Source organism: Cytobacillus depressus, assembly GCF_008923245.1.
GTDB classification, from domain to species: domain Bacteria; phylum Bacillota; class Bacilli; order Bacillales; family Cytobacillaceae; genus Cytobacillus; species Cytobacillus depressus.
This window is the reverse complement of sequence record NZ_WBOS01000008.1, coordinates 1-57,671: the sequence shown is the minus strand read 5'-3', so window position 1 is coordinate 57,671 and position 57,671 is coordinate 1. Positions and strand designations below refer to the sequence as shown.

Here is a 57,671-nt window from a genome sequence, read left to right as displayed (position 1 = left end):
TTTCCCCCTGGTAAATAATAAATACTTTCTCCAAGGATTGTTTCTCCCAGCTTCGGCATTCTTTTTGCCGAAATGACCATATCCATATTTAAACTGCCCACTACCACAATCGTTTGATTCACTTTGACCACCTGTCCATTTTTATTTGTATCCAAAGTTAGATTCTAACTCGATGACTAAGCCATCGCTTTTTCTTGTTTCTTTGCTTCCTGGCGCTCCTCTTTAAGCAGTATACCGCCGAGTAAACCAATCATTGAAAATAAGACTGGAATGATAAACCCATAGTGGTAGCCGACATAAATCGGGGCCGCTTGGAAATGATCCAATACTTTACCAAAAACGCTTGGAAGAAGCACCGCACTTAAAAAACCGCCTGTATTTGCAAATCCTGAAACAAAGCCGACATCCTTCACATGGAAGGATTGACGAACAACGGCAAAGGTTAACGGATTGGATCCGTGACAAAAGCCAATGAAAAAGAAGAGTGGGATAATCACGGAAATTGGGGGCTTCCCGCTAAACAGCAGAAGTACAACCCAACAGCAAAAGGTAGCAAACTGGGCTACCAAATACGGGCGCTTGATTGTCCCTAGCCTTTTGGCCAGCCAGCCTATGAATGGCGATCCCACGATGGCACCAATAAACCCAATCATAATAAGTTGGCTCGCATCTGACCGCGTCATTCCATACATATGCATCCCATATGGAACGGCCCATGAGCCGATAAAGCCGACAAAAGTGCCGACAATACCAAAATGGCAAAAAAATGTTGCCCAAGCTTGCCTACTCGTTAAGACGCGCCTCAATAATACAGTCGTCTTTTCTTGCTTCGGCTGTTGTTTTCGCATTGTTCCCTTTGAAGGGGCTTCTGCTTTAAACAATTGCTTTGGCTTATGAACAAGAAGATAGTACTGAATCGCTACTGATACACACAGAACGATCCCTGTTGTCAAAAATGGGCCACGCCAGCCCCATGCGGTGATCCACTCTGAAAAAGGCAGCGTCGCCAGCAAGAAGCCGAGGCTCCCAGCCATCCCCGCTATCCCAATTAAGCCAACAAATTCATTCCCTTTAAACCAAATACTTAATATTAAAACTAAATTCACCCATATAGCCGCATCCCCCATCCCTACCAGTAATCTGGCAAGCAGAAGCACATATTCATGGCCGGCCATGCTGTAAATCAAGGTGCCTAAACCATTAAGCAATGTTCCCATAATAAGAAACAAATTGGGCCCAAAACGATCAGACAGAATGCCAATCGGGATTTGCAAACTGGCATAGGCCAAAAATTGAATACTCGTTAATAGACCAATCGTGGAAGCCGTTAAACTAAAATCCTTCATCAATTGATCTGTAATTAATCCTGGTGCTGTTCTTTGACTCACGATGACGCAATAAATAAACAACACCGCAGCAAAGACAACCCATCTGTATTTGCTATTTTGTTTGTTCAATGATTTCATCCTTTATTGCTTAAAATTATTTTTCTATTATACTCTTTATTTTTCGAGTGTCGAATTTTTCTATACCTTTTTGCTTCAAAAAAACACAGATCACATGTTAAGTTGTGATCTGTGATGAGCGTTGGTTTATTCTAATGCCAGTTCCCTGCTTTGTATTCGCCTTTTCTAAACGGCAGCCACCAGTTCCATTTTCCAAATAGCTTCATTAAGCTAGGGACGAGCAAGAGTCGGATGATAGTTGCATCAATCGCGACTGCAATGGCGATCCCAACCCCAATTTGCTTTACCGGCATAACATCTGTAAAGGCAAAGGCCCCCGTTAAAACAATCATGATGAGAGCAGCAGAGGTAATAATTTTACTCGTATTCGCAAGCCCTTCTACCGTTGCGCGGTCATTGTCAAATGAATTAGCATACTCTTCTTGCATTCGCGAAATCAGAAAAACTTCATAATCCATACTTAAGCCGAATACAAGACTAAAGACAAGAACTGGTATGATCAGTGCAATCGTCCCGGCTGACAAACCGAAATGTCCGTACTGAAAAATGTATACAAGAGCCCCGAATGTTGCAGCCAAGCCAATAATATTCATTAAAATGGCTTTAATCGGGATTAATATTGACCTAAAGGCTAACAGAAGAATAAAGAAGGTCGAAACGATAATAACGGTTAATACGAGCCAAATTTTATTCGAAATTTCATCAAAGATTTCTTGGTTGAACTTCGGCTGGCCCCCAATTAAAAGATCAAACTCTGTTTCCTTTTCAGCCAGGTTCCGAACCCAATCCTGCGCCTTATTAGAACTGCCGGAAGCATTTAACGTAAGCGGAATAAACAGCTGATTCTTCTGAATAAATGATTCAGCTATTGGCTTTAGCTGGGCCTCCATTTCAGGTACCGCCAATGCTTGTTCCCATTCCTCAGGCGTGCTAATTCCACTTAACGTGAAAATGGTTTTTACTTCATCGACAAGCGGGTCAGTGGATAGCTCCTGTTCTAATTTCTTGATTTGCTCAAGGCCATCCGTATCCTCCCATCCATTTTGGCGTGTAGCGACAAGGAATACGGAGGCTTTTTTCCCGAGCCCAAATTCATCTTCAAGCCATTCATAGGCTTGACGAGAATCATAGGAAGCAGGCAAGGAATCGATTTTCGGGATTGTTAATGTCATGTTTTTTACCGGGATAATGGCAATTCCTAATAAAAGGACAGCAACGATAGTGATGATTACCGGACGCTTAATCACTTCATTTGCGAATACGCGCCAGCGGTCTGCACCGTTCAGATTGACTTTTATCACTTGCCACTTATCAATTCGATCCCCTAACACAATTAAAACAGATGGCAGCAATGTCACAGAGGTCAAAACCGCCAGCGCCACAACAATCATGCCGCCAATCGCGATATTTTGAAAAATCTCCACTTCGATGAACATCATGGCACCCAGCCCGATAAACACACAAAGAGCTGAAAAAATAACTGAACGCCCAGCCGTTCGAATCGTCTTGGAGATCGCTTCGAATAGGTTTGACTTCTTTCGTTCCTCTCGATAACGGCTAATAAAAAGCAAGGCAAAATCAATGCTAAGCGCGAGCCCAAGCATCGGAATAATATTCATGACAAATATGGAAAGATCCACATGCCCGCCTAAAATTGTTAATATACCAAATGAAACAATGATGGTTGTGATCCCGATAATAAGCGGGATGGCTGAGGCAGCGACCGTTCCAAAGGCAAACAAGAGAACGATGACCGCAATCGGAAGTCCAATCGCCTCGGCAATCATTAAGTCTCGTTGACTAGCTGTATTAATATCCTTCGAAATCGCGGGAGCCCCCGTCAAGATGATTCCTTTTTCATCATTAATCGTGTTCCGGATATCTGCTACTACTTTAGACATATCTTTATTTTTATCAGCGAAATGGAGAATCGCGTAGGATAAATCGTTCTTATACAAGGTTTTATCCTCTAATGGCGATATCACGTCAGAGGCAACGTCCCTTTCGTTGACCTTTTTAATGGTAGATGCAATCTTTTCATCACTAACTTTTTTGAAAACAAGAAACATCGTCTCCCCCGGCACATCAAATGTGTCCGCGGCGATTTCCATCACCTCCGCATGTTCACTATTCATGCGAAACCCATCCCCATGCAGCATCGATGGAAGACGTATCGCGTAAAACGCCATAATAACAGCCACAATTACCCAAGCTACAATAATGGATTTATAAGCTTTCGTAACAAACCGCGCTAGTGTCCACATACTCTTTCCCCTCACTATGTACGATTACTTTTTCTACTCCTCTAGTGTAGCGGAATTGGGGGAAATTGTCTCTAATGACTGCTGTTTTTTTGGTGGCGCTGGGGACGCGTGTGCTATGAGGTCATGACTACCGTTTTTTTGGGGATGTCGGCAAAACGCAGGCCATGAACAGTTCATGACTACCGTTTTATTAGGGGAGTCGACCAAACGCGAGCCATGAACAAAAAAACCTGCCACTATCCATTTCAGAGGTCAGGTTTTCATTCCATTGGAATCGTTTTCATACCCACGCCAAAAAACTTATGTCCAGCTAGACTCATGTCCTCCTGTTTCAAGACGCTTCATAAATTCTTCGGCGGCGCTGTAGCCTTGTTGCTTTAAATACCAGTTATTAGCGGCTGCTTCAATTAGTCCTGCCACATCGCGTCCGGGCTGGAGCTGGATTTGAATATGCGGAATTTGAACGCCCATGTACTCTGTGAATTTCGATTCTAGTTCTAATTCGTTATTCAGGGAATTATCCTTCCATTTCGTCAATTCAATATCAAGTGCAATCCGGGACTCTTCTTGAAAGGCCTTCCGTCCATATAGTCGGACGACATTCAATAACCCGATGCTGCGCAATGCTAGAAATTCCTTATTCATTTCATTATGAGTACCGAGAAGCGTTCGCGGGCTAAGCTTTTTTAGCACTACGATATCGTCAGCAATGAGGCGGTGCCCCCTGCCAATTAAAGTGTGTGCGGTCTCGCTTTTTCCTACTCCTGATTTGCCGCGCAGTAAAATGCCGATACCGGAAACATTTACGCAGACACCATGGACAGCAATTTCTTCTGCCAATGTTTTGACCATAAAGGCATCAATTTTTGCAATGAACTCGTTAGTGGGTTCTCGCGTTTGCAGCAATGGAATGTTCTCTTCCCTGCAGTTTTGGACCAAATGATCAGGTCGATCCTCGTGTGCTGTCACAATAATACAAGGAGGATTGTATTTCACAATATTACGTACACGTTGCTTGCGTTCGCTATCGGTTAATGTCTGTAAATAATTGACTTCATGTTTGCCGAGAACTTGAACTTGTTCCATTGGCAGGAAATCAAAGTAGTCAATAAATTCCAATCCAGGACGTTTTGTCTTTGGTGCGGTGACCGTCCGCTGAAGCTGATCCTCTCCGGCTAACACTTCTAATGAAAACTTCTGAACTAATTGTTCGACCGTAATTGATTTTTCGCTCATACACGCTCCCTCCTTTTTCTAAATCCTTTAGTTTATGTATGCGATGAGTTAAGGAAGAATGTATATTAAAGATTTTCTTCCTATAAAATTTAAAAAGTACGGTTCTGAATGTTTCAAATTCTATTTTTCCTATCATACTAATTCCTCACAAAAGTAACAACACTATTTTGGAATATTTAATAAAGTTGTAAAATTTACAGTTTCTCTTTTATCTTTTTTAGCGATATCCGTTTTATTTCATTATGTTAACATAACAATATCGGGGTGCTTTTTACAATAAAAAAAGACCAAAATGACATTCAATCCATCACTTTGGTCTTACTACACTCCTAATATCTCCCTTATATCCTCTTCCGTTAAAACCGACTGCTTGCCGTCCTTAGAATCAATAACTTCCTCTATTAAATGGCGCTTTTTTTCTTGCAGTTCATTTACTTTTTCTTCAATGGTGCCGCGCGCGATGAGCTTAATAACTCGAACAGCCTTCGTTTGTCCGATGCGATGAGCACGGTCTGCTGCTTGTTCCTCGACAGCAGGATTCCACCATAAGTCGTATAAAATCACCGTGTCGGCACCAGTCAAGTTCAGGCCTGTGCCGCCTGCTTTTAAGGAAATCAGGAAAAAGTGGCGTTCCCCAGCATTGAACCGTTCGCATAAATTCACACGCTCCGAAGACTGTGTCTCGCCATCAAGGTAGAAAAATGGCAGCCCTTGTCTCTCTAGTTCTCTGCCAATGATGGTCAGCATTTTTGTAAACTGGGAGAAAATCAGCACTCTTCTGCCTGCAAACACGGATTCCTCAATAATTTGCTTTAATTGCTCAAACTTCGCTGAGGTGCCTTTATAGCCATCTACAAATAAAGCTGGGTGGCAGCAAATTTGTCTTAACCGCGTTAAGCCGGCCAGAATACGAATACGATTTTTCCGAAGAGTGTTCTTATCCAAATGCTTGAGCGTGTCATGCCGAAGCTTTGCCAAATAGGCGGCATATAGCTTTTTCTGGTCTGGGAGCAGCTCCACAAAACTGACACTCTCGCTTTTTTCTGGCAGCTCGGCAAGCACATCCTCCTTCAGCCTGCGAAGCAGAAACGGGCGGATTCGCCTTGCAATCACCTTGTTTGACAAATAACTATATTCCCTTAATCCCATGAATAGCTCTGGAAAAACAACGTGAAAAATAGACCAAAGCTCCTCCAGCGAGTTTTCAACAGGTGTCCCGGTAAGAGCGAATCGATGTTGTGCCTTAATTCGTTTCACTGCCCTCGCCGTTTGGGTTAGAGGATTTTTAAAGGCTTGCGCTTCATCGAAAAACACGGTATGGAACGACTGCTGCTCATACCAGTTCATATCCCGGCGCAGCAATGGATAAGACGTAATCACGACATCCATATCCATTACAGCCTTCTGTAATTGCATTCTCTCTGCTTTCGTGCCATCAACAACAATAGCCTCTACATCTGGAGCAAACTTCATGAATTCGCGTAGCCAGTTATAGGTTAGGGAAGATGGGCAGACAATCAGAATAGGCCTATTTTTATGACGGATTTCTTGAAGCTCTGAGACAATAAACGCAATACTTTGCAGCGTTTTTCCCAATCCCATATCATCAGCGAGTATCCCGCCGAATCCATAGCTGGCTAAAGTTTTCATCCATTTAAAGCCGTATTTTTGATAGTCGCGCAAAATTGGCATTAAACGCACTGGAATCTCATATTCCAAACGGTCTGGATGGTGGATTTCACTCAGAAACTGCCTAAAGGATTCCTCTAATAGAAAAGCATCACTGCTATCAACCGAATCCAATAAGCGAAGCCCCTGAATAATCGGCATATTCAAGCCGCTCTCTAAATCTTCCTGTTGAACTGGAACGGCCTGAAGAAAACGTTGAATCTCTTCAAGCTCCCTCGTCTCCAAGGAAAACAGTGATCCATTTTGCAGACGATAATATTTTCGCTTTTCCTCCAGCGCCTGTAATATTCCCCGGATTTCCTGTTCTGAAATGCCATCCATTGTAAATTTGAATTCCAGCCAATTCGTCCGTTCCTTTTTAACTTTCACTCTAATTTGCGGACGAGTATTCTCCCGGAAAATTTGATTTCTGATCGCTGTTGTTGCATAGATTTGCACAAGCTTTTGTAGCTTGGGGACGGTATGATACAAGAATTCATACTCCAGCTCTTCATTATGCAGGAAATAGCCCCCGTCCGTCTTCGCAAATGAGCTGTCCTCCATCAGCTGCAAAATCGCCTCTTCCTTCATAGCATCCCTTATCAGCATCGTACCAGCTGGAAGCTCCCTACCTTCTAACGGATTGATAACGATATTTTCATAGTGAAACTCTAATCCAGCTAGCAAGCGATTTTTCACCCGATCCAAGTAAAGCTTCGCGATTAACGGCGCCTTCATCAGCCGATTCGAAATTGCTTCGGAAATATGCACATTTCCAAGCTTTCTCAGTCCAGGAACGACCTTTTCCAGAAAAAAATCAATTTGTTCTACTTCAATCGGAATTTGATTCGCTTTTGAAGCATCCAGCATTTTCTTTAATTCAGCTAGTCGCCTTCCGTCCTCATCAGTTAGCTGAATGACTTTCCCTCCGCTTAATACAATTCGATAAGCATCGATAATAATTAAATGGTCCAAGCCGCTAATCTTCAATTGAAAGCCTTGGTCATCTTTTTCGGTAAAATCAAAATGCAGTGGTAGCCGCTCTTTCGATATCTGAAAGCCTTCAAACATCAAGCCATTATATGCGAGCTTTACGGATGGCGCCTTTTGAAGCAACGGCAGAAGCCGCTCCCAAGAAGAAGGCGGAATGAGCAGCAGCTGAGATTCATCTAATCGGCCCTGAGACGCCTGTACATTTTCATCTTGGGCTACTTGATTAAGCTGCTGAATCACCCGGTCTGCTTCCTTCTGAAAACAATGTATACGAGGGTCGTACGTAAATATATTTGAAAGCTTACAGGAATGCCCTTCCTTCACTTGCTCCAAAAATTTGCGAATAGGCTGCACAGGAACAGGCCCCACCTTGATTTCAATACCCATCATCAGCTGCCCTTTGTCTATCTCCACAGGCTTGCATGTAAACTCCGCCGCAATGACTTGTCGATTTTCAAAATAAACCTGCTGCCCGCTTGAACGGACAGGCTGATCATCGAAAATGGTCAGCAACTCTTCTGTCAGAGCATTTTCAATGGGAGGATTTGAAATCAGCGGCGCCTCTTGACGTTGCTGTTCGTGAATTGCCAGCAAAACAGCTGCAACATGCTGACAAGAATGTTTAACTGATGCGAGTGAAGGGCAACTGCATGCAGTCAGAAGTTCACCGTCCTCATCGCTTTTAATGGTGACATGGAAATCTTCTATCCCCTTCACCGTTGCCTTGCAGCTTTGCGAACTGTACTGTTCAATGCTTACTTTTCCCGCTCGATAAAAAGAATCCCCTCTTTTGAAGGAGACCGCACCACATATGTCTTTAATGATTTTTTGATTCAACTGGATATCCATATGGGATCTCCTTCCTAAAGGATCTCGTTCACTATTATTATCATACTTTGCATTGATCCCTAAAGTTAAAAAAACTTGGCTTTCGCCAGTCTTTTTTGGTGAAGGCCTTAGTTTTTCTTATGCGATATTTTGAGCAGATATTAAATCTCAATTTTAATTATACTTTAGTGCGCAAATAAACTTAAACTTTCATGCTAGCCAAAAAAAAGACGAGAGCTTCCTCTCGCCAATTAAATCACCAGTCTTATCACATTCCCAGCCGGATCATGTGTTATAAATTCACCAGCCTCTTCCTTAACCGGTGCACCAATTTCCTGCAATTGCTTCAGTACATTATCTCTTGCCTCCTTGTTAGGGAAAACAAGTGTGTACCACTTTAAGCCGACACTATTTTCTGGGGGTGTCGGTGCGCCCGTTCCTTGCCAAGTATTAATAGCAATATGATGATGGTAGCCACCTGTTGAGAGGAAAGCAGCCTGCGGATAGTAGCTCACCGTCTGGAAGCCAAGCCCTTTCGTATAGAATTCCTCTGCTTTGTGAAGATCTCCGACATGAAGGTGAATATGTCCCATCAACGTATCCACTGGCAAACCAGTCCACTCAGCATCACTTTCAGCCAAAATTCCTTCCCCATCGAGCTGAACGGTTGCCATGTCCACGAGCCCATTCTTCCAATTCCACTTTTCAGCTGGGCGGTCACAATAGACCTCGATCCCATTGCCATCAGGATCATTCAAATACAAAGCTTCACTTACATAATGATCTGCTGCTCCGAATCTGTATCCAGTCTGTAGCAAATGCCGTAAAAAGACGGATAAATCTGCTCGGCTTGGCAGCAAGATGGCAAAGTGATATAAGCCTGACGTACGCTCCGTTTTCGGAATGACATCTGCCGGCTGCTCTAGTGTCACTAACGGCGTTTTTCCATCTGCCGTTAACACTGCTTTACGATCTGCTTTTTCTAATATTTTGAAGCCTATCATCTTTTCGTAAAAATCACTGGCTAAATGCAAGTCTTTGACTTTAATGTTGACCTCTCCAACATATACATTTGGCTCTTTATGGAATATGCTCATGTGAATTCCCCCTTTATATATACGGATAAATATTAGTATACGCCTTAATAAGATTTAATTTTCGAATCGATTTTATCTCGAATTAAAGATATGTTTTTTTAAACCATTTGTAAAGAAAAATAAAGAGGACTTTCATCCTCCATGCTTTAATTCATCATTTGCTTCACTAATTCTCGATTGCGCTTCTTAAACACTTCATTATGAGAGGAAACCATTCCTGCTTTAAAGGCATTGGGGTCAATAAATTGCTTTGCTTTGTTGACCGCATTAGCCGCATCTTGAAAGGCGCCGGCAATTAAATTTAATTTCCCTTCATGCATAAGAATATCTCCAGCCGCATACAGCCCTGCAACCGAGGATTCGCTGTTTGCACTTCCGGCGATATAATCATTGTCTGCTACTTTAATAGGCAGCTCACTGTTTTTAAGCAAGGCTGTATCCCGCTCATACCCATGATTAATGATCACTTCATCGATAGCTATGGATGAAACCTCTCCTGTTTGATGATTAGTCAGTTCGACCCGTTCTATTTCTGTATGGTTCCTACCGGCAATAAGCTTCGTAATAGAAGATTGAAAGAAACATTGTACGGAGCTGTTCAAAAGCTGCGTAACTTGCGCTTCATGACCGGATAGCGCATCCTTCCGATACGTTAAATAAACCTTTTTGGCGACAGGCTCCAATTCATTTGCCCAGTCAATTGCTGAGTTGCCTCCGCCAGAAATAATGACTGTTTTATTCTTAAAATGCTTTAAAGATTTGACGGTGTAATTTAAATTCGACACTTCAAATCTCTCAGCCCCTTCGATTTCTAGCTTTTGGGGATTTAATATGCCGCTTCCGACCGCAATGATTACTGTTTTGGAAAAATGCCTTTGCCCAGAAGAAGTATGTAAGACAAATATCCCAGCTTCATTTCGTGTGATAGATTCTACCTTTTCATTTAGCACGACCTCTGGGTTAAACGTTAATCCTTGCTCAACAAGCTGTGTAATTAATTTCGCTCCTGGAATCGGCGTCAGCCCGCCCACATCCCAGATCATCTTTTCCGGATAGACGTGGACTTTCCCCCCTAGTTGCGGCTGATACTCAATCAGCTTCGTTTTCATTTCCCGAAGCCCGCTGTAAAAAGCCGAATAAAGGCCAGCTGGCCCCCCTCCAATGACTGTCACATCAAATAATTCTTGCTCACCCATTCCCGTTCACTCCTTATAGATCAAATTCGCCTTGGCGTATTTGTGCCCAGATTTTTATCGAGCTCGCTCGATAAATTCCATTAAAAAATCTGAGGCATCCGCCGGAGGCTTAACTTTATTCAGCGGTAGTTTAACTCCCCATGATTGAATAGCTTTTTTTGCACTCGTCATCTTACCTCTATGGAGATTGAAAACTAGCTGAATAAAGTTATTGAAAATGATTATCATTATTATTTAATCGTTGACAATGGAAAAATTGAACATTATAGTTATGATTATAGTGACATTGATAATCATTATCAATAAAAACTTCTAACTTTTATGAAATGGAGGGCGCAAATGGTCCGCTTATATACAGAAGACTTAAGTATTGGCTATGAGGAACGGCTCATTGTTAAGGAGCTTTCCGTAAAGATTCCTGATAAAAAAATCACGACGATCATTGGACCGAATGGCTGTGGTAAATCTACTCTATTGAAGGCGATCACCCGCATTATTTCTCATCAATCCGGTACAGTGATTTTGGATGGCGGGGATATTTCAAAGGAAAATACAAAGCTGCTCGCGAAAAAAATGGCGATCCTTCCACAAACACCTGAAAGCGCAAGAGGATTAACCGTTGGCGAGCTTGTATCTTATGGCCGTTTTCCTTATCAAAAGGGCTTTGGCCGTCTAACACCAAAAGATTATGAAGTCATTGATTGGGCACTTGAAGTGACCGGGACATTCGAGTTTAAATTTCGCCCTGTAGATGCGCTCTCAGGAGGTCAGCGCCAACGTGTATGGATTGCGATGGCACTGGCACAAGAGACGGAAATTATCTTTCTTGATGAACCGACTACATATTTAGATATGGCTCATCAGCTAGAAGTATTGGAGCTTTTGCAAAAACTCAATCAAGAACAGGAACGGACGATTGTGATGGTGCTTCACGATTTAAATCAGGCAGCCCGCTTTGCCGACTTTATTATTGCATTAAAGGACGGAGAAATCGTAAAGGCTGGGGATTGCGAAGAAGTCATTCATCCTAACGTCCTCGAGCAAGTTTTCCATATTGATGCTGAAATCGGGCGGGATCCGCGCACAAACAAGCCAATGTGTTTGACCTACAACTTACTTAAAGGAGAAAAATAACCAATGAAAAAAATATTCATCCCCTTCTTACTACTGTGTGTACTTATGATTAGTGCCTGCAGCAGTAAAACAGAACAGCAAAAAAGTGCTCCAAAAACTGATGAAAAGAAAACAGAAACAATTACCTATCAATCTGAAAATGGACCAGTTGAAGCCCCTGCTCATCCGAAACGTGTCATCGTTCTTTCCTCTTTCGCGGGTAACGTTATGGCGTTAGATGTAAACCTTGTCGGAGTCGATTCATGGTCAAAAATGAATCCGCGTTTTGATTCAAAATTAAAAGACGTGGCGGAAGTGTCTGATGAAAGCTTAGAGAAAATCATTGAATTAGATCCAGACTTAATCATCGGATTATCTAATATTAAAAACATTGATAAATTAAACGAAATTGCTCCAACCGTTACTTATACATACGGGAAAGTAGATTATTTAACACAACACTTAGAGATTGGCAAACTATTAAATAAAGAAAAAGAAGCTCAAGCTTGGATTGACGATTTCAAAAAACGTGCCCAAACAGCTGGCGAGGAAATTAAAGCGAAAATTGGTGCAGACGCAACCGTTTCTGTCATTGAAAACTTTGACAAGCAGCTTTATGTATACGGCGATAACTGGGGTCGCGGTACAGAAATTCTTTATCAAGAAATGAAATTAAATATGCCTGAAAAAGTGATAGAAACGGCGTTTAAGGACGGATACTATGCCTTATCTTTAGAAGTTCTCCCTGAGTTCGCCGGAGATTATTTAATCATTAGCAAGAACAGTGAAACAGATAACTCATTCCAAGAAACAGATACGTACAAAAACATTCCAGCTGTCAAAAATAATCATGTATATGAAGCTAATATGAAAGAGTTCTATTTCAATGATCCGATCACACTCGATTATCAATTAGACTTTTTTAAGAAAAGCTTTCTAGGTAACTAATTATACGAAGAAGGAATTCTAATTCGGAGGATTCCTTTTCTTCATTTATTAATAGGAAAAGTGAGATAAGATGACAAAAGACAATCAACCTACCATTCCATTTATAGTGAAACTAATAGCAGGAATTCTTGCCTTTGTTTGTATGTTTATAGCTGCGATGGTATTCGGAGCTGCAGACACCTCAGTAAAAGATGTATGGCTCGCCCTTACTTCCCAGGCAACAGGCGATAAATTGTCCATCATCCGTGAAATTCGTCTTCCTCGTGAGGTGGCGGCCATTGTTGTTGGTGCGGCACTGGCTGTTTCTGGTGCCATTATGCAAGGAATGACTAGAAATCCGCTTGCTGACCCGGGTTTACTCGGGTTAACAGCTGGCGCGAATGCCGCCCTCGCTTTGACTATTGCCTTTATCCCTTCTGCCAATTACTTCGGAATCATGATTGCGTGTTTCATTGGTGCGGCTGGCGGTGCGGTGATGGTTTTTAGTATGGGAGCGATGAAAAAAGGCGGATTTTCTCCTTTTCGCATCGTGTTAGCAGGGGCTGCAGTTTCTGCCTTCCTACACGCCATCGCGGAGGGAGTTGGCATTTATTTCAAGATTTCTAAAGAGGTATCGATGTGGACTGCAGGCGGCATCATCGGAACTTCATGGAGCCAGCTGCAGACCATCATCCCCTTCATCACAATTGGCATACTCATGTCTCTTTTCCTCGCCAGGCAGCTCACCATTTTGAGCTTGAGTGAGGAAGTGGCTGTCGGGTTAGGTCAAAAGACATCACAAATTAAAACCATTTTATTTATTGTAATCATTCTTCTCGCTGGTGCGTCCGTAGCACTTGTTGGGAACATGGCATTCATTGGACTCATGGTTCCGCATATCGTCCGGGCGATCGTCGGAACGGATTATCGCTATATCCTGCCCATGTCAGCCATTACGGGAGCAACCTTTATGTTATTTGCCGACACACTTGGACGTACGATCAATTCACCGTATGAGACACCTGTTGCCGCCATTGTGGCAATGATCGGGCTACCATTCTTCCTCTTCATCGTACGGAAAGGAGGGAAAGCATTCTCATGATCCATCCGGCATTAGTAAGAAAACAACGAATGATTTTGTCCATTTTATTTGCACTCATTATTTTAACCATCTTTATTGGTATGGGATTGGGTTACTCTTCACTCTCCTATGATCGACTTATCCCAACGTTATTAGGTCAGGGGACATTTAAAGAAGAGTTTGTGCTATTTTCCATACGGCTGCCGCGGATGGTTATCACATTGCTGGCAGGAATGGCTTTAGCCTTATCCGGCGCCATTTTACAAGGCATCACCCGCAATGATTTAGCTGATCCGGGGATTGTCGGAATTAATTCTGGAGCGGGAGTGGCCATTGCTGTCTTCTTTTTATTTTTTCCGATTAAGGCGGGCTCATTTGTTTATTTGCTGCCACTTGTCGCTTTTCTCGGGGCTTTACTCACTGCTGGCTTGATTTATTTGTTTGCTTATAACAGAAGCTCTGGCCTGCAGCCCGTCAAACTCGTTCTCACTGGAGTCGGCTTCTCCATGGCGCTTTCCGGTATCATGATTGTACTCATTTCATCGGCCGAACGGGAAAAAGTAGATTTTATTGCCAAGTGGCTGGTCGGGAATATTTGGGGTACAGACTGGCCTTTTATTTGGGCCATTCTTCCGTGGCTCACGATTCTTATTCCTTTTACATTGTATAAAGCCAATCGCTTAAATCTACTTAGCTTAAGCGAACCAGTAGCCATTGGCGTCGGCGTGTCTATTGAAAAGGAGCGGATTATCCTGCTTTTAACAGCAGTCTCTCTTGCGGCCTCCGCCGTTTCAGTCACAGGAGGAATCGCTTTTATCGGGCTCATGGCCCCGCATATAGCGAAAGCTTTAGTCGGACCGAGAAATCAATTATTCCTCCCTATCGCCATATTCATTGGCGGATGGCTGCTCCTTCTCGCCGACACAATCGGCCGGAATCTCGTTGATCCTGCTGGCATTCCTGCCGGGATTGTCGTAGCGTTAATTGGGGCGCCGTATTTTATGTATTTGCTAATGAGGAAATAAAAACGAAAAATCCCCTTGAGGTATGAAGTCTCAAGGGTTTTTGATTTTTTTTAATACTCCAAACTTCTGTCATAGTAGATGCATTTGATGGAATCAAGCAAAACCTGTTTAGTGGCTATCATATCTACTTTTTCCATGAATTCACTTCGAATCAGATGCATTAATGGCTGTTTAACCTCATAAAGGTGTTCAAAAGCTTCGATTACCTTCTGATCCCATTCCTCTGAGTAATTAAGGAGATCATCTGGATAAACCTTTTTCCTGTCCGTTCCATCTTCTAGAATACATTCAAAGGGTTCATCGACATTCAAAGAGCCATAATCATCCGTTAATTGCTCCCCTGGGTAAATGTCCCGAACAGCTACTTCAAATTCATAAGCTGTACCCATACAGTTAGCATGAAAACTATGATTCACATACCTACCGAGGTCCCAGCATAGAATATATTTTCCTTCTTGATTGCGATAGGAGTATTTCTTAATGAGTTCTTTCCTGGATTTATCTAAATTTTTAACATAGTTGGGCTCTAATATTTGATCAAGATCATCCAATGCCCATGTTATTGTCCCCTTCGGAATAAATTCAGTCGCAAAGACGCCAAATCCTATCTGCTCATTAATAAAGCGCAGTTCTGTATGTGGATGAATCATACCCATTATTCCCCTTTGTTTAATTGGTTTTATCCTTAAGATATGCAAAGGACGTTTGTTTGTTGATTTATTAAATGTTTATATGCTGCCGTACCAAAAAAGGCAAAAAGATAAGCCCCCTAAGCAAATATACTTTTGGGAGCTTACCTAAGAGCTATTAAACTATATTTATATTAACAACATCGGACAATAGATTAATTAACAGTTTCTGCTTTCTTGTTCTTTTCTATATATGGAAGAGGCTCTTCTTTCAAGAAACGTCTCAATACATTCTCCGTTAAGCGAGAAATATTGTTGTCGTAATTATCGTGGGATAGACTTCCACAATAAGCAATGGAGGCAGTTGAGAATACTGCTCCGCCATTTGGAGTCGCATAGTAAACCATATCCGCTCTTACCCTCGGATTCTCTTCCCCACCAAGCCCAGGTATATTAAAGTACAATTCCTCTGCTACAGGCACATACACATTTGTATGTCCTTCCGAAGCAGCGATAATTACAGCATGGGAAGGTGTTCCTAAATCTTCATCGTAAATATCCAGTTCTAATCCAGCGGCGCCTCCACCAACTAGGCCGAAGTCACCTAGCTTTTCATCCTTGCTAATACCTTCGAAGATCCAATCTAATTCAGGAGTATGGCTGTCTTCCGTTCTTCGGTAGTAAGAAGAAACTTCAAAACCCTCAGCCACATAGCCTACGCCACACACCTTCTGTGGAGCCCTTCCGCGATGTTTCCAAATGCTCCCTTGCTCTCCAGTAATACTTAAATGGATTTCACCCGGCTTAGATTTCCAGCCTTGGTTTCCGTAATTCTTCCTTACCTCCATCAGATTTGGATTGTTTGGATCAAAGGTAACAACCCAATAGAAACCATTGGAGCCCATATACATAAAGCGTCCGCCATTAGCCTGGAAGTCCTCAACCGCATCTAACATTGGACCGGAGTAATATTCAGGATGGGATCCTGTAATGGCTACACGGTAGTGGCTTAACAGCTCATATCCTTCGAAATGAAGATCCTGATCTGTAATGACATCAAAGTCAATGTCCTTTTCAGTCAGCCAGTCAACTAAGTGTAAATCCGCATTAAATTGCCATAATGAAGGCGATAAATTATGACGGTATTTTGGCCTCATATTTAAAATTGGACGTAAGCTTGACGAGAAGCAAACTCCAGATCCATCATTATGATGGTCATATGTGGATAAACCAAATTCCGCGTGTTCACCTAAATACATATCTTCCTGTTGAACGACTGGGGCTCTTCCGAACATGAGCTGTGCAAGTGGAATGTCTTGGAAGCGGTTGTTTGCGTATGCTAAGTAGCTAGCAGTTGGGATAATGAGAGCCGTTTTTGCTGTTGGCTTTCCTTTCTTCGGTCTAACGAAGAACACAATATAATCCTCGTCCTCTCCTGCATATACATGTGCTGCATATACACCGCTCTTTAAGTTACCAGGGACTGTCCACTCAAAATCAACGTCCCATTTTGCATCTGTCATATCATCATCGTGGAAGTGAATCGCTCCATATTGTTCTGGGGCATGAGTAAAGTTTTGCTCCTCAGATGTCCAGTTATAGCCTGTCATAGCACGAGAGGGATGGTTGACTGCTTCACCATGGATTTGGTTTGTTCCCTTATCATAAACCTTTTCAAGCTCCTTGAAGCCCTTCTTCGTAATCCCTTCAGCAAAGTCCCAAGCAGCTACTACACGGTCTCCTGAAGGGTTTTCAATCCATTCTGACATTTCTTCTTTAGTTAAGGCTGCATTCGCCATACGCGGGCGATCAATTTTCCCATTATACCGCCATATAACCTTATGGCTGCTGTCTGTTTTTTGGAAAACACTCGCGATAATAAATGGCGCTTCATTTGCTGCTTGGGGCTGAATTTTAACCTCTTTTTCAGTGCTCACATTCATCTTTTCGGCGCCGTATGGAAGAGAGAATCTTCCGTTTGTTTTAGTAATTACCGATTCCTGGATTACTGTGATTTTTCCAGTTTCTGCATTATATGAGCAGCTTGCGAAATACCAAGTGCTTGCAATTAATGGCTCGTTCGTGCTAACCTTCTCAATATTTCCGTTTCCATCCCCTATCCATAAAGCGAGACAGCCTTTTTCGTCAATAAATAATCCGTAGCCTGAATTTTGATTAGGCGACCATTTAGTGAGGATTCCTTGAACGCCTAATTCAGGTGTTGTTGGGTAAATCATTGCTTGCAAAGAGAAACTCTTAACGCTCTCAAAATGCTTTTGATTGTCAAATTTAATGTAAGATCCCATATGTATGGCTTGCTTTCTGCCATCATACTCTTTATTTACATCCGCATCTACGCTATAAATCTTTACTCCGGGACCTTCGGGATTGGAATCCCCATGAACGAGGTGTACGATTTCAGTTTTATATTTTTTTTGATCACTGCTTACCATAAACTTAATTTTTTGACTAGGCTGAACACTTAATCGATCTGTATATCCTGTGATTGCCAATAGAATCCTCTCCTTTTACTAGTAAATTTTTAATCTATTAAACCATGCTTCTTTAGTCTTTTTAGGAACAAGGCATGCTCAGCTTTTTCACGAGTATTAAAGCATTGATCCTTAAAAACTTTGTATGGGACGCCGCGCTTTCCTGGGTGTTCACCTAAACACCATTCCTGATGAGGCTTCGTACAAATAATCAAATCTTTCCCCTCAATAATTTCATGATTTCTTCTTAAAAAGTTAAGAACCATCATTAGATTATGACTATGTTTGCCAACAGGCGTTTTTCTATGCTCTTCAATTAACTCCTCTGTAATAAGGGGCTTAATGTTGTTCTCAAGGATGTATTTATCTTTTTCTAAATAAACTTTCTTTGCAGTTTCATTCAAAATAAACCCTCCTTTTAGTTGACTGCTGTCATGTTCCTGACTTGCTAAAATAAATGAATATTTTTTTTGAATAATCAATCTATTCTCTTTGGATTTTAGGTGACTCTCTTTTCAAAACCCAAACAATCAGTCACTTCCTTTCATTGATTAGCACCCTTATTATCCAATATGCAATATCTATGCCAAGATTAAAGGCCTTAAGCCTTAGAGGTTTTTTGCTTAAGATGAAGAATATAATACGGGGATATTGTTAACTCATTTAATATCAGCTTTTCTATTATTCTACCTAGATTGCATTGCTTAAAATATAAAGTTTTTTCCCTTACATATGTGTAAAGAAAGTGGTTAAGTTGAGGTGTCTTTTTACCGAAAAAACTGTAAAGAGATTGTTCAGTTGTCAAAATAGTGTACTGGACATAAATTGGACAATTGATGTTGGAAAGGGGCCGGCAAAAGTGAAGAATCAGGAATTAAAAGTAGGAATTCTCTTTTCATTAACAGGAACAACGAGTATTACTGAACGAGGACAATATCAAGCCTGTCTACTAGCTATCCGGCATATTAATGAAAGTGGCGGCATCAATGGGAAAACTCTTATTCCGATCGTCGAAGATGCCGCTTCTGACCCAGATGTAACCTATCAGAAAGCAGAGAAACTCGTTGTTTCCGATCAAGTGACGGCCATTATCGGATGCTACACGGCCGCCTGCAGAAAAAAAGTCATTCCTGTTTTGGAAAAATATAATGTTCTATTATTCTATCCAACTATCAATGAAGGAGAAGAGCAGCACCCCAACATCTTTTATTCCAATTCAACACCTAATCAGCAGCTACTTGATTTTGTTCCTTGGCTTATCCGTCATGTTGGAAAATCCTTTTACCTTCTCGGATCTGACTACATTTACCCGCGAGAAATAAATCGATACGTTCGCCATTTAGTTCAATTAAACGGGGGTTCTGTTTATGGAGAGCAATATGTGGCATTAGGGAATCAAATTTTTGATAAGCAAATCGGTGAAATCCGTCAAATGAAGCCAGATATCGTCTTCTCGACTCTAGTTGGCGATAGCACGATTAGTTATTACCGGCAACACGAAAATTTAGGATTGCCGCAGGTCATTGCCAGCAATGTGACAGCCGAAACAGAAATTAAAGCCATTGAACCTAAAGGAACGACTGACTATTACTCTTGTTTTTCCTATTTCAGTTCTTTAGAAAATGCCAAAAACAAGAGATTCATTACAGAATTCCAGCGCATTTATGGCACCGATATAATTAGTTCAGTGATGGAGAGTGCCTATAATAGCATCATCTTGCTTGCAGAAGCTTTGAAAAGAATTGATACCACTTCTACTGATTCCATCCGCCATGCGCTGGCTGGTCTATCCATTGACGCTCCTCAAGGAAAAATCATGGTCGACCGCTTTAATCAGCATGTCTGGCTAAATTCGCGTATTGGAAAGGTCAATGAATCAGGTCAATTCACTATTATATGGGAGTCGGAAAATCTTATTAAACCGATCCCTTTGTTTAAAGATGCATTTCCAGCTGAAGATAAAGACAGAAGCGGTTTCAACAAGAGTAATCTTCTACAGTCTAAAATCATGCAGAATCGGTGCCTTCTTTCGGAGCTGAAAAAGAACCTTGCCGGGCTGCCTTATCCGTTTGCCTACTTTGATGAAGAGGGGGTAATGCTAGAAACCTTTAACAGTGATTCCTCGCTGGCTCCCTCTCCCCTTCTTGAACTGCAACCTGGAGAAACGATTAGCAAGAGCCCTTTGAAGAAAAATGGGATTGGTGCGGCATTTCAGAATCGTTCATCCTCCTATGAAGTCACTAAAGAAATAGATAGAAAATCGAATAGATCTTATATGGCAGCAGGATTTCCTATTATGGAAAAAGAGAATGTGCAAAGGGGTGTTTTAGGGCTTAATATTCCGAATGATTCTTCGAAATCTACTGAGCATTTGCTTTCAAGTATTAAAAGCATTGTCCAATTATGTGTCAAGCTTGCCGATAGCCAAGAGGAGCAGCTTATCTTAACGGATGCGCTTCATGGAATAACTGATCAACAGGTAGAAGCTTTGTTTATTGTAAAGGAAGGGAAAATTCGGTTTCAAAACAAAAGAGCTGCAGAATTATGGGAGCTTAAACATGATTTTATCTATTCGGTTTTACAGGAGTTTTTATCGGGCGCTAAGATTGAGGAGCATATAATTAGGCGCAAAGATGCGGAGGAAAGCTTTGAAATAAACGTAAAAAATATTAACTCCATCACTTATGTCAGTTTTAAACCCCTTCCCCGTCAGCAGCTTCGTTTTGCTTTGAATGCAAGGGAAAACTTAACGACCGATGATTTAATTGGTTTAAATTCATCGTTTTTGAAAACCATTGAGTTGGCACGAGCGGCTTCAAAAATACAGGCCAATACCCTATTGCTTGGAGAAAGCGGAACCGGAAAAGAAATGTTTGCCCGCGCAATTCATAACGAAAGTCCAAGAAGAAATAAACCGTTCGTAGCTGTAAATTGCGGAGCAATTTCCAAAGACCTCATTAATTCTGAGCTGTTCGGTTATGTAGAGGGAGCCTTTACAGGAGCCAAAAAGGGAGGGAAACCGGGGAAATTTGAAATTGCTAACGGCGGAACGCTTTTTCTTGATGAAATCGGGGAAATGCCTCTTGAGCTGCAGACAACTTTATTAAGGGTGCTGCAGGAAAAAGAAGTCGTACCCGTCGGCGGTCATAAGCCGATCCCATTGGATGTACGCATTATTGCTGCAACAAACAAAGATCTATTTCAAGAAATTGCTTTTAATGGCTCTTTTCGGAGTGACTTGTATTACCGTTTAAATGTTTTCACGATTGAATTACCACCGCTTCGGCAAAGGCCTGAAGATATCGCTAAGTTTAGTCACTATTATTTAGAGGAATTTAATGCCTTATCCGGACACCAAAAGGAGCTGTCAAAAGAAACCCTTTCATTATTAGTCAAATACAACTGGCCCGGTAACATCAGGGAGCTGGGCAATACGATAGAAAGAGCCTTCTACTTGGCAGGAAGCTCAACCATTATTACGCCTGAGCATCTTCCTCAAGAAATAACAGAGAATTCCCAAGCAATCAAAGGCAATCATTCGAAACGATTAGATCAGTCCCTCCACTTTGTAAAAAGCATTACAGAAATTAAACAAAAAAACTATGCAAATGAGCGGCAGTTTTACATCCAAAATTTAATGACCCATAATGGAAATATATCACAAACAGCTAGACATCTTGGGATTTCCCGTACAACCTTATATCAAAAGTTAAAAGAATATCAGATTGAAACTAGGAAAGTTAAGTGAATAAAAATTAAAGGCATACATCTCTTTTCTTTAAGGTGTATGCTTTTTATTTTAAAGCTGTATCTTCCACCATTATTTGAAAAAACCCTGTATTCTATCCAATAGCGTACAAACGGCAGGGGATAGATAACGGTCCTTTAAATAGGCTAAATAAACGGTCCGTTTTAAATGGTCGGATTTGATAGTATGCATCGTTAAATTAGGATTGGGCGAATATTTCATATAGCTTTCTGGCAAGATTGTGACGCCGAGGCCTTGTTCCACAAAACTGCAGGCGGTTTCAAATCTTTCAATCTCATACATAATTTGAGGTGTGAGCATTTCTTTTTCAAACGCTTTTAAGATATCTTCTCTTGTTCGAAATCCAACCTTACTAATAATGAAATCCCTGTCTTTTAAATCATGAAGTGTAATTCGGCCTTTTCTATTCAAAACATCGTCCTTGTGAGTAAGCAAAATCAATTTTTCTTCATATATGGGAATTAGATGAATCTCCTTCTTTTCAATCGGCTGATTAGTAATCATAAAGTGGACATCATATTGCATTAGTGATTGATACACTTTTTCTTTCCCTAGTATTTCAATTAATTGAAACTTTATATTAGAGAAGCTTGTTTTAAACTCATTCACTACTTTAGGCAGCCAAAATTTAGTGGACTCTATCATACCTATCGCAATTTTCCCCGATCCTAGCTGCTTAATTTCATCAAGATCTTTCAACATATTGTCGAAATCTCTAATTAACTGTAAGGAACGTTTATAAAAAATTCGTCCTGAATCTGTCAAGGCCAATCGTCGGGTATTTCTTTCAAGAAGCTGAAAGCCAACTGCAGTTTCTAGCTTTCTAATAGCATTACTTAAGGAAGGCTGTGAAATATGAAGTATGTTAGCCGCTTTGGAATAGCTTTGTTCCTGAACGACTGTTATAAAATAGCGAAGCTGGCGAATATCCATAAATACTTCCCTTCCACTTATAGCTTAAAGCTATAAATTTATAATATTTCTGTATTGGTTTTTTATATATTAGCACCTTTATAATTATATTACATGTACCACTCAGAATTTTTAGAGGAATGCTTGGGCAAAAATGCCGGTGTGAATGAAATAAAGGAGGAGAAGTTATGTACACAGAACCTTCAAAGGATTATTGGTTTGGAAGGATTGATAGCCACACAGATCCATTAAGCTTTCGATATCATCAAAAAGTGAATTTATCTGGAATTCCGTCTTCTTCCGTGAGTCAAAAAACATTTGGAATCATTGGTTTTGAGTGTGAAGCCGGAGTAAAACGCAATAAAGGACGTCTAGGTGCTGCAGAGGCTCCTAATAAAATTAGAGAAGCCCTTGGAAAGCTGCCATGGCAACAATCTGAAGAGATAAATGTGCTGGATGCCGGTAATGTTACGTGTGAAGGCGACCAAATGGAAGCAGCACAAAGCGCATTAGGAGAAGTCATTACAGATCTTTTAAACAAAAAAGTAAGCCCTATCATTTTAGGCGGAGGGCACGAAACTTTCTACGGCCACTATCTCGGCGCGAGACAATTTATTGGACAAGATGCAAAGCTTGGCATTATTAATATTGACGCTCACTTTGATATGAGGCCATATGATGAGCAGCCTTCATCTGGAACGATGTTTAAACAAATTTTAGATAGTGATTCCAACAGCGGCTACCTTTGCTTAGGAATACAAAAATATGGAAACACCCTTGCCCTTTTTGAAACAGCGGACAAGTATAAAGTCCAATATATGCTGGAAGAAGATGTATCTTTTTCACAAATGGATCGTGTGAAAAAGAAAATTGAAGATTTTATCTCAGAATATGATCATGTCATTCTTACGCTTTGCACTGATGTGATTGATGCATCCTATGCTCCAGGAGTGAGTGCTCCCTCGCCATTTGGTCTTGAGCCAAAGATTGTCCGCTCATTAATCCGATTTATCGTATCAAAAGATAAAACCCTGTCATTCGACATTTCTGAAGTAAATCCTGCCTTAGACGAAAACAATAAAACCGTTGCGTTAGCCGCTCAGTTCGTCAATGAAGCCATCATGAATTTCAATACGAAATAACATCTTAGGGGGTCACATATGAACTTAGAACTCAATCAAATTACAACTGTCTTTCTTGCCGTCGCTTTATTAATGATCGGTGGATTGCTGCTTAATAAACTCCCATTTTTGAAACGATTTTGTATTCCCGCGCCCGTTGTCGGCGGATTATTATTTGCCATTCTTGTCACTGTTTTAAAAGAAACAGGATTGGTGACCATTACTTTAGATACCTCTTTACAAAGTCTTTTTATGCTTACATTTTTCACAACTGTCGGCCTTGGCGCAAGCTTCAAGCTCGTCAAGCTAGGCGGAAAACTGCTTGTCATTTACTGGATTGCCTGCGGCTTTTTAGCTTTAGCTCAAAACTTGATCGGAATCTCCTTAGCTAAAGTCCTTGGATTAGAACCGCTGCTTGGCATCATGGTTGGAGCTGTTTCCATGGAGGGCGGCCATGGCGCGGCCACTGCATTTGGCGGAACATTAGAAGAGCTCGGGGTCCAATCTGCTTTGTCCGTCGGGCTTGCTGCAGCCACATTCGGCCTTGTTGCTGGCGGATTAGTCGGGGGACCTACCGTTAAATATTTAGTGACGAAATATAAATTGAAGCCAACTGAATCTGAGGAAAGGGATGAAGTCGCAGCTGCGAAAAAAACTGGAGAAGCAGATAGCATGAATTCACAAAGATTCATGACCCAAATTCTCATCATTACGTTGTGTATGGCTGCAGGCTCATACCTCGGTGAGCTTTTTTCAAAAGCAACAGGATTTGTGCTTCCAAGCTACGTGGGAGCGATGTTCTTAGCGGTAATCGTGAGAAACATCCTCGATAGCGTGAAGAAAGACACGGTCGATATGAAGAGCATCAACTTGATAGGTGATGTGACGCTCGGTATTTTCCTTTCCATGGCGCTCATGAGCATTAAACTTTGGGAAGTGGCGGATTTAGCCTTACCAATGCTCGTCATTGTCTTTGTACAAGTGATCTTCATTGTCCTGTTCAGTATCTTTGTTTTATTTAAGCTTTTAGGCAAAAACTACGACGCGGCTGTTATGGTTGGCGGCTTCACTGGTCATGGACTAGGTGCCACACCAAATGCAATGGCGAACATGTCAGCAATCACCGCACAATTTGGACCGTCTAGAACAGCATTCCTCATCGTGCCGATTGTAGGCGCATTCCTCATTGACGTATTTGCCATGCCGATTATTATTACGAGTATTAATTTGTTGAAATAAGTGGGGGCTGTCTGGTAGATCATTTTCTATTGATCTACTGGGCAGTTTCATTTTAATAATGTCCGTCGTGATAGCCATGGCGGACATTTTCGTTTTACAAGATATGTTTTTCTCGAGGACCTTTCAAAACGAGCATCATGAACGCTTCATAGTACGCGTTTTTCTTGGGCACCTTCCTAAATGAGCCCCATGAACACTTCATAGTACGCGCTTTTCTCGAGATCCTTCCTAAATGAGCTCCATGAACACTTCATAGTTCGCGGTTTTATCGAGAACCTTCCTAAACGAGATCCATGAACACTTCATAGTACGCGTTTTTATCGAGAACCTTTCTAAACGGGCTCCATGAACGCTTCATAGTACGCGTTTTTATCGAGAACCTTTCTAAACAAGCTCCATGAACGCTTCATAGTACGCGTTTTTCTTGGGCACCTTCCTAAACGAGCTCCATGAACACTTCATAGGACGCGTTTTTCTCGAGAACCTTCCTAAACAAGCTCCATGAACACCTCATAGTACGCGTTTTTCTTGGGCACCTTCCTAAACATGCGCCATGAACACTTCATAGTACGCATTTTCTATGAGCAACATTCGAAACGAGCCCCATGAACACTTCATAGTACGCGTTTTTCTTGTGCACCTTCCTAAACGGGCTCCATGAACACTTCATAGTACGCGTTTTTCTTGGGCACCTTCCTAAACGGGCTCCATGAACGCTTCATAGTTGGATCACCAGACTATCCAGCAGGGAGAAACAGATTGTTCTTGGATGTCAGTTATTCCGATTAGGATGCTTTATAGAACACATTTATCCTTTTGCCTTTTTTATCTCTTTCCATACCTTATCCTCCTTGAACGCCCCAACAAAGGACTTCAACAAAGAGAACGGATGATTACTATCGAAAGCAATGCCTAATTTTTGTCCATTCAACATATTAATTATTATGATCTTTTTAAAAAAGGAGGAAACCATGTCCCAGCAGTCATATCCGGTTGTAAAGCCGTATTTAAAGACACATACCCTAGTCCCCGAAAACCAGGAAACACCGATTGAATTTATTCAGAATGACACCATTCCTAGTCGATTATTTTATAGACGAAACCACTTTTCTTATCCGTCATTATCCCACTCAAACTATTGGCTCCCTATTAATGGCCTTGTCTCAGCACCATTACTGCTCTCGATGCAGGACCTCCTGCAAATGCCAGCAAAAACAGTGAAGGCTGTCCTTGAATGCGCTGGAGACAAACGCAGTTTTTTCAAACCGAAAGTATTCGGAGAACAGTGGGAAAAGGGAGCAATAAACCAAGGTTTTTGGAAAGGAGTTCCGCTAAGGACATTGCTAGAACGAGCTGGATTGAGAGAAGGAGCTAAAGAAGTAGTTATAGAAGGCTATGATTATGGAAAAACACCAGACTCAGACCAAGTTTACACATATGCTCGGAGTTTACCTATTGAAAAGGCACTCCATCCAGACACGTTAATTGCCTTCGAATATAATCAGCAGCCCATTCCGTTTAAACATGGTTTCCCATTGCGCTTAGTCGTGCCGCAGTGGTACGGCATGGCTTCGGTAAAATGGATTAAACAAATAACCATTATTAATTCTCATTTTTCCGGACCATTCCAGTCAATTGATTATGTGTATTATCCAAATAAAGAGAATAACGAAGGTGCCTTTCCTGTCACAACAATAAATGTTAATTCGACAATTCAACAGCCGCGAGATATGGATATCTTAAACAGAGGCAATCATATCATTAAAGGCATCGCTTGGACAGGTGAAGGCTATATAACGAAGGTTGAAATTAGTACAGATAATGGGCAAACATGGACAAATGCAAAAATGGATAATCGAGATTCTGGCCAATATGGCTGGGTGTTGTGGTCCTATGAGTGGGCTGCAGGGAAGAGTGGCGAGTATGTCATTTTGTCGAGGGCAACGGATTCTACTAATCGCATTCAACCATCAGAACCCTTTTGGAATCGTAAAGGCTATGGATATAATGCGATGGATAAAATTAAGGTGAAGATAGAGTAGAAGATTCTATAGAAATGAGCAGGAAATTTTACATTCCTGCTCATTTGTTTTCATCTGCCGTTCTATACCTTTTTTACAAACTCAGATTTCAATTTCATTGCTCCAAACCCGTCAATTTTGCAGTCAATATCGTGATCGGCATCGACGAGACGGATATTTTTCACCTTTGTTCCAACCTTAAGGACAGAAGAGCTTCCTTTTACTTTTAAGTCCTTAATGACCGTTACCGTATCTCCATCTTGTAGAACGTTTCCATTCGAATCTTTATAAACTCTTTCATCCTCATTTTGAGCTTCTGATGCTAAATTCCATTCGTAGGCACATTCGGGGCAAATAAATAGTCCCCCATCTTCATATGTATATTCCGAATTACATTTCGGACAATTTGGCAAATTCGACACTGTTGCATTTCCTCCATTCATTCTACTTTCTTTGTAAAGGAGTAAATTAAACATAAATCCCCTATGCCTATATACTGGCATAGATTTGTCAGATTGACAAACGGCCCTTTTATTGAGGGATTGGCCTATTTCAGCAAAAAAAGAAATGAGCCCTAAATTAGAACTCATTTCTCCTAGTAAGATTAAATCATCCGCACTGTCACAATTCCTTCAATCTGATTGATGTTTTGCTCCAAGTTTAAAGTAATCTCATCGTCTACAATATTATCAATATCAATGATTGTATAGGCTAAATCCCCGCGGCTTCTGTTCACCATGTCGGCGATGTTTAAATGATAATTGGAGATGGCAGATGTAATTTTGCCAACCATATTAGGAATGTTTTTGTGAAATACGGTTACACGCTTTTTCCCGGTATAAGGAATAGCGGTATTCGGGAAATTCACAGAGTTTTTGATATTCCCCGTTTCAAGGTATTCCTTCACTTGGCGAGCTGCCATGATGGCACAGTTTTCTTCAGATTCAACGGTAGACGCACCAAGATGAGGGGTTGGGATTACATTTTTCATTTTCAGTACATTTTCATTTGGGAAGTCTGTCATATACTTTCCTACTTTTCCGCTTTCAAGGACAGCTGCCATATCTGTTTCATTCACGAGCTCGCCACGGGAGAAGTTCAAAATATACACATCGTCCTTCATTAAGCTAAAGGTCTCTTCATTGAACATGCCTCTCGTATCTTCCGTTAACGGAACATGGACGGTAATATAATCAGATTCAGCAAATAATTGTTCCATAGTCATCGCACGCTGGACTTTGCGTGATAATTTCCAAGCTATATCAACTGAGATAAACGGGTCAAAACCGATCACATCCATGTCTAACTCAATCGCATCATTGGCTACGAGGGCACCAATGGCTCCTAAGCCGATAACCCCAAGTGTTTTCCCCTTAATTTCCTTGCCGACAAATTGCTTCTTTCCTGCTTCTACACGCTTCGGAATTTGTGCGCCTTCCCCTTCTAACGTCTTGACCCAGCTTACACCGTCAAAAAGGTTACGAGATGCTGCCATTAATGAAGTCAGCACCAATTCTTTCACTGCGTTGGCATTGGCACCAGGTGTATTAAATACTACAATCCCTTGCTCCGTGCATTTATCGACCGGAATATTATTTACGCCCGCTCCTGCTCTTGCAATGGCCTTTAATTGATTGCCAAATTCCATTGCATGCATATTGAAACTGCGAACAACAATCGCATCAGGGTTCTCACTGTCATTGTCGATTGTATAATGACTATCAAAAACTTTTAATCCGCTTTCCGCGATGCTATTTAATGTTTTGATTGCTTTTACTTTATTTACCACTGTTGTGTTCATCTTATTTCCCCTCTTTATCGTTTTTTTATGTTTTAGTAATCTATTAAATAAAAAAAGAGACTGGTGTTCCCCAATCTCAGCAGACATCTATAAATAACAAATAAAACAAACCATTTGTTATTCTTCTGTCCTTTTGCCTGAGATTTTGAACCCTTCGGCGCTGCAGATAATCTGCAGTCTCTCCAGAAGCTGCTCCCGTTATAGTTTGACCCATAACATTCATAGCCTTTTTCGTATTTAGCTTTCATTTCATTAAGAGACACAAAATAATAAAATGATTCCCAAAAATCTGTACTTATACAATAATAGAAATTCCAGATATTATCAACCCTAAATAATTCTTTTCTTATCCCCTCCAAAATGCAGAAAGAGGTAAGGGATAAATCCCTTACCTCTGCCCAGGCGAACGGCTAATCGATACTATGTGCTCCCCCACGGTTATCCGTTTTCGCCAGTTACACATAGCCTTTAAATTGATTCCATCTTATCAGACTCTTTCGAATCCTTCAACTAAATAATTCCCCAAATCATATGGAATTTGCACCTGGTCTTTTTCCTTCAGCAATTAAACGATTTATTTCCTCGATAAGTTGCGGAAGCTCCCCCATCGATTTGATTGTAAAATCTGCTCCGCTCTGCATAAATGAATGTTCCGTCTGTAGGATCACTGCTTCTCGTTCAGCTGCAGATAAGGATTGATATTCATCAAGACTTAATCCCATTTCAGAGCTGCCGATAACGACTCCAACTGTCCAGACCCCGGCATTCACGCCCTCTTGAATATCTGAAACCGTATCCCCCACTTTCACAACCTTCCATGATGCAGAGAGATTAAGCTTCTCCATGTTTCGATAAATCATATACGGATATGGGCGGCCAAAAGAATTAGTATCATCAGGAGTGAAGTAACAGTCTGGGCCGTACCCCTTTTTCAAAGCATGAGGAACGACAACCTCCATCATTGTGTTTGTATATCCTGTTGTTGAGCCAATTTTTAATCCTTGGTTTCTTAATGTTTGCACAGTCTCAACAACCTCAGGAATAGGATCTGTATACTCTGATAAAGAAGCCATAAGAGCAGGTTCGAATTCACCATATAAGTTCTCTACATCTTGTTCAGTAAATGGCATTCCAAATCTTTCTTCCCATAATTTAGAGATTCTAGGCATTGAAAGCATCGCTCGAATATGATCAATTTTTAGCATGCCCATTGGAGCTCGCGCTTCTTCCATCATCACGTCAATATCAGCCTGCTTAAAAATATCAATAAATACATTTACTGGTGCAAAACAGCCAAAATCTACAGTCGTCCCTGCCCAATCAAAAATAACACCTTCAACTTTACTCATTTGTCACACCCCCTACATATTCTTCGATAATGCTGCATAATTCTTGAATATCTTCTTCGTAAATTTCACCGATGTTTCCAATGCGGAATGTGTCGACATCCGTTAGTTTACCCGGATAAATCACATAGCCTTTTTCCTTCACAAAGGTGTAAAAATCTCCAAAGTTAAATGGTTCATGCGGAAAAAGAAACGTTGTAATAACTGGCGATTGTTTTTCATCTGTAATATAAGCTTGGATTCCAATCTTTCCAAGTCTTTCTCTTAAAATACGGTTGTTATTTTGGTAGCGGGCAGATCTAGCTTGAACTCCGCCTTCTTCTATTAATTCATCCATTGCTTTCGAAAATGCCGCTACGACATGAGTCGGCGAAGTGTAGCGCCATTTTCCATCCTTGTCCATTTCCCTCCATTGGTCAAACAAATCTAGTGATAGGCTTCGCGCATTGCCTTCACACGCTAACAATTTATCAAGCTTCGCGATAACAAAGCCGAACCCCGGAACTCCTTGAATACATTTATTCGCACTGCTAATTATGAAGTCAATTCCAAGTTCAGGCACATTCATTTCTACTCCAGCAAAGCTGCTCATTGCATCCACAATAAATACCTTTTCATATTCCTGTGCAAGTCTAGCAAACTTGTCAATTGGATTTAAAATGCCGGTCGTTGTTTCACAATGCACCATGACCATATGGGTAATGGCTTCATCTTCTTCTAATATTCTCCTTACTTCTTCTTCATTTGGATATTCATTGTATTCCACACTATATTCTTGATAGTTTAATCCAATATAGTTTGCCATTTTCACAATGCGTTCGCCATAAGCACCATTTGTGATAATCAATGCTTTATCAGTGGCTGAAATGGCAGAGGTTATGGTAGATTCCACTGCAAATGTGCCGCTTCCTTGCATAAGGACGACGGTGTATTCCTCATTTGAAGCACCAGCAAATTCTAGCAGCTGCGTTCTAATTTTTTGCGTAATTTCTTTATAATCTTGATCCCAAGTGCAACGATCAAAGAGCATTTCTTCTTTAACCGTGCTTGTCGTTGTTAGTGGCCCAGGTGTTAGTAGTTTGTAAGTATTCATTGTTCTTTACCCCTCCATTATTTAGCTGATTTAAAAAATTGTTGGTGCTGTTCCAATAGGTCAACCGTTAAAGGGTCTTTAAATTTCATTGAATGAGCCGGTTTATTCGTTTCCGCTACCGTTTCTCCTTCATAAAGGGCAACTGGATAATAAGTTAATAAATCTTTTCTAGCATTCTTAATAATGACTTCTGCTATTTCCATCGTTAGCTTCGTTGTTTCATCGTCTTTGTCCACAACAGCAATCGATTCTGTCAATGAAAAATTCCCTTCAAGCGGATCGATAAAATCAATTGGCTGACCTGATTCCTTCGCCTCTACCGCTTGATGACGAAGACCAAAACCAGCAGCAGCCTCCCCAGCTTGTACTTTCTTAATAGGACCTGAACCTGAACTTTCAACGTGTGGACCACAATTGACAATTAAATCATGGAGAACTTTTTTCCCCTCTTCTTTGCCATATTGCGTCACAATGGCTTGGATTAATAACCAGCCGGTTGAAGAGTCCATGATATTTGGAATCGAAACAAGCCCTTTAAATTCTGGTTTTGTTAAATCTTTTATCGATGTGGGCATCGGTAAGCCTTTTTGTTTTATGACCTCTGTGTTCACAAAAATAGAACCCGTATTAGCTAAAATCGGTGTGTAAAATGTGGAGCTTTTCTCTAGCGCATTCGTTTCAAACGTTAAGTCTTTGAACATCGCATGTTGTTGCTGCGCACTTTCAATAAAGTAAGAACTCATCGTTACTAAGTTGGCATCAATTTGTTTTCCTTCTGCTAAGATCTTACCGCCTAATTCAGAAGTGCCTAAAGCTTGAATGACATACTTTCCTTTATATCCCGCTTCGATTAATGCATCTTCCATCGCAGCAATGGCTTCTTCATCCCCATTGGATTGAATCACCACTTTTTTGGCTTCCCCATTTGTTTGATTGCCGCAAGCCACTGCAGCAAATGCAAAACTTAAAACAAGTAAAGACAACACCACTCTCTTAACATTTTTTAACATAGGCTTCCCTCTCCTTATTTTTATAGATGACGTCATCGCTTTTTTCTGGAGAACATCACAAAGTAACTTCATCAATAAATTGGTAAAAAAGATTAATAGAGATAACACAAATATTTCGTTGAATTTTGCAAAATGCTGTAGCTCTTTAATCGTACTTGCCACTAAAGACGTTTGAGCTGAGACTAAAAAGATAATTCCACTTACGGTGACCATTGCATTGATGAAGTAGTAGCTAAACATCTCTACCACTGTTGACGCTGAGTTGGGCAGAATCACCCGAAAGACAGTTTTTAACCAGCTGTCCCCTAATAGCTCGCCTGTCGTTTCCCAAGATGGATTCATTTTAGACAAGGAATTTTTCGCCATTAAATAAGGGGTCGTGAAAAAATGGACAATGTTACATAAAATAAGAATGATAAATGTCCCCTTTAAACCGCTGCCGTTAAAAAAGAGCAAATATGATATTCCTAGTACCATTCCTGGAACTGTATTCGTGAGCATCGCGATCAAATCAATCGTTGACTTGCCCTTTATAGCGGTGCGCACATTGAGAAGGGCGGAGAAATAAGCAATAATCGTTCCAAACAGAGCCGTCAAGGCAGCGACTAAAATGGAATTTTTGTAAACAGCTACTAAGTCACTTGATTGCAATACCTGAGTCACATGCTTTAATGTAAAAGTAAGATCAAACGGAAAGCCATTCATAAATGGCGCTATAAACATGACAACAAAAACAGACAGCACCGCTAGAAGAATGGAAGATGAAAGGATTCCGAAAAAAAGATCTCTGCCTTTATTAGGAAACAACTCTGACTCTGCAAACTTGTCATAATGGAAATTAAACTTCTCAAGATGTTTTAAGAGAAGCACTCCTAATACAGCTGGCAATAGCATGAGAACCGCAATGACTGCTCCACCATTCAAATCAGGAATAGACCCTAGCATAACTTGATAGAGATAAGTGGCAATGACACCATACGTGCCCCCAACCGAGGCTGGTATTCCAAAGTCTGTGAAACTTAAAATAAAGGACAGTACGAAAGCTCCACCTAATGTACCTATTAATGGGCGGACAATCACTTTGAAAAAGCTTCGGATGGCTGAATCACCCATTAGTTTGGAAACCGTTATAAACTTCTGATCAATATACTGAAACGAATTATGAAGAAGCAAAAAGGCAGCTGGCAAAGTATAAATGACATAACCAATCAGCAAGCCATTAAACCCATAAATCTCAAATAATTGATTACCAAAGAGCTTTGTTATTAATCCTTGATTCCCAAAAGAATACATAATCGCAAACCCATATGTAATGGTCGGAAGCAGCATAGGGATTAGAATGCCCATCTTTATCGCACTTTTCAAAGACTGATACATTCTTGTGCAATGAATGGAAAAAGCTAGTACAAACGCCAAAACAGTCGTAATCATAGCAGTAAGACTTGAGACTTTTACACTATTTCCGATTGAATCGATAAACTCTTGATTAGAGAAAATCGATACATAATTGATGAAACTAAATCCTTCAGTTGTTTGAGCCGATTGAACACATAAAATTCCGAGTGGTAATATAAGAAAAGCAAGAAACAACAATAGGATAGGAAAATAAATGACTCTCATTTCTGGTTTCACATTAAGCATAGTTCTCACCAAATATGTTATAAATATTGTTCCGCTTGATCTGTAATTGTTTTAGAATAAATTCTTTAACAAACTCGTTACTAGGCTGATGAATAATGTCCTTTGGTGTACCGAATTGGGAGATGGAACCATCATTAATGATTAAGATTTTATCTGATAGAGTAAGAGCTTCTTCTGGATCATGCGTGACAATAATCGTTGTCAGTTTAAACTCTCTTGCGATCGATTGAATCCGCTGCTTAATAGATTCCTTAATGACACCGTCAAGGGCACTCAATGGCTCGTCCAGCAATAAAATTTTCGGTTTCATCACTAATGTTCTGGCAAGAGCAACCCTTTGTTTCTGACCGCCTGATAATTCGCCTATTTTCTTCGTTAAATGTGGCTTCAGCTCTAAAAAATCAATATACTCCTGAAGTTCTTCCTCTGTTACTAGCCCTTTCTTATTTTTCAAGCCGTAGACAATATTTTCGTAAGCATTTAAATTAGGAAAAAGCGCATAATCTTGGAATACAATATTAAATCCGCGGTTCTTCATGGAAACATGACTCATATCCCTATCATTGAAAATGATTTTTCCGTGATCCATTTTTGTTAATCCTAAAATAATATTTAGCAGAGTTGTCTTCCCGCTTCCACTTTGGCCTAGGAGTGAAACAATCTCTCCTGTATTGATTTCTAGATTGATATCCTTCAAAACGACTTTTTCGCCAAACTGTTTACTTACATTTTGCAATTTCAGCAAACTGGCCACCTCCTTCAATACACCTCAAGTATAAAAGCGAATTGTAAATATAAATAATGAATTTTGTAAATCACGTGTAAATTATGCATAAGTCTTTACTATATTATGGTCACTTTATAGCTAACTTCTTGCATTATTATGTAGATATATTGAATAAATAATGCGTAATGAGTAAACTAAAATGGCTAAGTATAAATCATATTTATGGGAGGAAATATGTTTCCACTTGAAAGGCAGCAAAAAATCATCGAATTATTAATGATTAAAAAAGTGCTAAAAATATCTGAGCTAACCCTTGAACTCAATGTCAGCGTCGATACACTCCGCAGAGATATTAATCTTCTAAGTAAACAAGGAAAAATCGAAAAAATTTACGGCGGAATAAAAATAGCGGATATGAAGTTTGGGGAATCGGCTATTCAGGAGCGCATGGTTCATCGCTTAAGTGAAAAAGAAGCGATCGCCCGAACTTGCAGCGAATTAATTAACGATGGGGATTGCATTTATTTAGATAGCGGGTCAACTACCTATCAAATTGCCAAATATATTCAAAATAAAAGGAATTTAACGGTCGTAACCAATTCTATCCCTGTTATAAACGAGCTCATGAACAGTGACATTGAACTGGTGATTATCGGAGGAAAAGTACGGAAAAAAGAACAGTCTGTCGTCACATACGAATATTTATTTAATTTTCATGAATTAAATATTGTAAAATCCTTCATCTGTGCCAGCGGCATCACAGTTGAAAAAGGAATATCAGACTACAACCTAGAAGAAGCCATTACGAGAAAGAAAATGATCGAATTATCTAAGTCAGCATTTGTGGCAGCGGACAGCACTAAATTCGGCAAAGACGTAACCATTGCTATTGCACCGCTTGATAAAATAGATGGCATTATTACAGATTCAAACTTGAATAAAAGCTTCGAGAATCAATTTAAAAAAACGGGGACAAATTTAATTATTGCAAAAGGATCATAGTGAACAAGAGCCAAGCTGTGATCATAAAAACAGTCCATTCCAGAACGGAAATGGACTGTTTTTGTGATCAAAATTAGCTACTGTTTATTTTCAATAATTTCCACAAATTTTGTCGAAGCAGGTGACAAAGGAACACTTTTTAAAAAGCAAACCCCAATTTCCCTTTTGGGGATCTCCTCTTTCAGCTTTACCTCATATAACAGGCCTTTGTTTAAATAGTCGAGTGAAAACTCCTTCGTAACACACGCTATCCCCAAATTAATTTTCGCAAACTCCAGCAGTAAATCATGTGAGCCTAATTCGAATTCTGGCGAAATATTAATCCCTTTGGATAACATATAATCTTCTACATACCTTCTTGAATTGGATTTTCGTTCAAAAAAGATTAGCGGCTGGGTGATTAATTCTTGCAGGCTTAATGGTTTTGATAATAGGCTCTTATATTTCTCGCCGCAAACAAAAGTGTCATGAACATGCAAGCAAGCCTTTAATTCCAAGGCCGGATCGTCAATGGGAAAATTACATACGGCAATATCAACTTCTCCTGATTTCAATAAAGAACAAAGCTCAAAGGTTGTTCCATTCTCAATCTTTAGCTTAATATTTGGGTATTGATTATGAAAAGCTTCCAAATACGGGAGTAAATAATACCGGGAAATGGTATCCCCTACACCAACCTTCAATTCCCCAGTCGTTAGATTTTTAAATTCTAATATTTTTTCTTCTGCTACATCTATTAAATTTATGGCAGAATAAATATATTCAAATAATATACTGCCCTCATTTGTTAAGGTAACTCCTTTAGGGGTTCGATTAAAAAGTCGTGTATCTAATTCTTTTTCTAATTGCCTAATGGCCTGGCTGACAGCAGGCTGGGTCATAAAAAGCTCTTTTGCCGCTTTCGAAAAACTTTTGCACTTTCCTACAGTGCAAAATACATTGTATAGATCTAACTTCCCCGCCATATAACCACTCCTTATACCCATCATTAGATATATTAATTTTACTTATATCATTAGTTTGATGTATAGTACAAGAGGATATTCTTTATATTAACTTTAGTAGCTATCAAGGAGCGATAATATTGGAAAGAGTTGTTGGTACTGTTGTTAGAGGTCTTCGTTGCCCAATTATCAATCAAGGGGATCAAATCGAGGACATCGTTGTAGATAGTGTGTTAAAGGCTTCAGAAGTGGAAGGCTTCAGCATTCGAGATAAAGATATCGTTACAATTACAGAATCTATCGTTGCACGTGCCCAAGGGAATTATGCAACAATCGATCATATTGCTCAAGATGTTCGTTCCAAATTTGGTGATGACACGATCGGGGTTATTTTTCCAATTTTAAGCCGAAATCGCTTTGCCATCTGTCTTCGCGGTATTGCGAAGGGAGCCAAGAAAATTGTATTAATGCTTAGTTACCCATCTGATGAAGTTGGAAATCACTTAGTAGATATCGATACACTTGATGAAAAAGGAGTCAATCCTTGGACAGACGTCTTAACAGAAGCGCAATTCCGAGACCTTTTTGGCCATAAAAAACATACCTTTACTGGTGTTGATTATATTGATTATTATAAATCTCTCGTAGAAGAATATGGGGTTGAATGTGAAGTCATCTTCTCAAATAACCCAAAAACAATTTTAGAATACACTAAAAATGTTCTAACTTGCGATATTCATTCAAGATTTAGAACGAAGCGAATCTTAGAAGCGAATGGCGGAGAAAAAATCTATAGCCTAGATAACATCTTAGCTGAGTCTGTTGATGGCGGCGGACACAATGAAGAGTACGGTCTTCTTGGATCGAATAAAGCAACAGAAGACAGCGTGAAGCTTTTCCCGCGTAATTGCCAGCCAATCGTTGATAAAATTCAGCAGATGCTGAAAGAAAAGACAGGCAAGAATGTCGAAGTTATGGTTTACGGAGACGGAGCATTCAAAGATCCTGTCGGAAAAATCTGGGAGCTTGCAGATCCGGTTGTATCTCCTGCCTACACATCTGGATTGGAAGGTACACCAAACGAAGTAAAATTAAAATACCTTGCTGATAATAATTTCGCTGATCTTAAAGGCGAAGAGCTTAAAAAAGCGATTTCCGAATTTATTAATAATAAAGAAACAGATCTTGTCGGATCAATGGAATCACAAGGAACGACTCCAAGAAAACTGACTGATTTGATCGGCTCTCTATCTGATTTAACTTCAGGCAGCGGAGACAAAGGCACACCGATTATCTTTATTCAAGGGTATTTTGATAATTATACAAAATAATACGTTACTTTTTAAGAATCAAGGCGACTCATTATAGTCGTCTTGTTTTTTTTATCTGAAATAATACTAAATTCGAAAAATATACTCAGAGTAGAGACTTCTGATATTCCCTTTATGTATTGGGTAAAATGATAATATTGCTTTAAAATAATTCGCCAACTAGTAACAGGAAAGGGTAATTGAAATTGAGGATCCATCATTTAAAAGGAAAAGCGATTCAATTCATAAAAATAATTTTCCCATTAATTTTATTAGTTCTAGCAGTAATTGAAATAAGAAAATTTGCCATAGGCCTCGACATACCATTGCTTCGACATGAGATCAGTCAAATACAGATACCTAAATTGGTCATTGTATTACTGATAACGATGGCTGCGATTTTTCCGATGTTTTTTTATGATGCAGCAATCGTCAAAATATTAAGGATGAATGTACCACTAAGAAAGCTTATTAAGCACTCACTAATCGTTAATTCCTTTTCAAATCTAATTGGTTTCGGCGGTCTTGTCGGGATGATACTTAGAACTTATTTCTATCGAACAGATGAATTTGAGAAAGGAAAATTACTGAAAACCATTGCTACCGTTTCCCTATTTTTTCTTTCAGGCATTTCTTTGCTATCCTGGATCATCCTTGTGGAATACAGAAATATCCCTCTTTTAACACAAACAAAATGGCTTTATTTGGCTGTTGTCGGTGTTGGGCTGTATCTCCCTATTTTGATGATCATTACTTTAAGAAAAAACAAAAAAGATCCTGACCCATCGATAACATTACGATTTAAAGGTCTGCTAATATTTTCTTCTATCCTTGAATGGTTGGCCGTTTTTCTAGTTATTTGGCTCTTGGCTGCAGTTATGAAAATTCCAATCCATTTTGGAGAACTTTTCCCGATTGTTATAGTTGCTGCATGTGCTGGAATTGTCAGCTTGATTCCAGGAGGTCTCGGATCCTTTGACCTCGTTTTTATTTGGGGAACACAATATTTAAGGATTCAAAATGAGAAGGTTGTTGTCCTGCTTTTGCTTTATCGAATTGGCTACTTTTTCATCCCATTTTTGGTAGGAGCCTTTCTTTTCATAAAAGAATATTGGGAAAAATGGAATAAAGCTTGGGGTAATTTGCCGAATGTGTTCATACAGCGTGTCAGTCATTTGCTGTTAACCATTTTAATATTTATTTCTGGATTAATCTTGCTCCTCTCTGCAGCTTTGCCAGGCATAATCGAAAGGTTAACAATTGCTGAAGATGTCTTATCTCTGCCGATTATTAGTTTATCCCATCAGCTTTCAGTTGCGACTGGGTTTGTTCTCCTTGGAATATCAAGAGGCATTCAATATAAAGTAAAACGCGCTTATCAGCTAACGATCGTAGCTCTATCATTAGCTGCATTTTTTTCTCTTTCCAAAGGGTTTGACTATGAGGAAGCGATCTTTTTACTCATCGTTGCCTTGCTGCTTTGGATATCGAAGGCACGCTTTTATCGAGAAAGCTATGTGTTGACTTGGGGAAAAATGATATTTGACATTTTCCTTATTATTTTGATTACACTCATGTACATTTTAATTGGGTATTTCAATTTGCCTACATCAAAGATCAGTTTACCAGCAAAATTTCTTCCTTATATCATTACAGATTACCAAGATCTGTTTTACAGTGCATTCATTGGGCTGATAATTGCTATAATTATTCTAATCATCGGGCGTTTCGTAGGAAAATCACAAAAATGGATGATGGAATCCTCAAAAAATCAAGAAGAAGAAATTTACAATCACATTTTTAAATATAACGGAAATGTATTAACTCACTTAATCTTTCTGCATGATAAGTATGTTTTTTGGAACAGCAAAAGAAATGTCCTATTCTCGTTTCAGAAATATGCAGACAAGGTCGTTGTTCTAGGTGATCTTATTGGAGAGCCATCTGAATTTCCACTTGCGATTGAGGAATTTCTGTCAATCTCTGACTTATATGGATATACACCTGTTTTTTATGAGGTTAGCAATGACATGATCCCAACTCTTCATGAAAATGGGTTTGACTTTTTTAAGCTTGGTGAGGAGGCATTTGTTGATTTAGAGCATTTTTCTCTTTCAGGGAAAAAGATGAAAGGGATGCGAGCGGTCAAAAATAAGTTCGAGCGGGAGAATTTCATTTTTGACATTGTAAAACCGACATTTAGTAATGAATTACTGAAAGAGCTTAAAGAAGTATCAAATGAATGGCTAAAGGGTAGAAAGGAGAAGGGCTTTTCACTTGGCTTTTTCGATGAAGATTATCTTAACAAATCTGATATAGCAATTTTGAAAGACACGATTGGGAATATCATTGGATTCGCAAGTTTAATGCCCGTTTACGACAAAAACCATACGATTTCCGTAGACCTCATGCGCTTTAAACCTGGTTCTCCCTCGGGAACAATGGACTTTATTTTCCTTTCGTTATTTGTATGGTTACAAGAAAAAGGGTATAAACACTTTAATTTAGGAATGGCACCACTTTCAAATGTCGGTCTTTCCAAATTTTCATTTTTCACCGAGAAGGTGGCTGCTCAAATCTATTTACATGGGCATTTTTTCTATCATTTTCAAGGTTTACGGAAATTCAAAGAAAAATACGAAGTTACCTGGGTGCCAAAATACCTTGCCTATCGGAAAAAGTCGTCACTACCGATTACGATGGCACAAGTAACACTACTCATTGGAAAAAGTAAAGACTAATCGCTCGGTGGGGCTGTCCCACCGAGCGATCTAATTAATTGACTAATTTTGCTTTTCGTTTCCTTATTTCCAGGATAAATCTTAACCCCATTAAACAAATAATAAGCCATGCCCCTCCCGCAGCGAATCCAGCTAAGACATCGCTTGGATAATGTACTCCTAGATAAATCCTGCTTAAACCAATCATAAAGATGACAAAAACGGTAATGAGAAAAACTACGGCTTTTATAGCTCTTGATTCTAAAAACATAATGAAGAACATGCAAACCATTCCATAAAAGATAAACGAAACCATGGAATGACCACTCGGAAAGCTGTACCCTTTCACTTCGATTAATCGGTGCAATGTCGGTCTTTCCCGGTGGAAAATCTCTTTTAATATTTCATTAAATATAGCCCCGCCAGCTGTTCCAATGAGTAAAAAAATGGCTTCCCATCTTTTTTTATTCCAAATCATTAAACCTGCAACAATAAGGAGGAGAACGATTAGTGCCTTAGTTGAACCAAGGAAGGTAAAAAATTTCATCATAAGAGTGAGGTTGGGGTTTACCCATAAAAGCACCTGATCAATAATCATTTGATCAAAATGATAAAGCTTTGCCTCTATTAGTTCCTCAGCAAAGTTCGCAAAAACAAAGGAAAAGAGCAACAAGATGACTACCGAAAAGATCATGTATTTCTTTGTTTGTATCGGTATTTCACTCCATTTCAAAAAAACAAACCCCCTCTCTATGGAATTAACATGACTCTTTTAAAGATTAGCAAGGAAAAATGAAAATGATGAAGTGATTTTGATTAAAAAATTTTCATCCGTATTTTTTACTATTCAATCGGAATCGATATAGTTACCTTTGTCCACTCCCCATAAACACTATCAATGTCTATTGTGCCCTGATACATATCTAATAACCTTTTCGCTATTGATAAACCAAGTCCATTTCCACCTTGTTTCCTACTTCTTGCCTTATCCACTCGATAAAAGCGATTTAACACAAAAGCTAACTCTTCTTTTGGAATACCAATTCCGTAATCCTTTACCTCTATGATTAACTTTTTCCCTGACTCCTTCACATTGATTTCGACTATTTTCCTATCCTTAGAGTATTTGATCGCATTGTCTAATATAATGATGACCATTTGCACAAGATGCCTTTTCATCATTGGCAAGGTAAACTTATGGCTAATGTTTAAATTGGACATAAGTTGGAATTCTTGATTTACTGTTTGAAAGTTTTCAATGATATCCTCTATGGTCGATTTTATATGAATATTTTCTTTAGAAATTATTCTTGACGATGATCCTTCCACTCTCGATAAGGTTAATAATTCCGAGACGAGCTGAATGAGACGATTGGTTTCATTTAAACTTAAATAAATCGATCTTTCTAGTACTTCAGGATTGTCTTTTCCCCAACGTTTAATGAGTGAGAGATGTCCATGGATAACGGACAATGGGGTTTTTAATTCATGAGAAGCGTCCTCTACAAATTGCTGTTGCTGATGAAAGGCCTTTTCTAAGTCATCCATTAACTCATTGAACATCATTCCAAGCTCTGTCATCTCGTCCTGCTGCCGTTTCACTGGAACCCTTTCCGTTAATCCAGTTTGTTTAATTCTTTTCATCGTTGAAATCATTGAATGAATAGGCTTCAAAAGCTGTATGGAAATCAGCCGTCCACCAATCAGGCTAAGCATGATGGCAATGAGTCCTGTGAAAAGGACTAGCATCAAAATTTGGTCGATCAAACTATCAAAATTCTCCATATTGCGGACAATTTCCACGGTCCCTTTAAATCCATTTGCTTTAATCGGTTTCCTTAGTACAACTAAACGATCCCCATTTGGAGACACTTCCACAAATTCTTCTTTTTCTACATTCTTTGGCGCTACCGAGTTCTCGGAAACTTCATCTGAAATTGTAAACAAAGGCATATTATTTTCTTTTATAATTCGAATCATCTGGTATTTTTCATTTAGCACTTCCAAATAGTTTTCACTTTCCAATACACTTTTTGTAAAATTAACCTCCTGAATGTACGCAACTACTTCATTCATCTTCTTTTGAATCGTTTGTTTTTCGTGATTTATGGCCCAGTTTTGAATAACAAAATACTGCAAAATAGTATATGAAAAAAATAAACATAGCATAAGTAACGCTGCCCACAAAGTTAATTTCCATTTAAGGTTTATGCTCTTGGGAATCATATCACTTATTCTTATCATTCTCTCATCACATATCCTATCCCTCTCATCGTTTGAATATAGCTTTCTTTATCTGAGAAATCCAATTTATTTCGTAGATGCCTCACATATACATCAACCACATTTGTTTCAATTTCTGCATCGTAACCCCATATTTGGTCAAGAAGAACTTCCCTTGTTAAAACTCGGTTAATATTTTTTAAAAACATGGCTAATAAGTCATATTCTTTTTTCGTTAACTCGATGAATTGGTTTCCCCTTTTTAATAACCTCGATTCGATACTTAGTTCTAAATCTTTAAATGTAAGGAACAGAGGCGGCGACTCGTTTCGTTTTTCTTCTCGTCTCATAATAACCCTAATTCTTGCTAATAATTCTTCTATAGCAAATGGTTTTGGGATGTAATCGTCTGCACCGCTATCCAGCCCCAACACTCTATCCATCACACTGTCTCTAGCCGTAATCATAATAATAGGAGTATCCTTTACTGCCTTTAACCTGCGGCATACTTCAATTCCATTTAATTTCGGCAGCATTAAATCTAATAAAATGACATCCCAATTTTGATCTAATGCCATTTCTAATCCTTCTCTGCCGTCAAATGCAGCAGTGACATGATAGCCTTCATGGGATAATTCAAGAACGATAAATTCTGATAATGCTTCTTCATCTTCAATGACCAAAATATTCACAGAAATCCCTCCCTTGATTGTTTCTATTATATCCATTTAATGACGAAGTCCCACTTGCATAACAAGTGGGACCATCGAAGGTTTTTACCTAATTAATCGTCATTCTCTTCTCCATCATCTTTTTCATCATCTTTCTCAACCTTTAATACCTTGCCTGTTTTGGCATCTATTTTAACATCGTATTTTTGGCTTTGGTCGCCTTTAATTTCTACTGAATAAACAACTACACCATCTTCATCTTCTAATTCCGTATCTGTTACCTGTCCTTTGACCTCTTTTAATGCAATTGACTCACTTTCTTTTGCCGTTATAGTGGCTTGTTTTTCTAATTGCTTTTGTTCCTCCTTGTCCGAAATTTCTCCATCATTATCTTCTTTTTCGTTTTTATCTTCTTTTTCGCCTTTTTCAACTTTCTTATCGTTCTCTTCCTTTAATACCTTGCCTGTCTTAACATCTACCTTTGCTTCATCTGAAACTTCCACTGTACTATTTTGATCGGACTTTGCCGCCAACGCATTCGTATTTAGAACAGAACCAGCTATTCCTCCTCCAATTACTGATAATGCTAATGCTGGAACTAAAAATTTCTTTTTCATATTTTTTCTCCTCACTTTCGTTGTATTTGGTACATCTTCATCTTAATCCGCAACGATGAAATGACTCTGAATGGAAAATAAAAATGATCTAATCTTTTCATGAAAATTTTTTCACTTTAAAAAATCAGTTTCTTGAGACCATAAATAGGCACCCTTAATTGAAAGATGATCATCTACAACTGACCAACCTTTCAATTAAGGATGCCTGTTTAAAGTATGTTAATTATTTCTTTATGCCTCATCTAATTTAATGTCATCTATTTTCGACTTTGTCAGGTAAATGACCAATACTAAGATGATTACGAGGAAAATCACGCTAGTACCTACTGTACCAAGACCGAGACCACCTGCATGGCGTGGCTGTGACAGGAAATCGCCAAGAGAAGCACCGAAAGGACGAGTTAAGATGTAGGCAATCCAAAAGGCCAGTACCGCATTCATCTTGAAACTGTAATAGGCGATGGTCACTACGCCGATCAATACAGCGAAAAGAAGCGCTGACCTCCAGTAGCCCAAGTTGAGACCCTCTGCTATGAGATCACCAGCTGCAGTACCCAAGGCAAAAGTGAAAAGGATAGCCAACCAATAGAAGGCTTCCCGCTTGGTTGTATTGATTGAGTGAATGGACATTGTCTTTTCACTCGTATACCAAGCAGCAAAAGTCACTAGCATGGCAATGAGAAAGATGATTGTGGTCGTCCCTAGCGGAACCCCCAAATTATCCGCTAAGTTATCGGACCCAAGCGTTCCAACTACGCTAATTAACACAACCGTGAGCCAATAGATACTTGGCACGTACTTCCTCGACTTAAACTGGAATATAAGCGTAATAAGCAAAAGGCCACTCATAATATAAGTCGTATAGGTCAAGCCTAAATTCAATTTTGCGTTTAGTAAGTCTGCAGCCGTCTCACCCACCGTGGTTGCCATGATCTTGATAATCCAGAAGAAGATCGTGATCACTACCGGTACCTTGTTCAACATCTGCCTTTCACGTATTGGAATTTTCGTTGCTTCATATGAACTAGATAAATTATTCCTTTTATTATCTCTTCCATTCCCGTTATTCTCCATCCATTACTCCTCCTTTCTAAATTACTATTCCCTTAGTATTTCATTAATAATCAGTGTAGATGTGTAGCTTATTTGCAGCATAAGTAGCTCTCCTCTGTATAAAAGCAATATATCCTTTGATCCTAAAACCTTATTTTTGTAACATTAAATAATGAAAATCATATGAAAATATACTGTATAAATAAAAAACGTTAGACAAGATTAATTTCTAATCTCATCTAACGTTTTGTAATTAATCTAAAATGAACTTATCTGCAAAATTCTTATGTTTGTTCTATTTTTTTATTCTGCATAAGTCTATTGTGCTGTAGGCTCTATCACTTGTTTCTGTCTGGCGTTTACTTTTTCTCCATAACGGCAAAGTAATTTTCTTCGTCATCAGCAAAGTTAAACACCCGTCCGGATGGCATGGTTACAATTTCTCCAACCTTCACCTTTTTATTCGAAAGATCTTCATACAGGCCGTCGAGATTATCGGTAAAAAACATTAACGACGGAGTGCCAAGATTTAATTGTGGCTGCATTTTAGCAATTAACTCCTTATTATGTAGAACAATGCTCGTTTCTGCCTCCTTTGAAGGGGCAATTTCAATCCATCTCATTCCTTGTCCATTATCCTGTTCAGAAACAACGATAAATCCAGCCTTTTCTGTCCAAAATTTCAATGACTCGTCCTGGTTATTCACGTATAACATTATTTGGCCCAATTTAGTAAACATCTCAATTCTTCCCTTCTACTAATTTTTGATCTAAATACAATAACTAGAAAAATCTCCTCTTTAGTATAAATATTAAGTGAAACTTTCTTTCCATGCAATTTTTTCCAATAATCAAGGAGCTTTTTTTACTTTATAACCACATATAGTTCAGTAACTCTCTTGCTTTGTTCTATAAAAGAAAGATGCCTTTAAACTTGTGCATAAAGTTTAAAGGCATCTACTTACGGATGAATGTTCCTTAAAAGATAGTCCATTCTTCTAATATATTTTTATCTACCAGTGGTCTCGTTCTCTAATTTCGCATCCACTGGAACACGCTTGCCGATTCCAAAAGCGAAAAAGCTAATCACGACGATTCCTAGAAAAATAATACCTACTATAAGCGAAATGCGTGTATCATCATTAAACCACATACCGATTAAAACCATTATTAAAAAGGCAATCGTTAAGTAGTTTGTCACCGGTGCAAACGGCATTTTAACTGGATGATGGTCCATTTCGCCTCCTTTTATTTTTCTGAATCGAATTTGACTAATCAGAATAACAAACCATGGAACCATACCAGGAAGGACACTTGCACTGTATACATACACAAATAAATTTTTCGGTGCAATATAACTTAAAATAACGCCAACGGCTAAACCAACTAGCACACCAATCGTACCGAGTAAAGGCACACCATTATGGGATAGCTTCGTAAAGTACTTTGGTGCCTGTCCATTCATTCCTAATGTATAAAGCATCCGTCCTGCACTGTAAATCCCACTATTACAGCCAGACATTGCTGCTGTGATGACGACAAAATTAATAAGTCCAGCAGCTGCTGTAATCCCCACTTTTGCAAATGTTGCAACAAATGGGCTGCCTATTGCATTGAGTTGATCCCAAGGGTAAACCGTTACAATAACAAAAATCGCCCCAATATAGAAGATTAAAATCCGCCAAATGATACTTTGAATTGCTTTTGTTAACGTTTTTTGCGGGTTCTTTGCTTCCCCTGCTGTAATCCCAATAAGTTCGACACCCTGATAAGCTGCAACAACTAACGATAGAGCAAAGAAAAATCCTGACCAGCCTCCTGCAAAGAAGCCGCCATTCTTCCAAAGATTAGATAACCCGATTGCATGTCCCCCGTTACCAAACCCGAAGAATATAAGCCCAAGTCCTGCAACAATCATCAATATTATAGTAACAATTTTAATCATGGCAAACCAAAATTCAAACTCACCAAATGATTTAACAGAAATTAAATTCGCAGCACCAAGAATCACCATTGCGACGATACCTGGTATCCAAGCAGGCAAATCTGGAAACCAATATTGCATGTATGTCCCAACCGCAATAATTTCTGCCATCCCAACAATCACCCACTGGAACCAGTTACTCCATGCGGTTATATACCCTGCTATCGGATGTATGTATTTATGGCCAAAATTTGCAAATGACCCCGAGCTAGGCTCTACATACAACATTTCTCCCATTGCGCGCATAATAAAAAATATAAAAATTCCTGAGATTGCATAAGCGAGCAGAACTGACGGACCTGTCCATTGAATCGCGCTAGCTGAACCCATAAATAATCCAACACCAATTGTGCCGCCCAAAGCAATCATCTGAATATGCCGTGCTTCCAAGCCTCTTTTCAATTCTTTGTTTGCCACTCCATTTCCTCCTCTTACACCATTAATAGCCGCCACTTTTAGCAACTAATACACTCTCTATTCAGTCTCAAAATAATGGGAGCTGGCGTCATTATTTCAGTTAACTTTGAAAAAAAACCGCTAACCTATTGATTTGATATAACAAAAAATACTTTTCTATCATAATAAATTCTCTTTTAAAATACAATTGTATTTTTTGATCAAACACTGTTTTATCAAGCGTTCTGTGCGATTCAAATTAAATAATTAATATTTTAAAATAATTTTTATATGTGCACTAGTGATACCATTTGAAATGGATAGATATGTACATTTTGCATAAACTACTTTTGCAATCATGTTTTTAATATTTTATATTTCGACAAAATTTTCGAAAATCCGACAAATATGGTTGACCTGTAGGAAAAAAGGGAATAGACTTTTACATATGTCAATAAGAATGAGGGTTCAATGTGAAAAGTGTATTACTTAGAAGAAAAAATCCTAGTGATCTACTAGAAAAAAACAGAAAAGTTCAATTAAAGCAAACATTAGGTGGATTTGATCTCATCTTGCTGGGAGTTGGAGCCATTGTTGGAACTGGTATCTTTATACTCCCTGGAACAGTGGCTGCCAGTCATTCTGGCCCCGCCATTGTCTTTTCGTTTATTATTGCTGCTATTATTTGTGCTTTAGCCGGGTTGTGTTATTCAGAATTTTCCTCCGCCGTCCCAGTAACAGGCAGTGCTTATACTTATGGGTATATTGTATTTGGGGAATTTGTCGCTTGGTTAGTAGGATGGGCACTAGTGTTAGAATATGGCTTGGCCGTTGCTTCGGTGGCAACTGGCTGGTCTGGTTATTTATCAACCCTGCTAGAAGGATTTCATGTCATGATTCCAAAGGCAATCTCTGGACCTTTTAATCCAGCAGATGGAACTTTTATTAACCTACCTGCTATTGCCATTGTACTTGCCATGGCTTTCTTATTATCACGCGGTGTACAAGAATCTGCAAAGCTGAATAAGATCATGGTATTTATTAAAGTAGGCGTCATTCTTTTATTTATTGGCGTTGGCGTTTTTTATGTGGAACCAGCTAATTGGCAGCCATTTATGCCTTTTGGGACAGCAGGAGTGCTGAGTGGGGCAGCCCTTGTTTTCTTTGCATACCTTGGGTTTGATGCTGTTTCATCAGCAGCTGAAGAGGTTAAAAATCCTCAACGCAATCTGCCAATTGGAATTATTGGATCTTTACTCATTTGCACATTGCTTTATGTAGTGGTTTCGCTTGTATTAACCGGAATTGTTCCCTATACAAAACTTAATGTAAGTGACCCCGTCAGCTATGCGATGCAGCTCATGCACCAAGATTGGATGGCTGGCTTAATTTCACTTGGGGCTGTAGTCGGGATGATGACCGTGATCCTTGTCATGTTATATGGAGGAACAAGAATTCTATTCGCACTTGCTCGGGATGGATTACTACCGAAAAGTATGTATGAGCTGAATAAAAAATACAACACTCCAACAAAAAATACGTGGATTTTCTCAACACTCATCGCTTTTTGTGCCGGCTTCGTTCCATTAGCTAAACTAGTCGAACTAGTAAACATGGGGACATTACTTGCTTTTACCATTGTTTCACTCGGAGTGGTTTTCTTAAGGAGAAATAAAAATATTCCGTCCGGCGGGTTTAAAGTACCATTATTCCCCATTTTACCGATATGCTCTTTCCTTTTATGTCTATTTTTAATTACTCAACTTTCCATTTATACATGGATTGCATGCGGAGTTTGGTTTGCATTCGGATTGATCATCTATTTTACTTACGGCATACGGAATAGCTTGATGAATAAAAAATAAGAAAAACCCTTGACTACATATAGAGTCAAGGGTTTTTTTACAATGTACAGACAATCCCACACCCTTTTAAACGAGCTTTTGCCCGCAATTGGAGCAGAAATTGCCCTCACCTGTTTTTGTTCCGCAATTTGGGCAGAAGTTTGGTCTCTTTTGGCTGCCTGCTTCCGGTTGTGAAGGAGGCTGCGGATTTTGAGTAGGGCCCGACTGATTTGGGGTTTGCTGATTCATTTTATTCATCATCTGATTCGCAAAATTCATGCCCATCATCATCCCAGCCATATCGGATGCCGTTCCCCCGCCGCTCATTTTTCCAGAAGCCATACCTTCTGTTAGCGAGATTTGCTGGAATCGATCCACATTGCCGACCATGCCAAACGAAGCATTTTTTGTAATCATATCTTGAATCTCTTTCGGATAGTTGAAGCTCATGACATTAAACCCAGTTATCGACAGGCCACTCTTGATCATCTGCATATCTAAATCTTCCTGAATCCCTTTCGAAATCTCAAAGGAGTTAGACTGAAGATTGAACATGTCCTTCCCTTCCCTTGAAATCCATTTCATCAGGAGCTGGTCAAGGACGGCAGTGATCCGAATTTTGACATCTTCCACGACATAGTGCTCACGAACACCGGCAATTTGGTCAATTAAGGCGATATAATCAGTTACTTTAAAATTAACTGTCCCGTTCGCGCGAATTGGCATGCCGCCTGGGAGCCCTAGTGTTGGAATATTGATCGCATTTTGCGTTCCCCATTTCACAACAAACTCCTTCGTGTTCACAAACAGCACCTCAACCCGCATGCCGCTATTGAAGCCAAACTTGAATCCCTTTAACGTTGATAAAAAGGGAATGATTTGCGATTCGATATCATACTCCCCTTCATCACGAAAAATCCCTTCGATTTTCCCGTTGTTTAGAAAAATCGCATCTTGGCCGGGCCGAATAATCAACTTACTTCCCTTCTTAATTTCCCGATTACTCCATTTATAAAAAATCATATCATCTCTAAATTCTTGCCATTCTACGACATTGGCAAATTGATTTCTGAAAAAAGACATCGATTATCTACTCCTTCATAAATCAAATACGCCTTGGCGTATTTGCGCCCAGATTTTATCGAGCTCGCTCGATAAATTTCCTTTGAAAATCAGAGGCATCCGCCGGAGGCTTAACTTTATTCAGCCCGTGTTTACCTTTCAACTGAATTGTTTATTCTTTTCGCACTTCATTTTACAAAGTGAGTAAAGTCTACTGAATAAAGTTAAAACTTACCTCTACTCCCGCTATGCGAGTGGCCGCCACTAGAGATTCCGCCACCTCCACCTCCACCTCCGCCTGAATTAGAAGACGGCTTCTTTTGCCTTGTCACGGTTTGTCTTATAAAGTGATCATACTTATTAAGAACCCTTGATTGATGGCTATTCATATAAGTTCCGGCATTTACAGTGACTCGCCCGCCTGAGCGATAGGCCATGAACGTAACAATAATTCCGGCAATGCCTAAAGAGGCAGCCAATTGAAACCACCATTTAAAAAGTAAATTTTCCGGATTTACACCCGGCTCATAGCCCATATAATCATATGAAGTATGGATAAAAGCTGAAAACGCTTGGAAATATTGACCTTCTGAAAGAGCCGGGGTAATTTTATGACGAATTTGATCAAGCCGCCCACTATCCAAATAGTCCTCTGCCTTTTTAAATCCGGCTAAGTACACATCTCTTTCTTGCATATCAATCATTAATATCGCGGTATTTCCATGAGGCTGGTCATAGCCAGGAGCGTGCTCATCGTAGAAATCCTCTACATATTGAACAATGTCCTTTCCACCCGTTCCATTCGCCGTAATAATGATAAAAGCAGTATTTCTCTCCATGCCTAGCTCACTTGCTAAAGATTGCAACTCAGCCACTTCTTCTTTTGTTAGTAGCTTAGCAAAATCATAAATATATTGTGACTCCGCTCTCGCTTGCGTTCCCCACGGCAATAGGAAAAGTAACACCGCGATAAAGAAAAGGTGACTTCGATTCTTCACACTCACCAAAAGCCGCCTCCCATCATAAAGGACGCACATTTTAAGATAATAAAGGTTCCTGCCGTAATGCCGCTAAACCACATAGCGACCTTGCCAGCACTAATTGGCGGTTTGCCGACTACTTTTCCCGTCTGTCCATTCATCGCAAAAATATGCTCTGATCGATTGTAATCATAGCTGACCATCCAAACAGGCAACAAAACATAATAACTGTTCACGTTTCTCGTATCAATTTGCTTATTCGAATAATTGACCGAATGATAGCCCAATAAGGTAGACCGAATATAGGATTCGATATAGTCGCTAATTTTATCTTTCGCCCGCGGGAGTAGTTCCTCATCTGTATAGTTATATTTCTCGGCAATATAGCCTGCCAAATACGGAGTTTTAAAATCCTTTAATTGCTCATACGGATAAGGTTCTAATTTATCCATTAAGCCATCATTCATTTTTTCCGATGCATCCACAGGGATTTTGACATAATCCAGGTTAATATCGCGGAAAGCATCAAAATAGTTTGTTTCGGTATAAATATAATCTCCTTGAGTATAGGTTCTGACTTTTGTGCAGACGGCATTTACTTGCACCTTGCTGTTGAGGTCAAATAGCCAAAAGGGCACATATATCCCTGTTACGCTCTTGATTCGGTCTGCCGTCATGAAGCCTTTCGGAGTAAGAAGCCCTTTTCTGCACCATTTTATAAATGCCTTCATTGCCTCTTCCCTACTAATGGTAAAAGGAATGACTTTGGCAGGAGCGAGATGCCCAGATAATCGATCCGCGATCACCACACCTGCTCCACAAAAACCGCATCGTGTTGCCGTTGTCTCCGCTTCCGTAATTAAAACAGCGCCACAGTTCTCACAATGATATTCATTCGCTTCATCCTCTGAAAAGGTCATTCTCTTCAGCTCTTCAGGGTAGCTTTCAATATTTTCATGTCTCCCGCAGCTTAGGCAAGATAATTCGCCTGAATCTGCATTAAAGCTCATATCACTTCCACAGCTCGGGCATTTATAGTGAAGGATCATGCTTTACACACCTCTTTAAGCTCAGGGCTCGTGTCCTGTAGCTACCGTTTGGGGTGGGGACTTTGGAAATGTAGGCATTGATTAGCTCATGACCACAATTTGAGATGCCATCTTTCAAAATGCATCCCTACGAAAATGCCCCTCAGCCCCTAAACAATTTTAGTTTTTCTTCATTCTTTCTTTCAGTGCAGCTAGCTCATCATCAACATTACTGCTTGCATCATCATACTTAGCTGTTAAGTCAGCTATTTTGTCTTTCGGACCGGCATTGAGTTCGGCCATGGCGTTAGCTTCATCTAATGCACGATTCACTTTCTCTTCCATTCGTTCAAATGCAGAAATCGATTGACCTGTATGGGCCGCAGATGCGCCAAGCTTATTCATACGCTCCTGTGTTTTGGCCACTGACCATTTCGCTTTCAACATACTTCTCCGCGATTCCAGTTCTTCAATATCCGCCACAAGCTTGTCATGCATTTGTTTCATTTGCTGAGCATTCGATGCAGCCAGTTGGTATGCTAACTCTAGTTCAGAACATTTTCCTGACAACTCCGCCTTTTTCTCTAGAAACTTCCGCGCATCTCCTTCATTCCCTGCTTCCAATGCCTTAATCGCATAGCGCTCCATTTTTTCCACATCTTCCTGGCATTCATGTAAAACTCTTTTGGCTCGCTGCTCTTCTGCCATGACGGACGCCGTTTCCGATTTTACCTTTCCTAAATCCTTATTTAAATTTCTTAAGTATTGGTCAATCATTTTCTCGGGATTTTCCGCCTTATCTAATAATGCGTTAATATTACTCGCCATAATATCTTTAAATCTTGTGATCATACTCATTTTTTCCTACCTCCTTAAAGGTCTTATGAAAAACAATACTATAATATACTGTTCCATTTTCAATAAAGTTTCACTTTTTTCTAAGGCAAATATGTTAAACAATTCCTGCCCCACTGGGAATGAATGTATGGGAAGGAATGCTTAGGGGAAACTAACAAAAAATACAGGAGGCTTAAACAATGAATACAATAGCAAAAATCCCAGCCATTTTACTTACATTTATGCTATTTATTGCAGGATGCAGCAGTAAAAACGAAGTGAAGAATCCAGAAAATAAAGGTACAGGTACAACTACGGAAGAACAAAATGCAGCGAATCAAAATACAGCAGAAGTGCCGTTTAAGGATTTTGACTTAAGTGTTGAATATGCAGGCCACAAAGAATATGAAGCAGAGTATGACACGACTGATAACCAGCCTGAATATTCGATTAGCGATGATCTGAATAACCAGTTTTTAAAAGGGGACGAAGCTTTAGGTAAATTAACCCCTTTGCTTCAACAGCTGACATTCACGGAAGACACCGCTCAAGAAGATGCAATTAAAGAAGTGCTGCAAGTTTTTAATCTTAAAGACGATTATCAAGAATTCGACTTAGAAGTACAATTCAATAATAACTCAATAAAAAAATATAAAGTAGATAAAACGCCTTAACGAGATCAGGGACCCCTTCGATAACTCTAGGGGCCCTACTCCATTATCCATGGATATCTCTTTTTCTATAACCCCAAAACCCCGTCACAATAAAAATTATCGCTAAGACCGTCAGTACCCCCACTTTTGTATAATCCATGCTATTAACCGGAAGCTCCGGAATATGACCGAACGGCGTTAGTTTGCTCATCCATTCTGGAAACTGCAGCAAGCCACCTAAATAAACAACAAAAAATGAATAAGTCAAATATAGCCATATGAAGCTAGATAATTTTGGGACAATGCCGACCAATAAGACCGCCATGCCGATCATGGCTAACATCGCAGGCAGATAAACGATTGCTGCACGATAAAATGTACCGACAGACAGGCCATCTTCCATAACGAAATTCCCAACGAGTCCAAGACCGATGGCAGCAAACGAGATCATGACAAACGCACTGACAACGGATACAGTTAAATAGCTTCCTATGAGCCGTGATCGAGATACTGCTCGACTCAGTAAGTGCTCCGTCCGGTTCTTTCTTTCTTCCCCTTTCAGTTTTAACATCGCCATTAAAGGAGGAATCGTACAAATCATTGCAATGACCTTCATTAACATTGTGACAAATTGTTCTGTTAACGAAATTCCTGCTGCCGGTGCGAACATCTTCTCGAATATTTCATTATTAGAAAAATAGGACTCAAGATCCCCTAATACGGACCCGTAAGAAGCACCGAGGAAAAACATCCCCACTGCCCAAGCGATGAGTCCTGTACGCTGAAGTCTAAGTGCAAGACCAAGTGGACTTTGTAAAAATAGGGACGCGTGTTTCCTGCCTGGTTTTGCCGGTATGAAGCCAGCCCCCAAATCACGAATCGCATTCAAACAAAGCGAAAGGACCAACAAAATCATGGCAACACCAATCGTCAGTACAATCAACCACCAGTCATTTTTCACATATACTTCCGAACGTAATACCCAGCTAAGTGGCGAAACGGCAGAAAGTGTTTCATTACTCACATCGCCAATGGCACGGATGAAATAAGCCAGGAGCAATATCGTAATTGAAAAGCCGACCGCACCACGAGATGTGACCGTCAACTGGGCGAATAACGCGGTGATTGCGGTGAAAAAGATGCCTGTTGCCCCTAATGCTGCTCCATATAAAAGGGAACCTTCTAAGTCCATGCTCTCAATGCCAAGTGCATACAATCCAAAGCCGATCATAACCGCCAATAATAGATTGGCCCCAACTGAAACCAAAATCGTTGCATGCAATGAAGACAACCGGCCAACTGGCAAAGAGCGAAACATTTCCATCCGGCCATCCTCTTCGTCTTCCCGAGTGTGGCGAACAACAAATAAAATACTCATGATGCCAACAGCCAATGCTGTGAAAAGCAACATCTGATGGGCCATCATCGCGCCAACCGTATAGTTATCTAGACCATAACCCGGGCCAAGCATCGCTGTCATGGCAGGGTTTCTCATCGTTTCAGCTGCTATTTGTCTTTCTTGCTCAGTTACATACATTTGACTAAATGATTGGGCAACGACAACGGTAAGGACAAGTAGGAATAGTAACCAAATCGAAATCCGAAGGCGATCTCTTCGCAAGATGAAACGGGACAGCCTCCCTGTATGGATGTATAGCTGATTTGACATTAGATGGCACCCCCAGCATCTGCTCCTTCATAATGGCGCATGAATAAATCTTCTAATGTAGGCGGCGCGCTTTCCATTTTTACAATTCCAAACTGGCTAACATATTGCATGACATGATCCAATTCCATCGCGTCAACCTGAAAGGAAATGGCCTGTCCCTTCAACTCAATATGATGAACCCCTTTTAATTCGTGCAAAGAGGTTAGCGGCTGCTTTGTTTCGAAAAGTAAGCTCGTTCTTGTTAAGTGCCGCAGCTCATCTAATGTCCCTGTTTCGATGATTTGTCCTTGGCGAATAATTCCCACTCGATCACAGAGCTTTTCCACCTCAGATAAAATATGGCTCGAAAGCAAAATACTCTTTCCCTCGTTTTTTGCCTCCATCACACATTCCTGAAAAATCCTTTCCATCAACGGATCCAGTCCAGAAGTTGGTTCGTCTAAAATATACAAGTCCGCATCAGACGAAAAAGCAGAAATGAGCGCCACCTTTTGCCGATTTCCTTTTGAATACGTCCTGCATTTTTTTGAAGGATCTAAATCGAATCTGTTGATTAATTCCTCACGTCTGCTTTTGTTGTTCTTCCCACGTAATTTAACGAATAAATCAATGACCTCTCCCCCAGTTAAATTAGGCCATAGGTTCACATCTCCCGGGACGTAGGCGACCCGCTTATGAATGTCAACGGCATCCTTCCATGCATCCAGACCAAAAATCTCCGCTTCCCCTTCTGTTGCTTTTAATATTCCGAGCAAAATACGGATGGTCGTCGATTTCCCTGCACCATTTGGACCGATGAACCCAAATACTTCTCCCTTCTTCACTTCCATGCTTACACCATTTAATGCTGTAAACCGTCCAAACCTTTTGATTAGATTCGATGTTTTTAAGACAGACATGATTCATTCTCCCCTTTACCATCTTTACACAAAATAAATTATGAAATATTTAAAGTTATTTAGTTCATAATATATAAAACTAAATCTATTTACAATAGGTTATGAACTCGTTTAATTGTTTTATTACATAAATTTTATTACACTTTATATGAGGTGAAAGAGATGGATGGATTTCAACGGCGAAGAGAGCAGAAGAAAGTGAGTATTTTAGAAGCTGCTCTAGCCTTATTTTTGAAACATGGGGTACAAAAGATCTCCATTGCGGAAATAGCAAAACAGGCGAAAGTATCCCAAGTAACAATTTATAATTACTTCGATAGTAAACATAATTTAGTGCATGAGGTATTTCTATATTATTTAGACTTGATGAAGGAGCAATTTTTCCAAATTCTTGATAGCCAAATGACATTTCCTGAGAAAATTAAGCAGATCATCTTTACTAAAAAAGAAGTAGCGAACAACATTCATGAAGATTTCTATCAATATATAATGAAGGAATATTCGACGGACGCAAATTATTTTGAAAAACTATATGAAGAAGTGGCCCTTCCACGCTTAATAGACTTGTTTAACCAAGGAAAGCAACAGAGATTTGTTGATCCGAACTTGTCTAATGAAGCCATTATCTTTTTCATTCAAGCAATGAATAAATATATCCAGCGAGAAGAAGTTTATCAAAGGATTCTGCCGTTGACTGAAGATATTATGAATCTTGTTTTTTATGGGATCATGGGGAAAAGAGAAGAAGAAAGCTGAACTAAATACAAAAAGTCCCGACTTCTTTTTCATAGAAAGTCGGGACTTTTTTACATTTTTCTTACGCGCCTTAGAGGATTCGAACCTCTGACCGTACGCTTAGAAGGCGTATGCTCTATCCAGCTGAGCTAAAGGCGCATTGCGTGCGTATGATGGAAAAGCTATAAGTATCCTGCCCTTAAAAAGAGCATTACTTAGTCACTGAAAAAATATGGCGGTCCGGACGGGACTCGAACCCGCGACCTCCTGCGTGACAGGCAGGCATTCTAACCAACTGAACTACCGGACCATATTGCGGGGACAGGATTTGAACCTGCGACCTTCGGGT

The 57,671-nt window shown here is 39.8% G+C and carries 45 protein-coding genes, 2 tRNA genes, 1 pseudogene and 2 riboswitches (1 of these 50 running past the window's edge); of the genes and pseudogenes, 14 read left to right on the top strand and 34 right to left on the bottom strand.

All coding sequences use genetic code 11. From position 1 onward, the window contains the following. The 7 genes from rbsK to F7731_RS16255 form a co-directional block, all read right to left on the bottom strand. On the bottom strand, positions 1-122 hold the 5' portion of the coding sequence (rbsK, locus tag F7731_RS16285) for a ribokinase (RefSeq protein WP_151535857.1). Its footprint begins 787 nt before the window's first position; 122 of the gene's 909 nt are visible here — the first part of the coding sequence; its start codon is at positions 120-122; its stop codon lies beyond the left edge, outside the window. A gap of 54 nt (positions 123-176) precedes the next feature. After that, entirely contained in the window at positions 177-1,457 is a 1,281-nt protein-coding gene (locus F7731_RS16280) for an MFS transporter (protein ID WP_151535855.1), read from the bottom strand. A 140-nt stretch (positions 1,458-1,597) separates the two neighbouring features. Next, positions 1,598-3,730 carry an MMPL family transporter gene (locus F7731_RS16275; RefSeq protein WP_151535853.1) on the bottom strand — a complete coding sequence of 711 codons (2,133 nt, stop codon included), beginning with the start codon at positions 3,728-3,730 and terminating at the stop codon, positions 1,598-1,600. Positions 3,731-4,030: 300 nt separating this feature from the next. After that, the gene (gene hprK / locus F7731_RS16270) at positions 4,031-4,966 is read right to left on the bottom strand and encodes an HPr(Ser) kinase/phosphatase (protein ID WP_151535852.1); all 936 of its coding nucleotides are present in this window, start codon (positions 4,964-4,966) and stop codon (positions 4,031-4,033) included. Positions 4,967-5,287: 321 nt separating this feature from the next. Continuing rightward, positions 5,288-8,476 carry a DEAD/DEAH box helicase gene (locus tag F7731_RS16265; RefSeq protein WP_151535850.1) on the bottom strand — a complete coding sequence of 1,063 codons (3,189 nt, stop codon included), beginning with the start codon at positions 8,474-8,476 and terminating at the stop codon, positions 5,288-5,290. A 230-nt stretch (positions 8,477-8,706) separates the two neighbouring features. Continuing rightward, the gene (locus F7731_RS16260; protein WP_151535848.1) at positions 8,707-9,552 is read right to left on the bottom strand and encodes a VOC family protein; all 846 of its coding nucleotides are present in this window, start codon (positions 9,550-9,552) and stop codon (positions 8,707-8,709) included. A gap of 146 nt (positions 9,553-9,698) precedes the next feature. After that, a complete protein-coding gene (locus tag F7731_RS16255; RefSeq protein ID WP_151535847.1) occupies positions 9,699-10,748 on the bottom strand; it encodes an NAD(P)/FAD-dependent oxidoreductase in 1,050 nt (349 codons plus the stop codon). A 339-nt stretch (positions 10,749-11,087) separates the two neighbouring features. On the opposite strand from F7731_RS16255, the gene F7731_RS16250 reads away from it, so the two are divergent. The 4 genes from F7731_RS16250 to F7731_RS16235 all read left to right on the top strand — a co-directional run bounded on the left by F7731_RS16250 (position 11,088) and on the right by F7731_RS16235 (position 14,894). Continuing rightward, positions 11,088-11,882 (top strand): ABC transporter ATP-binding protein, encoded by a 795-nt coding sequence (locus F7731_RS16250; RefSeq protein WP_151535846.1) that lies wholly within the window; start codon positions 11,088-11,090, stop codon positions 11,880-11,882. Between the two features lie 3 nt (positions 11,883-11,885). Continuing rightward, positions 11,886-12,809: an iron-hydroxamate ABC transporter substrate-binding protein gene (locus tag F7731_RS16245; RefSeq protein ID WP_151535844.1), complete on the top strand. Its 924-nt coding sequence runs from the start codon at positions 11,886-11,888 to the stop codon at positions 12,807-12,809. Positions 12,810-12,879: 70 nt separating this feature from the next. Beyond that, positions 12,880-13,890 (top strand): FecCD family ABC transporter permease, encoded by a 1,011-nt coding sequence (locus F7731_RS16240; protein WP_151535843.1) that lies wholly within the window; start codon positions 12,880-12,882, stop codon positions 13,888-13,890. Then, entirely contained in the window at positions 13,887-14,894 is a 1,008-nt protein-coding gene (locus tag F7731_RS16235; RefSeq protein ID WP_151535841.1) for a FecCD family ABC transporter permease, read from the top strand. The genes F7731_RS16240 and F7731_RS16235 overlap by 4 nt, the downstream gene beginning before the upstream one ends. Positions 14,895-14,944: 50 nt before the next feature. Here F7731_RS16235 and F7731_RS16230 read toward each other — a convergent pair whose 3' ends face one another. The 3 genes from F7731_RS16230 to F7731_RS16220 all read right to left on the bottom strand — a co-directional run bounded on the left by F7731_RS16230 (position 14,945) and on the right by F7731_RS16220 (position 18,419). Then, positions 14,945-15,544: an SET domain-containing protein gene (locus F7731_RS16230; protein ID WP_151535839.1), complete on the bottom strand. Its 600-nt coding sequence runs from the start codon at positions 15,542-15,544 to the stop codon at positions 14,945-14,947. A gap of 194 nt (positions 15,545-15,738) precedes the next feature. Further along, the gene (locus F7731_RS16225) at positions 15,739-18,036 is read right to left on the bottom strand and encodes a N,N-dimethylformamidase beta subunit family domain-containing protein (RefSeq protein ID WP_212031204.1); all 2,298 of its coding nucleotides are present in this window, start codon (positions 18,034-18,036) and stop codon (positions 15,739-15,741) included. A gap of 29 nt (positions 18,037-18,065) precedes the next feature. Then, on the bottom strand, positions 18,066-18,419 hold the full coding sequence (locus tag F7731_RS16220; protein ID WP_151535838.1) for a N,N-dimethylformamidase alpha subunit family protein: 354 nt from the start codon (positions 18,417-18,419) through the stop codon (positions 18,066-18,068). Positions 18,420-18,874: 455 nt separating this feature from the next. Here F7731_RS16220 and F7731_RS16215 point away from each other — a divergent pair, with 455 nt between their 5' ends. Further along, positions 18,875-21,763 carry a transporter substrate-binding protein gene (locus tag F7731_RS16215; RefSeq protein WP_151535837.1) on the top strand — a complete coding sequence of 963 codons (2,889 nt, stop codon included), beginning with the start codon at positions 18,875-18,877 and terminating at the stop codon, positions 21,761-21,763. Positions 21,764-21,835: 72 nt separating this feature from the next. Here the strand turns inward: F7731_RS16215 and F7731_RS16210 are convergent, their stop codons facing one another. Then, positions 21,836-22,717: a LysR family transcriptional regulator gene (locus F7731_RS16210; RefSeq protein ID WP_151535835.1), complete on the bottom strand. Its 882-nt coding sequence runs from the start codon at positions 22,715-22,717 to the stop codon at positions 21,836-21,838. A gap of 167 nt (positions 22,718-22,884) precedes the next feature. On the opposite strand from F7731_RS16210, the gene hutG reads away from it, so the two are divergent. The 3 genes from hutG to F7731_RS16195 all read left to right on the top strand — a co-directional run bounded on the left by hutG (position 22,885) and on the right by F7731_RS16195 (position 27,098). Further along, positions 22,885-23,838 carry a formimidoylglutamase gene (hutG, locus tag F7731_RS16205; protein WP_151535834.1) on the top strand — a complete coding sequence of 318 codons (954 nt, stop codon included), beginning with the start codon at positions 22,885-22,887 and terminating at the stop codon, positions 23,836-23,838. A gap of 18 nt (positions 23,839-23,856) precedes the next feature. Further along, positions 23,857-25,056, top strand: a complete 1,200-nt coding sequence (gene gltS, locus F7731_RS16200) for a sodium/glutamate symporter (protein ID WP_151535833.1) — start codon at positions 23,857-23,859, stop codon at positions 25,054-25,056. Between the two features lie 971 nt (positions 25,057-26,027). After that, positions 26,028-27,098, top strand: a complete 1,071-nt coding sequence (locus F7731_RS16195) for a sulfite oxidase (RefSeq protein WP_151535832.1) — start codon at positions 26,028-26,030, stop codon at positions 27,096-27,098. A gap of 62 nt (positions 27,099-27,160) precedes the next feature. Here F7731_RS16195 and F7731_RS16190 read toward each other — a convergent pair whose 3' ends face one another. The 7 genes and pseudogenes from F7731_RS16190 to F7731_RS16165 form a co-directional block, all read right to left on the bottom strand. Next, positions 27,161-27,499: a zinc ribbon domain-containing protein YjdM gene (locus F7731_RS16190; RefSeq protein ID WP_151535831.1), complete on the bottom strand. Its 339-nt coding sequence runs from the start codon at positions 27,497-27,499 to the stop codon at positions 27,161-27,163. Positions 27,500-27,681: 182 nt separating this feature from the next. Beyond that, entirely contained in the window at positions 27,682-28,878 is a 1,197-nt protein-coding gene (locus tag F7731_RS16185) for a 3-phosphoglycerate dehydrogenase family protein (protein ID WP_151535830.1), read from the bottom strand. Positions 28,879-28,993: 115 nt separating this feature from the next. Beyond that, positions 28,994-29,074, bottom strand: a riboswitch (glycine riboswitch). A gap of 193 nt (positions 29,075-29,267) precedes the next feature. After that, positions 29,268-29,347: riboswitch (ZMP/ZTP riboswitch) on the bottom strand. A 58-nt stretch (positions 29,348-29,405) separates the two neighbouring features. After that, positions 29,406-30,227, bottom strand: a complete 822-nt coding sequence (phnX, locus tag F7731_RS16180; RefSeq protein ID WP_151535829.1) for a phosphonoacetaldehyde hydrolase — start codon at positions 30,225-30,227, stop codon at positions 29,406-29,408. Then, positions 30,220-31,317: a 2-aminoethylphosphonate--pyruvate transaminase gene (gene phnW, locus F7731_RS16175; protein WP_151535828.1), complete on the bottom strand. Its 1,098-nt coding sequence runs from the start codon at positions 31,315-31,317 to the stop codon at positions 30,220-30,222. The genes phnX and phnW overlap by 8 nt, the downstream gene beginning before the upstream one ends. Before the next feature lie 17 nt (positions 31,318-31,334). Then, the gene (locus F7731_RS26745) at positions 31,335-32,327 is read right to left on the bottom strand and encodes an extracellular solute-binding protein (RefSeq protein ID WP_212031207.1); all 993 of its coding nucleotides are present in this window, start codon (positions 32,325-32,327) and stop codon (positions 31,335-31,337) included. A gap of 39 nt (positions 32,328-32,366) precedes the next feature. Then, positions 32,367-33,968 (bottom strand): annotated as a pseudogene (locus F7731_RS26740) (ABC transporter permease subunit); the annotation flags it as partial. Next, entirely contained in the window at positions 33,961-34,713 is a 753-nt protein-coding gene (locus tag F7731_RS16165) for an ABC transporter ATP-binding protein (RefSeq protein WP_151535826.1), read from the bottom strand. The pseudogene F7731_RS26740 and the gene F7731_RS16165, both read right to left, overlap by 8 nt. Before the next feature lie 216 nt (positions 34,714-34,929). Between F7731_RS16165 and F7731_RS16160 the strand changes: the two genes are divergently transcribed. Next, the gene (locus tag F7731_RS16160; protein WP_151535825.1) at positions 34,930-35,697 is read left to right on the top strand and encodes a DeoR/GlpR family DNA-binding transcription regulator; all 768 of its coding nucleotides are present in this window, start codon (positions 34,930-34,932) and stop codon (positions 35,695-35,697) included. 77 nt (positions 35,698-35,774) lie between these two features. Here the strand turns inward: F7731_RS16160 and F7731_RS16155 are convergent, their stop codons facing one another. Then, on the bottom strand, positions 35,775-36,662 hold the full coding sequence (locus F7731_RS16155) for a LysR family transcriptional regulator (protein ID WP_151535824.1): 888 nt from the start codon (positions 36,660-36,662) through the stop codon (positions 35,775-35,777). 119 nt (positions 36,663-36,781) lie between these two features. Between F7731_RS16155 and F7731_RS16150 the strand changes: the two genes are divergently transcribed. Together F7731_RS16150 and mprF are read left to right on the top strand one after the other, a co-directional pair. Then, complete coding sequence (locus F7731_RS16150) at positions 36,782-37,972, top strand: coenzyme F420-0:L-glutamate ligase (RefSeq protein ID WP_151535823.1); 1,191 nt, start codon at positions 36,782-36,784, stop codon at positions 37,970-37,972. Between the two features lie 179 nt (positions 37,973-38,151). Continuing rightward, complete coding sequence (gene mprF / locus F7731_RS16145) at positions 38,152-40,692, top strand: bifunctional lysylphosphatidylglycerol flippase/synthetase MprF (RefSeq protein WP_246197239.1); 2,541 nt, start codon at positions 38,152-38,154, stop codon at positions 40,690-40,692. A gap of 34 nt (positions 40,693-40,726) precedes the next feature. Here mprF and F7731_RS16140 read toward each other — a convergent pair whose 3' ends face one another. From F7731_RS16140 to F7731_RS16110, 7 genes are all read right to left on the bottom strand, one after another. After that, positions 40,727-41,404: a phosphatase PAP2 family protein gene (locus F7731_RS16140; RefSeq protein ID WP_212031203.1), complete on the bottom strand. Its 678-nt coding sequence runs from the start codon at positions 41,402-41,404 to the stop codon at positions 40,727-40,729. Positions 41,405-41,514: 110 nt separating this feature from the next. After that, the gene (locus F7731_RS16135) at positions 41,515-42,840 is read right to left on the bottom strand and encodes a HAMP domain-containing sensor histidine kinase (protein ID WP_170289728.1); all 1,326 of its coding nucleotides are present in this window, start codon (positions 42,838-42,840) and stop codon (positions 41,515-41,517) included. Between the two features lie 71 nt (positions 42,841-42,911). After that, on the bottom strand, positions 42,912-43,622 hold the full coding sequence (locus tag F7731_RS16130; RefSeq protein ID WP_151535820.1) for a response regulator transcription factor: 711 nt from the start codon (positions 43,620-43,622) through the stop codon (positions 42,912-42,914). Positions 43,623-43,678: 56 nt separating this feature from the next. Continuing rightward, positions 43,679-44,182, bottom strand: a complete 504-nt coding sequence (locus F7731_RS16125) for a PepSY domain-containing protein (protein WP_151535819.1) — start codon at positions 44,180-44,182, stop codon at positions 43,679-43,681. 231 nt (positions 44,183-44,413) lie between these two features. Next, complete coding sequence (locus tag F7731_RS16120) at positions 44,414-45,166, bottom strand: COG4705 family protein (RefSeq protein WP_246197247.1); 753 nt, start codon at positions 45,164-45,166, stop codon at positions 44,414-44,416. Positions 45,167-45,594: 428 nt separating this feature from the next. Further along, positions 45,595-45,975, bottom strand: coding sequence for a VOC family protein (locus F7731_RS16115; RefSeq protein WP_151535816.1), 381 nt, complete (start codon positions 45,973-45,975; stop codon positions 45,595-45,597). 269 nt (positions 45,976-46,244) lie between these two features. After that, complete coding sequence (locus tag F7731_RS16110) at positions 46,245-47,663, bottom strand: amino acid permease (protein WP_151535946.1); 1,419 nt, start codon at positions 47,661-47,663, stop codon at positions 46,245-46,247. Positions 47,664-48,088: 425 nt separating this feature from the next. On the opposite strand from F7731_RS16110, the gene bcaP reads away from it, so the two are divergent. Next, complete coding sequence (gene bcaP / locus F7731_RS16105) at positions 48,089-49,480, top strand: branched-chain amino acid transporter BcaP (protein ID WP_151535815.1); 1,392 nt, start codon at positions 48,089-48,091, stop codon at positions 49,478-49,480. A 66-nt stretch (positions 49,481-49,546) separates the two neighbouring features. Here bcaP and F7731_RS16100 read toward each other — a convergent pair whose 3' ends face one another. The 4 genes from F7731_RS16100 to F7731_RS16085 form a co-directional block, all read right to left on the bottom strand. Next, entirely contained in the window at positions 49,547-50,542 is a 996-nt protein-coding gene (locus F7731_RS16100) for an SPFH domain-containing protein (protein WP_151535814.1), read from the bottom strand. A 203-nt stretch (positions 50,543-50,745) separates the two neighbouring features. Continuing rightward, the gene (locus F7731_RS16095) at positions 50,746-51,525 is read right to left on the bottom strand and encodes a TPM domain-containing protein (protein ID WP_246197238.1); all 780 of its coding nucleotides are present in this window, start codon (positions 51,523-51,525) and stop codon (positions 50,746-50,748) included. After that, the gene (locus F7731_RS16090; RefSeq protein WP_151535811.1) at positions 51,522-52,550 is read right to left on the bottom strand and encodes a TFIIB-type zinc ribbon-containing protein; all 1,029 of its coding nucleotides are present in this window, start codon (positions 52,548-52,550) and stop codon (positions 51,522-51,524) included. Before F7731_RS16090 ends, F7731_RS16095 begins: the two co-directional genes overlap by 4 nt. Before the next feature lie 159 nt (positions 52,551-52,709). Then, the gene (locus F7731_RS16085) at positions 52,710-53,387 is read right to left on the bottom strand and encodes a PspA/IM30 family protein (RefSeq protein ID WP_151535809.1); all 678 of its coding nucleotides are present in this window, start codon (positions 53,385-53,387) and stop codon (positions 52,710-52,712) included. A 179-nt stretch (positions 53,388-53,566) separates the two neighbouring features. On the opposite strand from F7731_RS16085, the gene F7731_RS16080 reads away from it, so the two are divergent. After that, positions 53,567-54,040 (top strand): YusW family protein, encoded by a 474-nt coding sequence (locus tag F7731_RS16080; RefSeq protein WP_151535807.1) that lies wholly within the window; start codon positions 53,567-53,569, stop codon positions 54,038-54,040. A 43-nt stretch (positions 54,041-54,083) separates the two neighbouring features. Here F7731_RS16080 and F7731_RS16075 read toward each other — a convergent pair whose 3' ends face one another. Further along, a complete protein-coding gene (locus tag F7731_RS16075) occupies positions 54,084-55,688 on the bottom strand; it encodes an ABC transporter permease (RefSeq protein WP_151535806.1) in 1,605 nt (534 codons plus the stop codon). After that, a complete protein-coding gene (locus F7731_RS16070) occupies positions 55,688-56,587 on the bottom strand; it encodes an ABC transporter ATP-binding protein (RefSeq protein WP_151535804.1) in 900 nt (299 codons plus the stop codon). The genes F7731_RS16075 and F7731_RS16070 overlap by 1 nt, the downstream gene beginning before the upstream one ends. Before the next feature lie 162 nt (positions 56,588-56,749). Here F7731_RS16070 and F7731_RS16065 point away from each other — a divergent pair, with 162 nt between their 5' ends. Continuing rightward, complete coding sequence (locus F7731_RS16065; protein WP_151535803.1) at positions 56,750-57,343, top strand: TetR/AcrR family transcriptional regulator; 594 nt, start codon at positions 56,750-56,752, stop codon at positions 57,341-57,343. A 64-nt stretch (positions 57,344-57,407) separates the two neighbouring features. Here the strand turns inward: F7731_RS16065 and F7731_RS16060 are convergent. After that, positions 57,408-57,481 (bottom strand) — tRNA-Arg (locus F7731_RS16060). Positions 57,482-57,555: 74 nt separating this feature from the next. Further along, positions 57,556-57,632, bottom strand: a tRNA-Asp gene (locus tag F7731_RS16055). Positions 57,633-57,671: the final 39 nt, after the last annotated feature.

Bases quoted from the DNA above. Each gene is read 5' to 3' on its own strand.
- F7731_RS16275 (WP_151535853.1), bottom strand. From the start codon at position 3,730: ATGTGGACACTAGCGCGGTTTGTTACGAAAGCTTATAAATCCATTATT.
- hprK (WP_151535852.1), bottom strand. From the start codon at position 4,966: ATGAGCGAAAAATCAATTACGGTCGAACAATTAGTTCAGAAGTTTTCA.
- F7731_RS16265 (WP_151535850.1), bottom strand. From the start codon at position 8,476: ATGGATATCCAGTTGAATCAAAAAATCATTAAAGACATATGTGGTGCG.
- F7731_RS16260 (WP_151535848.1), bottom strand. From the start codon at position 9,552: ATGAGCATATTCCATAAAGAGCCAAATGTATATGTTGGAGAGGTCAAC.
- F7731_RS16255 (WP_151535847.1), bottom strand. From the start codon at position 10,748: ATGGGTGAGCAAGAATTATTTGATGTGACAGTCATTGGAGGGGGGCCA.
- F7731_RS16250 (WP_151535846.1), top strand. From the start codon at position 11,088: ATGGTCCGCTTATATACAGAAGACTTAAGTATTGGCTATGAGGAACGG.
- F7731_RS16245 (WP_151535844.1), top strand. From the start codon at position 11,886: ATGAAAAAAATATTCATCCCCTTCTTACTACTGTGTGTACTTATGATT.
- F7731_RS16240 (WP_151535843.1), top strand. From the start codon at position 12,880: ATGACAAAAGACAATCAACCTACCATTCCATTTATAGTGAAACTAATA.
- F7731_RS16235 (WP_151535841.1), top strand. From the start codon at position 13,887: ATGATCCATCCGGCATTAGTAAGAAAACAACGAATGATTTTGTCCATT.
- F7731_RS16230 (WP_151535839.1), bottom strand. From the start codon at position 15,544: ATGATTCATCCACATACAGAACTGCGCTTTATTAATGAGCAGATAGGA.
- F7731_RS16210 (WP_151535835.1), bottom strand. From the start codon at position 22,717: ATGGATATTCGCCAGCTTCGCTATTTTATAACAGTCGTTCAGGAACAA.
- hutG (WP_151535834.1), top strand. From the start codon at position 22,885: ATGTACACAGAACCTTCAAAGGATTATTGGTTTGGAAGGATTGATAGC.
- gltS (WP_151535833.1), top strand. From the start codon at position 23,857: ATGAACTTAGAACTCAATCAAATTACAACTGTCTTTCTTGCCGTCGCT.
- F7731_RS16195 (WP_151535832.1), top strand. From the start codon at position 26,028: ATGTCCCAGCAGTCATATCCGGTTGTAAAGCCGTATTTAAAGACACAT.
- F7731_RS16185 (WP_151535830.1), bottom strand. From the start codon at position 28,878: ATGAACACAACAGTGGTAAATAAAGTAAAAGCAATCAAAACATTAAAT.
- phnX (WP_151535829.1), bottom strand. From the start codon at position 30,227: ATGAGTAAAGTTGAAGGTGTTATTTTTGATTGGGCAGGGACGACTGTA.
- phnW (WP_151535828.1), bottom strand. From the start codon at position 31,317: ATGAATACTTACAAACTACTAACACCTGGGCCACTAACAACGACAAGC.
- F7731_RS26745 (WP_212031207.1), bottom strand. From the start codon at position 32,327: ATGTTAAAAAATGTTAAGAGAGTGGTGTTGTCTTTACTTGTTTTAAGT.
- F7731_RS16160 (WP_151535825.1), top strand. From the start codon at position 34,930: ATGTTTCCACTTGAAAGGCAGCAAAAAATCATCGAATTATTAATGATT.
- F7731_RS16155 (WP_151535824.1), bottom strand. From the start codon at position 36,662: ATGGCGGGGAAGTTAGATCTATACAATGTATTTTGCACTGTAGGAAAG.
- F7731_RS16135 (WP_170289728.1), bottom strand. From the start codon at position 42,840: ATGCTATGTTTATTTTTTTCATATACTATTTTGCAGTATTTTGTTATT.
- F7731_RS16130 (WP_151535820.1), bottom strand. From the start codon at position 43,622: ATGGATATAATAGAAACAATCAAGGGAGGGATTTCTGTGAATATTTTG.
- F7731_RS16125 (WP_151535819.1), bottom strand. From the start codon at position 44,182: ATGAAAAAGAAATTTTTAGTTCCAGCATTAGCATTATCAGTAATTGGA.
- F7731_RS16120 (WP_246197247.1), bottom strand. From the start codon at position 45,166: ATGTTGAACAAGGTACCGGTAGTGATCACGATCTTCTTCTGGATTATC.
- F7731_RS16115 (WP_151535816.1), bottom strand. From the start codon at position 45,975: ATGTTTACTAAATTGGGCCAAATAATGTTATACGTGAATAACCAGGAC.
- F7731_RS16100 (WP_151535814.1), bottom strand. From the start codon at position 50,542: ATGTCTTTTTTCAGAAATCAATTTGCCAATGTCGTAGAATGGCAAGAA.
- F7731_RS16090 (WP_151535811.1), bottom strand. From the start codon at position 52,550: ATGATCCTTCACTATAAATGCCCGAGCTGTGGAAGTGATATGAGCTTT.
- F7731_RS16085 (WP_151535809.1), bottom strand. From the start codon at position 53,387: ATGAGTATGATCACAAGATTTAAAGATATTATGGCGAGTAATATTAAC.
- F7731_RS16080 (WP_151535807.1), top strand. From the start codon at position 53,567: ATGAATACAATAGCAAAAATCCCAGCCATTTTACTTACATTTATGCTA.
- F7731_RS16075 (WP_151535806.1), bottom strand. From the start codon at position 55,688: ATGTCAAATCAGCTATACATCCATACAGGGAGGCTGTCCCGTTTCATC.
- F7731_RS16070 (WP_151535804.1), bottom strand. From the start codon at position 56,587: ATGTCTGTCTTAAAAACATCGAATCTAATCAAAAGGTTTGGACGGTTT.
- F7731_RS16065 (WP_151535803.1), top strand. From the start codon at position 56,750: ATGGATGGATTTCAACGGCGAAGAGAGCAGAAGAAAGTGAGTATTTTA.